Raw genomic sequence first — 52,708 nt, forward strand, 5'->3', positions numbered from 1 at the left:
GGGGGATTTTTAAAACCCCGCAATTTTTAAAAAAAAGACAGGGGGGGGTTCGTTCCGGGGTGGGCCCCCCCCCCCCCCCCCGCCATAACTCACGCCCTTTATTGCTCTTTTTACATAATTTAGCATTATATTTTATAAACTCTAAGATATAGCTTTTAAATAAGCGTAATTAAGCTTAAAGTTATTAAGGGCTAATAAGAAAGAGTTATCATTGTTTTTAGTAGATTTTTGAAATAAAGGGCGTTTTTATGCGTTAGAATAGGTAGAGTGTGAAAAACTTCGTTTTTCAATGCTTCCACTCACACGCTTTGGCGTGTTCGTTGTTAATTAGGGGTAAACCCCTAATAACCCCAATTGAAGTTTTTTTATTTACTCGGCTTTCTGTAAATCATCATTATTATTAGGAATAATGATACTTTCTAAAATGCTATTAATTACCATTTTTGAAAGGTTTTTATTGCGTGTTAAGTAGCCGTGTGTAGTTGTAATGTTTGAATGTCCTAAGGTAAGCATTACGCTTTCCATACTAAGTCCTAAATGATTAATAGCATAAGTTCCTATTAAATGCCTTATGTCGTGAAGTCTCATTTTTGGTAGATTGTTTTTATTTAAAAAGTTATTCCAAGCTCTGCGTAAATCTATATATTTATTTGCCGTATCTGGGTTTGTAAAAACGAAATCTTCTTCGGAATTGAAAAAAGTCCATTCAAAATGTAGTTTTAATCTATCTTTTAAAAGTGGTGTTAATGAATATTCCATAGTTTTAGAGATTTTACAATTTTCGGAGCGTATTATATAGCTTTCGTTTTTAAAATCTATATCTTCCCACTTAATACTTAATACTTAATACTTCGTTTTTTCTTCTTCCGTATAAAAAAATATTACTATATTTATCTTTATTATTAACAATTGCTTTAATTATATTCTTTTGAATATCGGTTGTATATCTAAAATAAAGCTATTTTTAGTTTATAGCCTTATTTTAATAAACTATCGAATATCTTACTAAAAACCTTAAACTTAATTTATATCTTGATTAGCTGCAAAAAATCTCATTGTTGCAATTTCATCTAACTCTAATGCTTGTTTTTTTTCAAATTCTTTTTTCTTTTTTTTAATTTCTTCATCGTGTAAGTATTTTATTTTCTCATAATCTAGCGAAGCTTTTTTATACAAATGAGTAAAATGCACTATCTCTTTTTCACATAAACTAATTTTTTCTAGTAATTCTTTTTGTTTATTTAAATTAAAAAAAATCGCTTCATTTGCTAATTTTATTTCAAGTATAGTTTTTGGTTCTGGATATGTGTCTAATTCTTTTTTTACTAATTCAAATTCTTGTTCAATTGCAGTTTTTTTAAGTTTTGCTTTATTTAAAGCAAGCTCTGCATTTTGTAAAGCTTGCTTTTTTACACTTAATATTTGTTTAAATTTCATAAAATGATTGTATCTTCACGCTCAGGAGAAGTAGAAATCATTTTTATTTTTACACCAACTAATTCTTCAATTTTTGAGATATATTTTTTCGCATTTACAGGTAAATCATCATATCTTCTAATTCCATAAATTTTACCAAAGCCATCAACACTTTCATAAATTGGTTTTACATTTTCTAAATCAGCTGGAACATAATCAATTATTTCGCCCTTATATTCATATGCTTTACAAATCTTAATGCTATCAAAATTTTCTAAAACATCTAATTTCATTAAAGCAAGTTCGCTAAGCCCATTTAATCTAGCAGTATATCTTACAGCTACTGCATCAAACCATCCGCAGCGTCTTTTTCTACCTGTGCTAACACCTATTTCTTTTCCTATTTCGCCTATTCTTTCGCCCTGCTCTGTTTTATCTTCTGTAGGGAAAGGTCCGTGTCCAACTCTTGTAGTATAAGCTTTTACTATTCCTATTGATTTGCCTGCTTCATAAGGACTTAATCCTAAACCACTTAAAGCTCCTGCAGCAATAGTTGTTGAGCTAGTTACATAAGGATAAGTTCCGTGGTCAATATCTAATAAACTACCTTGAGCTCCCTCTAATAAGACTTTTTTATCTTCATCTAAAGCTTTCCATATAAGTCTTGTAGTATCACAAATAAATGGTGCTAACATTTCTTTATATCTTTTAAGATTAGCCAACAGCTCATTTGCATCAGGTGCATTTACGCCTAAAGTATCAAAATATGGTTTATTTATCACAAAATCTTTCAAAATTGCATTACAAAGTTTTTCAGGTTCAAGCAACTCACTTACTCTATGCCCACTTCTTGAAATCTTATCAGCGTAGCAAGGTCCTATTCCTTTACCAGTCGTTCCTATTGCATTATCACCTTTAAATTTTTCTTTAGCAATATCAATTTGTGCATGATAACTTAAATTAAGATGAGCTCTATCACTAATAAATAATCTACCTTCTAAATTATCAAATTGAGCCATTTCTGTAATCAAAACTTCAGGATTTAATACAACCCCATTTCCTATTACATTTTTACAACGATGATGTAAAATACCACTAGGCAATAAATGTAAAGCATAACGAACTCCATCAACCCAAATAGTATGACCTGCGTTGTGTCCTCCTGCACTCCTACATACAAAATCATAGTTAGCGCATAATTTATCTACAACTTTGCCTTTACCTTCATCTCCCCACTGAATACCTACTAATATGTCAGCTTTGCTCATATATATCTCCTATAAAAATATTATTTCCGTTTTCATACATTTGCATAATTTTATCTCTATTTTTTTCTTTCACTAAAGATACTAATCTACTCATATAATCTGCTTTAATAGCCAATTCTTCATTAGTAAAATCAAAATTTCTAATATTATTTAAGAATTTATCAAAATCTAAATTATCAAAAGATTCATTATTGTTAATTCTATTGCCAATTACTTTATAGTAATATTCGCAATACAAAATATCTAAATTCTCATTATTTACAATTCTATTTTTGCAAAATACAACAAAATTATCCAATTCTGCTGGGTCGTATTCTTGTCTAAAAATTAAACAATATAAATTCTCACCTAAAGAATTCTTAGTTACAACATAGCTTAATTTATTAGGATGCAATATATTATTAAAGTCTTTTAAATAAACAATATCCTTAATAGAACAAGTTTTGCCATCTAATATATTTGCAATAATTTTATCTTGTTCTTTTGCTAACAAGTCTTTTAAATATATCTTAGGTACATTTTGAGTATTTAATAAATTTCTTAGTTCTTTATTAGCACTAATACATTTAAATTCTTTATCAAATATACCTATGATAGAATTACTTTGTTTATAAATATCACTAAAAGATATAGGTTCTTTTATTTCATCTTCTAATATATCTTGTTTTAATAAAGCAAGATGAGCTGTTATGTTTAAAAACCTAGCTTGTTTACTATCATAATTATAATCTCTTGAAATATTAAAGCTAACTTTAAATTCTGCATATCTACCATTATTTTGTCTTAAATATAAATTTTGTTCAATTACTTTAGAATAATTTGTAAAACTATTATCTTTAAGATTTTTTAATTTTAATAAAAATTCAATATAAGCAGGATAGCTACTTTTATGTAAAAGCTCTTTAAAATAAGCATAACTTAAAGCTGTATAGCCTAAAATTCTATCTATATTTTTACTACAACTTCTTATTTTTAACTTACCACCTTTAAGGGTAAAATTCATAGTAATAATGAAACTTTTTTCTAAAGCTTCATATTGAGATTTAATATTTTCATAACTTTTACTAACCATATTAGTATCTAAAATCATCAAAATATCGTAGCAAAATCTCTCTGATCTCATAACGAATGGATATATTTTAACTTCTTTAAAGTCTTCTCCATTCACATAGTGTTCAGTTTGTATATAAAATCCTTGATTTTTAATAGAATTTTGCATATTGTTTGCAAAATTTATCGGGTCTATAATGGTATCTCTTTGCTCTTTTTTACCAAGCATATACAAATTCATTTTAGACATACCTGTAATTTTTTGATTATAAAAATCAAGTGCTGATTGATTTGCTTTAAAAATCTTAGCCGTAAAAGCATCAATCATTAGCATAGGAATTGTGCTTTTACTAAACATAGAGCTAAGTCTTTGTTCTAATTCTCTATATTCTTTTTTAATATCTTTATATTCAAGAACTGAAAATGCCGTTTGTTTTTGCAAATCTTCTAAATCAGAGCCTTCTATTAGCTCAAAATTTTGAAACTCATCAATATCGCTAGCACCTTGTAAATCATAGCAATACCTTACTTGTCTTACTAAACCATTTTCAACCAACATAGAATCAAGATAAGCGTTCCAAAAATACATAACTAATATTATTAGCAAAAATGCACTTAATACAAAATAATAATTAAAATACTCGCTTACAGATATAAAGCTTCTCACATTAAAGCCGCTATATTCTACTTCTTTAATAATATTATCAGAATTACTTGCTGTTTGATAAATTCCAGATAAATACCAATAGTAACTAAACTCATTTACATTGACAGATAAATCTAATTTTGATTGATTACTTGAATACAAAACATTACCAAAAGAATCTACCAATATATAATCAGTATTAAATTTATTAACACTTTTTAAAAGTTCTTTTAAATCAAGCTTTGCAACCAAAAATGTATTTTTATTATTCTCTAATTTTTTTGCAAAATATATGCTACTTTGTAAGTCTTTAGTAGTAATTAATTCGCTAATATAAGTAGTTTTGCCAGTTAAATTCCTAGTATTAATTTCTATGAATTTTTTTAAAGGGTCAACTTCATCACTGCTAATTTTATCTAAAACTTCTCCATCTTCATTAAGATAATAAAATGCTGAAAATGTATTTAAGTCTAAATTTTTTAAACTAGGATTCATCTCAAGTGCTTTTGAATATAAATCTAGTCTAATTTTATGCTGTTTTATAGCATTTTGAATACTATGAGAAATCAATTTGTTATTATTAATTAGTTTATCATTGACTGTTGTAAAATTTACATAAAAACTAAAAAATAATACTAATACAAGTAAAATAAAAGTAATAAAAAAATTTTTTCTTAAAAGCCAAATTATATTATTAAACTTAAGCACTTAAATCCTTCTTCGATAATTCGTTTTTAAAATAACCCTTAAAATATAAACTAATTATAAGTGATGGCAATAAAAACAAAGAACCGCATAATAATAAAATCATAACTAAAACAGTCAGTAATCCAAAATAAATAGTAGGTGTAAAATTAGAGCTCATCATAAGACAAAATCCTAAAACAATAGTGCAAGTTGTATAGTAAAGTGCTGAACCAATACTTTGATGACTTGCCCTAATAGCATCATTTAAATTCCTTTTTTTGATTTCTTCTTTAAACCTATGCACATAATGTATTATATCATCAACTCCAATTCCAATAGAAATTGCAGCAATTGTAATACTCATTAAATCAAGGCTTAGCCCGCTAAAAGCAATAATCGCAAACAATAATGAAATAGGAATCAAATTAGCAATTATTCCAATAATACTAAATCTTATATTTCTAAAAATTATTAAAAATAATGCAAATAAGCTAAGTATAACAAAATTAAGAGTATCTACTTGAGAGCTTATAAGTGAGCTTAGCATATTGTTATAAAGCACCATAACTCCACTTACTTGAATATTTATATTATCATTTTTTGTAAGTTCTCTTAAATTATCATTTAAATCTTTTAAAAATTTAGCTCTTTTTAAAGTTTTATCACTATCAACCATTCTAATTGCTATTCTAAATTCTTTTGATTTTTCGTTGTAATATGGATAAATAATTTGCTTTTTAGTGCTTTCTTCAAGGTTATTTTGCAATATATTTAGCAAAAAGCCATCAATATCTTTACCATTATTCATAGATTTTGCAAAATCTAAAAGCGAATAAAGGCTTAAAACACTGCCTACATAATTTTGATTTTCTAAGAAATTATGAATTTTTTTTAGAATTTCTACTTTTGATGGTGTTAAATAGTACTTATCACTATTATCTAAAAATTCAGCAAACTCATCAGCTTGTTCATCGTCTTCATCGTTAAATTTAACAATTACATCTAACGGAAGCGTTCCACCTAGTTTTTCATCAATTAATAATAAACCTTTTTTAATATCACTACTATCTTTAAAATAATTCACAAAACTATTTTCAGCACTAAGCTTTGGAATTGAAACAATAGCAAAAACAACTATTATCAAGCTTACAAAATATACTATTTTTCTATGATTTATTGCAGTATTTGCACAAAACAATAAAAACTTAGGCTCTTTAGCAAAATATACATTTTTAAAATCTTTTTTTGCAAGTAACAAATAAGGCAAATATAAATAGCATAAAAGCAAACTAACACTAATACCAATGCTCATCATAACACCTAATTCACTAATAGGTTTTATTCCTGAAAAAACAAGACTTAAAAACCCAACTACGGTTGTTAAAATAGCATAAAAGCTAGGTTTAGCCTTAGCTAATAATGTGTGTCTTACTTGTGTTAATCTATCTGTATTTTTATTAAAATTTATAAGTTCTGAAAAATGAGATAATAAATGCACTATAACAGAAATTGTAATAATTAAAACCAATGCTACATAATTACTTGAAATAACGGTTATATTATAACCCAAAATCGCCAAAATTCCCGTCGTGCTAAAAAGAGAAATTAAGCATATAAACATACAAACAAATACAAAATACAAACTTCTAAAAAATATAAAAATAGCAATTGATAATAATACAAACAACCCTATTCCATAAACATATAAATCAGATTTAACATAAGTAATCATATCACTTGCAATAACGCTCATCCCACCTAAAATCAAATCATTATCAAGCGCAAATTGCTTTAATGTAACAATCAAATCATCTGGGTTATTTGCATATATTAAAAAATCAACAACCGAATAATCTTTGCTAATTAAATTCTTTAAATAAAATTTATTTTTACTTATTTCATCTTTAGCTTTTAATAAATTAGCTCCTTCATTTATACTTTTTCCATCACTTAAAAATAATGGAGCATTTAAAATACTAAGAACTGATTTAACACCATCTATTTTTAATAGTTTTTTTTCTATATTTTGAAGTTTTTCAATACTTTCAATACTAAAGACATCGCCTTGGCTTTTATAGGCTAATACTAAAAAATCTTGAGAACCAAAAGTTTTTATACTTTCATTAAATAGTTGTAAATCCTTATCATCTTCTAAGAAAAAGCTAGTTGATTTTGCTTCAACTTCTATCTTAGTAGAATAATATGATAACCCTAAACAAATTAATAGAGTTATCATAAAAACTTTTTTAGAATTTACAAGAAGAAAATTAATTATTTTATTCATTTAAGCTTTTCAAATAAGCCATTAATTCCACTCTGTTTTATAATATCTAAAAACTGAGCTCTATAACTAGCTATTAAACTTGTATTTAAAATATCAATATCATATAACTTACATTCGTTATTGATAATTCTAAACTTAAATATCATTTCTTTAACTTGTTCTTCATACTCAACTTTCATATTTGCCTGACATCTTTTATCATCTATATTAGTGCTTGTTAATTCAAGGCTGCTGCCTTTAACCAAATCAATTTTAGATGAAAAATCTTTTTTAAGTCTTTCTATAAAAATACTTTGAAATTCTGCTAATTTTTCAGCGCTTAACTCATTAGCATTTTTTGAAAGAACTAATTTCGTCATTAATTCAATATCTAAATCATCTTTTAATAAATTAAATAAATCTTGTGATTTATCGTTGCCATCACCCTTAAAGATATCTTGTATTTTTGCAACATCTAAAACAATGTCATCTTTAAAAGTATCAATTTTGTAAGCATATAAACTTGCTAAGCTTAAAGCTATTATTAATAATTTTTTCATTCTAATTCCTTTCGGTTTTTTTCATAAAAATCCCTTATTGTTACATAAGGATTTATACTTTTATAAGCTTCATTAATTAAAACAGAATTACTACTTGTTTTATCAATCAGCCCAAAAGTAGAAACGCTAATACTAGCATTATTAGTTAAATAAAAATTAGGCTTTAAAGCATAATCAAACGGCAAAGCTAAAGCATCTCTTACATTTGAAGGTCCTAAAAATGGTAAAACAATATGCTCTCCTGGTGGAACACCCCATCTAGCAAGCATCAAGCCAAAATCACTTTCTTTTTCATATTTAAAAGGTCTTAAAATACCACCTAAACCCAATGTGGTATTACCTAAAAATGCTCCTAATTCAGCAGTTCCTGATTTAAATTCTCCACTCAAGTATAAAGTAATAAATCTAAGCGGAGACCCTAAATTGTGGAAAAAATTATTAACACCTTTTTTAACTATTGGAGGAGTGATAGTATTGTAAATATTGCTAAGTGGTCTTAAACTCATATTATAAACTGCATAATTAAAACTAGTAACAGCTTTATTGTAATTATAAAATTTATCTACCCTTTCTACTTGATTAAATTCTGCTTCAAAATCATCAATTTCGTTCGCAACTACTAGTGTAATCAAAGAAAGAATAAAAAATATTTTTTTTATCACAAAATTACTCCATATTTAGTATTTTTAGCAAATAATAACAAAAAAATATTAAGAACAAACTATGAAAATTAATCTAGAAATTGAATTTATTTTAAATGATAATGTAAAAATTACAAAAAAACATATATTACTTTTGCAACAAATCAAAATAGACAAAAGCATTAGCAAAGCTGCTAAGAATTTGAATATTTCTTATAAAAATGCTTGGGATAGTCTTGATGAAATAAGCAAAGCTAGTGAGTATAATTTATTTTCAAATACTTCAAGAAAAGAAGGAAGTAAATTAAGTGCTTTTAGTGAAGATATATTAAAAAAATATGAAGAGTTTTGCAAATTTAAAGCCAAACTCAATGATGATTTTACCTATAAACTATCAGCTCAAAATAAAATTAAGGCTAAAATAGTTGAGATTAAAAATGAGAAAAATTATATAAATCTAACTTGCAAATGCGGTGATGACTTAATAAAAGCAAATATTTCAGTAGCTGCTCTTACTGAATTAAATCTAAAATTATTTGATGAAGTTATATTAATAACAAAAATTAATTTTATAGAATTAGAAAATAATAAAGAAAATAGCTTTAATGCAATTATTCAAAATATAGATATTAAAGATGAGCTAATTTATTTTACATTAAATTTCAATAATCAAATCATCAAAGCAATTGGTAAAAAAAATAAATTATGTAAAAATTACTCAATAAATGATGTAATTCAATTTCAAATTCCCGCTAAAAAAATCATAGTATCTTTATAACTTGTTACGGAATGTAACAATTTTTAATTTAATTTATAAAAATGTTACATTTTAGATAAGATTTAAATAAAATTATGTTAAAAACTTACTCAAAATCATAATTTTAAGGATAATTATGTTGGATATAACGCTTATTTTATTAGCTGCAGGTAATTCTACTAGGTTTAATTTACCTTGTAAAAAGCAAAATTTATATATAAACAAATCCCCATTATGGCTATATTTAGCAAAAGAATTTGAGAAATTATATAAGTTTTCAAAAATAATAATTGTTTGTGATGAGCCTTGTTTTTATGAAGTTAAAGAGCCAAATTATATTTATGTTAAAGGCGGTAAAGAAAGATTTGAAAGTATTGAAAATGCTTTAGAAAAAGTAAATTCTCAATATGTTTTAATTACTGATGTAGCAAGAGCTTTTATTAATCCTAATGTATTAAACGAACTTATATTAAATGCTAAAAATTATGATTGCGTTTTTCCAGCTATTAAAATTGTTGATACAATTTATAATGAAGAAAAACAATGCTATTTAAATAGAAATGAACTAAGATTGGTTCAAACCCCACAACTTAGCAAAAGCTCTGCTTTAAAATCTGCGAATTTAAAAAATTTTACAGATGAAAGCTCGGCAATATTAGCAAATAACGGAACAATAAAAGCTATAAATGGAGATGAATTAAGCTTTAAAATAACTACAAAAAATGACTTGCAAAAATTAAAATTACTCAATCTAGCAAAGCCAAGTAAAGATATTTTTGTTGGATATGGATACGATGTGCATGAGTTTTGCCACTCTAATGTAGGGCATAAATTAGATGAAGATAATAAAAATGAAGAATTAATCTTAGCAGGTGTAAGACTAGGAAAAGAATATGCTCTAAAAGCACACTCTGATGGAGATGTATTAGCTCACGCATTTACTGATGCTTTATTTGGAGCTTGTGGCTTAGGAGATATTGGGGCTGCTTTTAGCCCTGATGATGATAATTATCATAACGCAAATTCTATGCAATTATTAAAACTTGCTTATGATAAATGCAAATCTTATGGATACGAGCTAATTAATGCTGATATTACAATATGTGCTGAAAAACCAAAACTATTAAAATATAAACAAGAAATGCTAAAAAATTTAATCACTACCCTAAAAACAAGCAATATTAATATAAAAGCTACTACAACAGAAAAACTAGGTTTTGTTGGGCGATGCGAAGGTATAAGCGTAAGCGTAGTTGTTAATATGAAATTATTTGATTGGAGCGAGTATGAGAATATTAATAGTTGAAAATGAGATTTACTTAGCTCAAAGTATGGCTTTAAAGCTAAATGATGCTGGATATATTTGTGAAGTTGCAAATGATTTTAAAGATATAAAAAACAAATATTATGATGTTATTTTGCTATCTACTAATATAGATAATTTTTTAAAAGTTATTCAAAATCATAAAAATAGCGTTATATTATTGTTAGTTTCTTATGTGAGTAGTGATACAGTTAGTATGCCTATTGAAGCTGGAGCGTATGATTACATACAAAAACCTTTTATGATAGAAGAACTTATTAGAAAAATAAACTATTTTTATGGCTACAACAAGCTAAAAGCTCAAAATACCGCACTAAGTAGCTATATAAAATCAGTTATTGATTCAAAATTTCATACAGCAAAAAGATTAGTATTTCCAACACTAATAAAAACAAATAAGCAAATCTTAGCAGATAGCTATGTTTTTAATTATGTATTTTCTCATAATGTAAATATTCATTTTACTGATTTAAGTAGCTCATTTAATCTAAATAATTTATTAGTAGGAGATAGAGATATTAGATATTTTACAAATTTTCAAGTTTTAAAAGGCTCTAAATTAGAACAAATTATCAAGCTTAGTAAAGGGCAAAATTTTATATTTCACACTAATGGAAATGCCGATATTGAAGGCTTTAACATAATTGAGCTAGAAGACAATTCAAATACACTAGCATTAGGAGAAATTCTAACAATTGATGATTACATAAAAAATATGATAATTAATTGGCAAAAAAGCTATTCTGATACAGAGCTTAGTAAAAAATTAGGATTAAGCAGAAAATCACTTTGGGAAAAAAGGAGAAAATATGGAATCAATAAAAAATAAAATAAAAGAAATAAAAATTACTGAAAAAGAATTAAGTATACTAAGTTTAATTGAAATTAATTCTTTTAATACCAATGGATATTTACCAAATAAAGAAGAAGTTTTTAAGGAATTTAATTCCGCCACAATTGATAAAAATATATCAGCCTGTACTTTAGCTTTTTCTCCTAATTATGAATTAAATGATAATATTAAAAACTATCAATTTAACAATGAAATTACATTAATATTAAATGATAAAAAAGTAGGAAAAATCACTCAAGCAACTACTTTTGATAATGATAAAGCATATACAAATATATTTAGTGCAAATACTTGCAAATTAGATAAAGAATTAAATCCTTGCATAGCAGGAAAGGTTGAGATTTTTAATAATGAATTTAAAAAGGTAAAAACTGCTCTAAATAATAAAATCAAAAAAAATAATGCCAAAAAAATAACAGCCCTAATCCTAAATGCCGACCCAATCACAAGAGCACACGAAAGAATGCTAAGATGGACTATTGATAAGGCTGATTTAGTGATAATTTTCGTAGTTGAAGGATATGATACAAATTCTTTAAATTTTCAAGCAAAAAAAGAATGCTTTGAATACTATGCGAAAAACTTTTTACCACTTGAGAGAATTTTCCCTGTGTATTTAAAAAACATAGATTTATTTAGCCCTTACCTTGATCCAAATTACGAATGTTTATTGGCAAGTTCATTTGGTGCAAATAAGCTAGTAATAGGACAAAACCATCAAGGTTTAGGATTGTTTTATGATAATAATTTAGCACATACAGCTATAGATGAATTATCTAAAAAAACAGGCTTAGAGCTAATAGTTTTACCTGAATTTGTATTTTGTAATAAATGCAATGTAATGGTAAGCACAAAATCATGCCCACACGGAGCTCATCATCACATAAAATATCGTTCATCAATGATTAGAGAAATGCTTCATTCAGGGCTAATCCCGCCAACCGTTTTAGTAAGAAAAGAAATATCAGCAAAGCTATTAGCACATTTGCACCCTAATAGATTTAAAAATGTTCAAATGATTTATGATGGATTATTTCCAAGTAATGGTATTATAGAAAAACGAAGTGATGAAGACCTTTATAAAGAGCTAATTACTTTATATCAAACAAGTTATATGATTTAAGGAGATTTTATGAATAATTTTAATGAATTTTGTGAAAAAGTTCAAAGCGAAAAAGACTTTTTTAAACCACTTGCTTTTGCTTTAGGAGTTGGGTATTTCGGACAAAAAAGCAAAGAATTAATTTATATTGATTTTGCAAATGTAAATTATATGCAAAATTTCGGCACTTTTGCTGTATATTTTAAAGAATTAGCACTAAATAATTACAAAAATGAAAGTGAATTTTGTATCGAGCTTAAAGAAGAGCAAATCAAAAATATCTTAAAACATTTTGAATGCTTTGAAAACGATGGCAAAAGACACGAAAATATAATAAGTCTAAAAGCAGCTTTAAAAAATATAAAAAATGAAAGATTTTTTCTAGTTGCACTAAATAGTGATGAAGCACCTAAAAGCATTGCTAGTGTTTATTTAAAACTACATTTATTATCAAGACAATTCGTAAAACCAAGAGAGATTAATCTAAATGGAGCTTTTGGACTATTAAAAAATCTTGCTTGGAGCAATTCAAAACCTTATGAATTAGAATATTTAAGAGAATTTGAAGCTGAATTAAAATTTAGCAAAACTTATCCTGAAATTGATTTTGTAGATAAATTCCCAAGATATTTACAAACAATAATCCCAGCTGATAATACAAGGATTTTAGATACTTCTAAGGTTAGATTAGGAGCACATTTAGCTAATGGAACAACGATTATGCCAGGTGCAAGTTATGTGAATTTTAACGCAGGAACTCTAGGTTCGGTAATGTGTGAAGGTAGAATTTCAAGCTCTGCAATAGTAGGCGAAGGTAGTGATGTTGGCGGTGGTGCAAGTATTTTAGGAGTATTAAGTGGGACTGATGGCACACCAATTAGTGTTGGTAAAAGATGTTTATTAGGAGCAAATAGTGTTACAGGAATAGTTTTAGGAGATGATTGTGTAATTGATGCAGGTATTGCAATTTTAGGTGGAAGCAAGGTTGAATTGTTATTATGTGATGGACTTAAGAATGCAAATCCTAATTTTAATTTTGATAAAAATGTTTATAAAGCTAAAGAATTATCAGGATTAAATGCCCTACACTTTAGACTAAACTCAACTAATGGAAAACTTCAAGTAGGCTTTAATAAAAAAGCAATTAAACTAAATAAAGATTTACATTAAAAACTAAGAAATTACGAGAAATCGTAATTTCTAAATATCACTTAAAATATGTATTTTATTAGTATTAAATATAAACTTATAAATCAATAAGAATATGTTTATAAAATTCTTTGAATTATAAGTTTATTTCTAGTTTGATATATAGTTTTATGAATATAAAAGAATATAAAAACAAATTTATTTTACAACAACAATTGCTCTGCAATAAAAAAATTTATAAATATTTTAATAAAGCAAATATAATCCATAAATTTGAATACTAATTTATTTTGTGAAGCTTTAAAATATCTTAGTTTAAATTCTCTTAAAAATTTTAATATCTGTTTTAATAAAAAATTCTATCAATTTTAACATATAAATTGATTTTAAAATCTATTTAGTAGGTTTTACAAAAATTATTAAATTACATTTTAAGGACTTTAAAAACATTTTATAAAGCAAAAGCCCTTTTTATAAATCACTTATATTGTAAAAATTAAGCTCAAATAACGATTATAAATTTTGAACCTGTATTGTTTAAAGGTATTATTTTTATTCGTTATTAAGCAATACTAATTGTAAATTTTATAAGCAACCTTAAAAATAAAATATGTTTTATAATTACTTATTTAATAATTCACCTACAAAATCACTCATAGAATAATTTTTATTCTCTTTAGTAATAAGCCATTTTGCTACATTAATAGCACCTTTAGCAAATATTACTCTAGAATTTACATTATGAATTAATTCTATACTTTCATCATCTCCATAAAATCCAACGCTATGATACCCTGCAACGCTACCACCTCTAAGGCTTACTAAACCTATTTCGTTATCTTCTCTTTTGCCTTCTCTATTAAAGCAAATCTTATGCTCTTTATTTAAAGCTTTATTTCTAGCTTCAAGTGCATTTTTTGCTAATGTTAGAGCTGTTCCACTAGGAGCATCAACTTTATGTTTATGATGTTTTTCATAAATTTCTATATCAAATTCTTTTAAAGCAAGTGCAGCAATTTTCGTAAGTTCATTTAATATTGCAACACCCAATGAAGTATTAGAAGCCCAAAAAAACTTACCTTTATAAGATTTAGCTTTTTTAAAATATTCATCTTTAAGCCCAGTAGTTCCAACAACTAAAGCTGGTGGATTATCTAATAAGCTAGCTTTTTCAAGTAACTCAACACTAGCAGCAGGAGTAGAAAAATCTATTATAACATTAGCTTTAAAAAGCTCATTATAATCATTATTTTCCTTAGTAAAAGAATATACTAAATCAATATTCTCATCAGCCAAAGCTAGTTTTACTAGCTCCTTACCCATTCTACCATTTGCCCCAAATACTGCTAGATTTATCATTTTATTATAATAGTGAGTTTAATTTATCAGCTAAAGCTTGTTTTGCTTGAGCACCAATTACTGTATCAACTATTTCGCCATTTTTGAAAAATAACATAGTAGGAACTGAACGAATTCCAAACTCAGCAGCTAATTCTTCACAATCATCAATATTAACTTTAGCCACTAATGCTTTACCTTCAAATTCATTTGCTAATTCTTCAATAGCAGGTGCAAGCATTCTGCAAGGTCCACACCATGGTGCCCAAAAATCTACTAAAGCAACGCCTTTTTTAGCTAAATTAATATTTTCACTTGTTAATTCTTTTGCCATTTTATTCTCCTAAAAAAATATTTGTAAATAAAAATTATCATCTAACTTAGTTAATGAATATTTATTTTATTAAAGCACAATAACACAAATTACAATAAGGAAAAATTATGATATTTAGTGATGAAGAATTAATTGAACCTTGTTTAAATGTCCTAAAATCAAAGCTTCACATACTTCATAATGATGGTGGCGATTTGGAGTTTTTGGGTGTTAAAAACGGGGTTGTTTATATAAAATTACTTGGTGCTTGTCATGGTTGTGCTGCTGCAAATACCACTTTAAAATTAGGGCTTGAAAGGGCTTTAAAAGAACAAATTGATAGCAATATTTCGTTAATAAATCTTGAAGGTGGAAAGGAAGCTTTTGAAAAACTATGAAAGTTAATTTAGATAATTCTTACATAACAGATAATTCAAATGAATGTGAAAAAGGTTGTTATTTTTTACTAACCAATTCAAATTCCAAATACGAAAACGATGCAAAATCTAAAGGTGCTTTAGTAATTAACGAAGCAAAAGCAAGAGAACTTTTAAAAATCGATGAAAATATAAAAATTATAGGTATAACAGGCACAAATGGTAAAACCACTACCGCTGCTGCAATTTATTCTATATTGCTTGATTTAGGTAAAAAAGTATTTTTATGTGGAACTCGTGGGGCATTTTGTAATGATAAAAAAGTTGCGGCAAAATCTTTAACAACAGGATTTTTATTAGAATTATTATCGTATTTACAAATTGCAACTTTAAATAATTGCGAATATTTTGTAATGGAAGTAAGCTCTCACGCAATTGCACAAAATCGCTGTGGAGATATGAAATTCACTGCTAAAATCTATACTAATTTAACTCAAGACCATTTAGACTTTCACGAAACTTTTGAAAATTATGCAAATTGTAAAGCAAGTTTTTTTCAAGATGAATGCTTAAAAATAATAAATCAAGATGCTTATAAATTTTCTTATAATGTAAAAGGTGCTATTACTTATGGTATAGAAAATCCTGCTTTATATAGTGTAAAAGCTTATACATTAATTGATGGTATTGAAGCAGTTTTTGCTGTTAAAAATGAGCTTTATGAGATTAGCTCTTCTTTAAAAGGCTTATTTAATATCTATAATCTTCTTGCAGCTTTTGCTTGTGTTAATGAATTGGTAAAACCTAATAAAGATGATTTAACTAATACTATTGCTAATTATGCAGGGGTAATGGGAAGAATGCAAAGCATTCCTAATAAATATAATAAAGAAATAATAGTAGATTTTGCCCATACTCCAGATGGAATTGCTAATGTGTTAGAAGCAATGAAGCATAAAGAATTAATAGTAGTATTAGGTGCAGGTGGTAATCGCGATAAAAGTAAAAGAACTCCTATGGCAAAAATAGCTAGTCATTATGCAAAAACTTTATTTTTAACAAGTGATAATCCAAGAGATGAAGAACCCATTGCAATTCTTAAAGATATGATAGATGGCTTAAGCGAAAACGAATTAAAAAATATAAATATTGTAATTGATAGAAGATTAGCAATTTATAAAGCACTTTTAGCTCAAAATAAAAATGAATGTGTTATGATTTTAGGTAAAGGTGATGAAGATTACCAAGAAATAAAAGGTGTAAAATATCCATTTTTAGATGAAAAAGTAGCACTTGAATGCTTAGATGAAATACACAATTATGAAGAAAAAATTAGATTGAAAGGTGAATATGTTTAAAGATTTTGATTTTTCTAAAATGCAAGAAATGTTGCAAGATGTCCAAAATAAAGCTAAAGAATTTGAAAACGAATTAGCAAATAAAGAATTTGTAGCAAAAAGTGGTGCTGGAATGGTAGAAGTTAAAGTAAATGGCAAATTTCAAGTAATTGATATAAAAATAGATGATGAATTATTAAAAGACAAATCATCTATGCAAATATTATTAATTTCTGCACTAAATGAAGCATTAGAAAGTGCAAGTTCAAGCACAAAAAATGCTGCGGCTGATATGTTTTTTAAGGCAGGAAAATGAGAAAACTTGCATTATCTTTAATGTTAGTAGCGACCTTATTTGGCGTAGAGCGACCTACATTTGATGATTATTTAGCATGTTATGAAAAAAATAAAGCAAGTATGTTAAATTACGAAGGCTTACCTGCTTTTGTGTTAGATGAAAATCTTTTAGCTGTAGTAAAATTACCTGATACAAAATTAAATTCATACATTAAATACGACCCATTTTTAAATCTTTATTTAGTAAGGACTGATTTTTCTTTAATAAAGCCAATCACAGATGATGAAACAACAAGAACTAGAAATGATTGGCTAGGAATTATTGATGCTAAAAAAGAATATATAGGACATTTAAAATATCTAGCTCAAGGTTTGTTTGAAAGAGATAAGCTTGATTTTAATACAAAAATTGGTTTATTAAATTCTCCTTGTTGCAAGGTTTTGGGTATTAGTTTATTAAATGGAGAATTCATAGGCAATCGCTATTTAAATCATTTTAAAAAATATAATGATGTTTATTGGGGCGATATTGGTGCTACATTTACTCAAAGAGGGGATAGATATTTTGTAAGTGGTATTACTTTTAATAGCAACTTAAGATTAAATGATGAAATCTTAAGCATAGATGATAAGCCTATAGAATCACTTAGGGCATTAAATGAAAGAATACTTTTTGCAGAAAATCAAAGCACTATTTATTTAAAAGTTTTAAGAGATAATGAAGAAATTAATATAAGCTCTGTTGTAAGTCCTAAAATATATGAACAACCAGTATTTACAACAAAAAAAGCAATTGTTAAAAAACAGATTTCAAATTCTTTAGGAATAACTTTAGATAATAATCTAAATGTAATAGGAATTTCAAATAAAAATTTAGGCTTTAAGCTAAAAGATAAAATCCTAAGAGTAAATAATGTAATAGTAAATACTAAAGCAGATTTTAATAAACAAATTCAACAAAGCGGTGTTTTAAATATATTAATTCAAAGATATATTAAAGACGAGAATAAAAACGGGGATTTTCAATTCTTTATAACAATTAACAAAGGAAAATAAATGTTAGAAAAAATGTCAAATAATTTAAGATTTTTAAGTGTAGATATGATTAATCGTGCAAATAGTGGTCATCCAGGCGTAGCAATGGGACTTAGTGATATTTTAGCAGTGCTTAGCACAAAAATTAATCTAAATACAAAAAATCATATAAATCGTGATAGATTAGTATTTTCAGGCGGACACGCAAGTTCTTTAATATATTCATTTTTACATTTAAGTGGATTTAATTTAAGTCTTGATGAGCTTAAAAATTTTCGCCAATTAGGCTCACTTGCAGCAGGGCATCCTGAGATTAAAACTCACGGAGTAGAAATAGATACAGGTCCACTTGGTCAAGGTATTGCAAATGCTGTTGGTTTTGCAATGGCAGCAAAATTTGCTAGTAGCAAACTAAATAATTCGTTAAATCATAAAATATACTGCCTTTGTGGAGATGGGGATTTGCAAGAAGGAATTAGCTATGAGGCTTGTTCTTTAGCAAATGTTCATAATTTAAATAACTTAGTATTAATTTATGATAGTAACGAAATTAGTATTGAAGGCGATGTAAAACAAGCATTTCGTGATGATATAAAGGCTAGATTTAATAGCGTTGGCTTTGATGTTTATACTATTGATGGGCATAATTTTGATGAAATTAGCAAGGCTTTAGAAATGACTAAAAATGCTGAGCGTCCAAGTATTATCATAGCTAAAACCAAGATTGGAAAAGGTGCTTGTGAATTAGAAGGAAGCGAGAAAACTCACGGCTCACCACTAGGTGCTGAACTAGCTTTAAAAGCTAAAAAAGCAGCTAATTGGAATGAAGAAGAGTTTTATATAGATAGCGAAGCTAAAAATGGCTTTGAGAAAATGTGTAAAAGAAGTGATGAGTATTTTGCAAGTTGGGATAAAGCAAATAAATTTAATGATGAACAATTAGAATTTATAGCTTATTTAGAAGGCAAAAAAGATTTAAATGTGGATTTTTCTAAACTTGATTTAAGTAAAAATTACGCTACAAGAGATAGCAACCACGCTTGTCTAAACGAAATAGCAAAACAAATTCCTACATTTTTAGGTGGTTCAGCAGACTTAGCACCATCAAATAAAACTTATCTAAAAGATTATGCAGATATTAGAAATGGTGGTAAAAATATAGCTTTTGGTATTCGTGAGCATGCAATGGGTGCAATTATAAATGCAATGGCAAGATATGGTTTGCATCCGTTTTGTGCTACATTTTTAGTATTTAGTGATTATTTAAAGCCTTCAATAAGATTAGCGGCTTTAATGAATTTGAAAGCATTTTTTGTATTTTCACACGATAGCATAGGAGTAGGAGAAGATGGTCCAACTCATCAACCAATTGAGCAAATCAGCACTCTTAGAAATATTCCTAATCTATACACTTTCCGTCCTGCTGATATGGCTGAAAATATAGCTTGTTGGCAAGTAGCTTTAAAGCTAAATAATCCAAGTGCATTCACACTTAGTCGCTCAGCACTTCCAAGCTTAAATACAAGCATTCCTGATATTAGCAAGGGAGCTTATTTTATAAAATATAGCGATAATGCAGAAGCTACAATAATTGCAAGTGGTAGTGAAGTTGCACTCGCACTTGAAGTTGCAAAAGATAAAAATATAAATGTATTAAGTATGCCTTGCTTTGAATTATTTGATAAGGAATTTGATAAATCTTTATTAAAAGGCAAGATTATCGGAATAGAAGCTGCAAGGTCTTATGAATTATATAAATACTGCGATGAGCTTTTCATAATGGATAGTTTTGGCGCTAGTGGTAAAGAAAAGGATGTATTTAAATATTTTGGATTTGATGCAGAAAAAATAAAAGAAAAACTATAAGTTTAAAGGCAATTTATTTGCCTTTAAATCAATTCTTCTATTTGTAGCACTAATTAATAACAATCTAATTTTAGCACTACAGAACTAAAGGCAATTTATTTGCCTTTAAATTAATTCTTCAATCATACCTTTTATATTTGCAATTCCTAAAGATAAAGCACTAATTAATAAAGCTCTAGCCTTAACATCACTTAAATATTCACTCATAATTACACCATTTTTAATCAAATCAACTTCAGCTCCAGCATAAGCATAGGTTCTAAGACCTGCTTTACCACTTTCACATCTACTTGTCATAATTATTGGAATATTTGCTTTTTGAATAATTGGCATAGCTCTAGCCATTACATGCCCTGCTCCATAGCCACTAATTACCAAACCATCATAATTATTTAAAGCATATTCAAGCATATCATTGTCAAAATCAAGGCACATTTTTAACAAGGCTACTTTTTTAGTAATTTCTTTTAAAGGCTTTAGTTTTAGCCTTTTATAATTATTATTAAATAAATAAAACCTACCTTCTTTAATCTCTCCAACCAAACCACGATTAAAACTTGTAAAAGTTTCAAGACTAAATGAATTGCTTTTATGGATAAATTGTGCTGAATGAACGCTATCATTTAATACACAAAGCACACCTAAACCCCTTGCTAATTCACTATTTGCTAAAGTAATTGCATTGCTAATATTAGCTAGATAATCACTTCCTAACTCGCTAGGATTTTTCATAGCACCTGTAAAAATTAGTGGCTCATCTAAATCCCAAAATAAATTACAAAAAAATGAACTTTCTTCTAAAGTATCAGTTCCTTGAGTAATAATTACAGCACTAGAGCCTTTTTTAATCTCTTCTTTTGCAAGATTTAAAACTTCAATTAACATTGAAAAAGTTATATTTGGACTTGAGATATTGCTAAAAGTTATTGCATTAATGTCTTTAAATGAACTTGTTAAATCATCAGCATTTAGGCTAGGAATTGCTCCTTCGCCTAAATTACGCATAGAAATTGTCCCGCCAAGAGATATTAAACTAAGCATTTCTTACACAATCTATTAAATATCTTACATTTTCTACTGGAATATCAGGTAAAATTCCATGCCCTAAATTAAATATATGAGCCTTATCTTTTGTAAGTTCTTTTATGATTTCAACGCCTTCTTTTATAGCTTTTTTACTATAAAGTCTGCAAGGCTCAAGATTTCCTTGTAATACATAAGGAGTTTTTGCTGCTACTTGAAGTGGAGTGCTCCAATCAACACCTAAAACATCAATTTTTGCATCTAAGCATTCAATAAAACCACCTACTCCTTTAGGAAAAGCAATTATTGCAATATGTGGGTATTTTGTCTTTAAATAACTTGCTAAATCTTGAATATATTTCCAAGCAAATTCCAAATAAGCACTAGGCTCAAGCGCATTAGCCCAGCTATCAAAAATCTGAATAGCATTAGCACCTGCTTTTATTTGATTTTCGCAGTATTCTTTTAAAACTTCAGTAATTTTTGCTAATAATTTATGTGCTAGGGCTGGATTTTCATAAATCATTCTTTTACTTTTTGCATAAGTTTTAGAGCCTTTTCCTTCTATCATATATGTTGCTAAAGTCCAAGGAGCACCACAAAATCCTATTAAAGCTTTATTTGAAGCTAATTTTTCACGAGTTAATTTTATAGCGTCATAAACATAAGTTAATTTACTAGCTGCATTTATATTTAATTTTTCTACATCAATTTCACTTGATATTATCTCATCAAAAACAGGACCTTCACCTGCTTCAAATTTAAGTGGTAAGCCCATCTCAAGTGGCACTACTAAAATATCTGAAAATATAATAGCCGCATCAAAATCTAGTATATCCACTGGCTGAAGCGTAACTTCGCTAGCTAATTTATAATCCTTACAAAGACTTAAAAAATCTCCTGCTCTAGCACGAGTAGCCTTGTATTCAGCTAGGTATCTACCTGCTTGACGCATCATCCAAATAGGCATAACATCACTTTTTTTTCCAAAACAAGTATCTATAAATATCATCTTTGCTCCTTAGTGTTCTTTAGATTTATTATCACTTTTATGTAAAGCCCATAATCCAAGGCAAATACACATAATACCGATTGCTAAATAAAGCATATCCATACTTGAGCTAAATTTTAAATTAAGTGCGTGTTGGAAAAAATTAACAACTAAAACCATAATAATAACTTTACCAAGCTTGTCTTTTAGCTCATCTAAACTATGAACTTCTAAAACCTTGCTTTGTTTATATTGTTTAAATTCTTCAACATCGCTTATAAATAATTCATATATTCCAAAAGAAAATATATAAAAAACTAAAGCCATTAAATATAAATCAACAGCTCCAACTATAGTGCTTACAGCTTCTTCGTGAATGTCAATATCAGCACCTAAAAAATAATAAGTATATGTAACTTTTATGACCTTATACACATCAAAACTAGCAATAAAAAATAACATAAAAGCACCTAAAAGACCAAAAATAACAGGTAAGATTGTAATAAACCTAGAATTTACTAGGAATTTTTCAAAATATTTTTCTAACATTTATTCCCTTATTTCATAAAATCCGAATTGTTGGTATTCGTGTGGTTTATTATAAAAATCTTTTGTAGTGCTTTGATAAATAGGACTTAAACTTAACTTAAAGTTATTTGAATTTTTATAAGTAGAATTACTTTGTTGTAAAAACAACCAATCTATTTGATTTTTGAAAAGTTCTAAGGCATTAAACCCGCCTTCAATCATTACAAATTTAATATTTTGCTCTTGCAATTCATCTTTTAATTTTAAAGGATTTTTACCAAAAATAATTTCTCTATTAGTTTTAAAAATATTTAGTGATTTAAAATTAGAATTTAAATCTTGAAAATATTTTGAAAATACTAATAAATTAGGTGCTTTTTTGCTAGTAGAATATCTAGCATCAAGCATAGGATTATCAAGTCTTAAAGTATTGCCACAAATTATTAAATAATCTATATTGGTTCTAATTTCGTGAAAATATGTCCTTAAATACTCATTACTAATACTACCTTCATTGTTATAATTTAGATTAATTGCTAATTTAAATAAAACAAAAGGCTTATTATCTAGCCAGAATTTAAATGGAGCAATTAGTTTATCGCATTCATCTTGTAAAATCCCAAGATTTACTTTAATTCCAGCTTGTCTTAATTCATTTATACCATTTTGAGAACTATCACTTGAGCCTATATTTACTTCTTTAACTTTATATTTTATTAATAATTCGTGGCAAGGTGGAGTGCGACCTTGCTTACTGCAAGGCTCTAAAGTTACATAAAATACACTATCTTTTAAAGCATCTTTTCCATATTTTTCTAAGATTTCATTCACACATAATCTTTCTGCGTGAAATGTTCCTGCTTTTTGGTGTGCTTTAATACTTAAAATCTTGCCGTATTTATCTAATACTAGACAACCTACGGCAGGATTTGGATAAGTTAAGAATTGATATTTCCAAGCCTCTTTTAAGGCTAGGTTCATATAAAAATCACTTCCTAAATTCAAGTTTTTTAACTCCAATAGCTTTATAAGCATCAATTCCTGCAGTTATCTTGCCTAATTTTAAATCAATTTGCTCTATTAAGCTATTTTGTAAAGCTCTTTCGCTATCTAAGAATTCTAAAAAGCTGATTTCTCCTTCATTAAATTTAAGCTTATTAAACTCATAAATTTCTTCTTCTAGTTTTACTATTTCATCATAATCTCTTAATTTAACTTCAGCATTATTATATTTTAAAATAGCATCTTCTATTTCTTTTAACGCAGTTTTTACTACTTTTTCATAGCCTAATACTGCATTATCTTGAGCTAAATTTGCTCTAATTACTTGCTCATCAACATCACCTAAATTAAATAAAGGTTGTAACAAACTAGCAGTAATTGAGCCAACAGGGTCAGAAAATACATTATGTGTATCTCCACTCCAACTAACACCAGCACCTATTGTAAAGGTTGGAAAAAAGCTATCCCAAGCAATTTTTGCATTATTATGAGCTATTTTTACATCTAAAATTGCTTTTGCTATATCAGGACGATTTGTCATAACAGAGCTTGGTATAGTAGCTGGCATAACAAAATCTTCTATTAAGTTATTAGCAAATTTAATTGGTTCTTTTTCTTGATTTAATCCATAAACTAAAATATCTAAAGAATTAATATATAAATCTCTTTCTAATTTTAAACTTCTTAATTTAGTTTGATTTAGAGTAAATTGTTCTTTAGTTTGTAAAAGAACTGATTTTGTAATAAAGCCTAATTTATATTGCTCTTCTTTTAATTTTAAAGTTTTTTCATAGCTATTTATAAAGTCTTCTAAAATTTCTATTTTTTTATTAGTTGCTACAACTTGATAATAAAGTTTTGCAATACTAAATCCAATAGTTTGATAAGTATTTTCTACATCAAATTCGCTAATATTAGCACTATAAATAGCGTTATCTTTAGCCTTACCAAATTTATTTAATAAATCTATTTCATAAGATAAATTAAGACCTAAAGAATGTCCATAAGTTGGCTTTTGGTGTTTAATTAATCTCTCATTTGCATTAATGCCAAGATTAATGCTAGGCTCTCTTTTAATCCCAACACTTACTAAATTTGATTCAGCTATTAAAAGATTATTAATAGCCATTTTAACATCTTCATTATTTTCCATAGCAATCTCAATCAAGCGATTAAGATTTGCATCATTACCTAAACTTCTCCAATCTTTAATTTCAAATTTAGTATTATTATCTAAATTATTTGGAGTTTTAAGCTCATAATTATTAACACTAGAGCAAGCAGCTAAAAATAAAGCTGCGATTGCTGATATTAAAAGCTTATTCATTAATTTGCTTTCCTTTCTTTTTAAAAACCTTATCATTTAAACTCTCTAGTAAATAGAAAAATAAAGGCACAAATAAAATAGATATACTAGAAGCTATAATAATACCACCAACTAGCCCTGTGCTAAGTGAGTGTCTAGCAGCACTACCTGAACCTTCGCTAAATACTAAAGGTAAAATACCAAAACCAAACGCTAAAGAAGTCATAATAATAGGTCTAAATCTAAGTTTTGCCGCCTTTATAGCTGCATCATAAGTGCTTAAGCCGTGTTTATATTTTTCTTCCATAGCAAATTCAACAATTAATATAGCATTTTTTGCACTAAGACCAATTAACAATAATAAACCTATTTGAAAATATATGTCATTTTGCATACCCCTTAAATAAGTTGCTGCTAAACTTCCAAATACTGCAAAAGGAACTGCCGTAATTACTGCAAGTGGCATTAACCATCTTTCATATTGAGCTGCAAGTATTAAAAATACAAATACCATACCTAATGCAAATGCAGTAGAACCACTACCACTAGCATTTACTTCTTCATAAGAACTTCCTGCCCAAGCATAAGAATATTCATCTTTATTCATAGTTTCATTAAATACTTCAACTATAGCATTAATAGCATCTCCACTAGTATATCCTGGAGCTGGCGAAGCTGTAACTTTTGCAGCTGGGAAAAGGTTAAATCTAGTTACTGAAAACGCTGCTACACTTGGCTTAATATCAACAACACTAGCTAAAGATATGCTTTTGCCTTCACTATTTTTAACATAAATATTTTCAAGACTTGTTCTTTTATTTCTAAATTCTTCATCGCCTCTTACATTTACTTGGAAATTTTTACCTAAAGCAGTAAAATCATTCACATAAACAGAACCAAAAATTAAATTTAAATTTGAATATATATCACTTAAACTAAGCCCTAAAATTTTAGCTTTTTTCTCATCAACACTTACTTTTAACTCAGGATAATCAGTGTTTAAAGTCGTTCTTGCTTGAGTTAATTCAGGTCTTTTTGATGCTGCTGCAAGTAAAGTATCTATATCTTTTTTAATTTCTTCATAACTTTTACCTGATTTATTTTGCACATACATTTCAAATCCGCCTGTTAAAGAAAGCCCCATAATCGGTGGTGGATTTAAGAAAAATGCAAAACCATCAGGGTCAAGCCACATATTTTTCATCCAAGTATTAGCTAAATTTTCACTATCTCCATTAATACCTAAATCTTTTCTATCTTTATAATCTTTTAATGTAATAAATGAAATTCCAGCACTTGGAGAAAGAGCTGAACTCTCTACATCAAATCCATTTAAAGAAATCATACTTTCTACTGCAGGATTATTCTTAACCATATCATAGATTTTATTATTAAAGGCTAGAGTTTTATCTAGGTTGCTAGAAGATTTTAATTGTGATAAAACCAATACAGCACCCTTATCTTCGCTAGGAACAAGTGAGCTAGGAATAATTTTTAGTAAGGCAAAAATTCCATAAAAGAATATAGCAACTACTATTAAACTTGGAATTACATGTCTTAAAACTTTTGCAACTGCACTACCAAAAATATTAATACTCCAATCAAAAAAGTCATTAAATTTTTTAACTAAATAAAAAGGCTTATCTTCATGGTCTTTTAATAATATACCGCATAATGCAGGAGTTAGCGTTAATGCAACAAAACCTGAAATACAAACAGAAATTACAAGAGTAATTGCAAATTGTCTTTGAATTTGCCCTACAAATCCATCTAAAAATGATACAGGAATAAATACCGCACTTAATACTAAAACGATAGAAATTACAGGTCCGGTTACTTCATCCATTGCCATTTTAGTAGCCGCTTTTACATCTTTTGTAATACCACTTCTAAACACACGCTCAACATTTTCTACAACAACAATAGCATCATCAACAACAATGCCGATTGCTAAAACTAAAGCAAATAATGTAATAAGATTGATTGTAAAACCAAAAACATAAAGGAAAGCAAAAGTTCCAAGTAAAGAAACCGGCACAGCAATTAATGGAATAATAGTTGCACGAAGGTTTTTTAAGAACATATACATAACTATTAAAACAAGTAAAATAGCTTCAACAAATGTTTGAACAACTTCGCTTATACTATCTTTTACGAAATCGGTAGTATCATAAGGCATACTATAAGCAACACCACTTGGGAAGAATTTGCTTAGCTCTTCTAATTTTTCTTGCACAGCTTTAGCTACTGCTATAGCATTTGCACCTGATTTTAAATTAATCATCATAGGAACCATTTTTTTACCATTATTAAGTCCAGCAAAACCATAGTTTTTAGTTCCTATCTCTACTCTTGCTATATCTTTTAAATATAAAATATTTCCATTTGGAAGTGCTTTTATTATGATATTTTCAAAATCACTTACCTTACTAAGCTTACCTTTAGCGCTCATTGTATAAACAAATGGACTAATTTCTTTCATAGGTAAATCGCCTATTGTTCCTGTTGGATATTGTGAGTTTTGTTCTCTTATAGCTGCACTTACAACAGCTGGATTTAAATCATATTTATTAAGCTTTTCTGAATCAAGCCAAATTCTCATAGAATAATCTTTAGCTCCAATTACTTCAGCACTACCAATACCTTCTAATCTCTTTAACTCTTCAGCCACATTTAATGTAGCATAGTTACTTAGATAAGTTTCATCACGGCTATCATCAGGAGAATAAAACGAAACAACAGCTAAAATATTTGAGCTAGTTTCATCAACACTAACACCTAATTTTTTAACTTCTTCAGGCATTTTTGCTTGAACGCTTTGAACTTTATTATTAACATCAATTAATGCTTTTGATGGGTCTTTTCCAACCTTAAAATAAACATTTAAAAACATCAAACCACTTGAACTTGAGCTTGAAGTTATATAAATCATATCTTCAACACCATTAATTGCGTCTTCAAGAATACTTGCTACATTTTGAGAAAGCGTAGCTGCATCAACGCCAGAATAATTAGCAGTTACCCTAACCGTTGGAGATGTTACATTAGGATATTCTTCAATAGGCAAACCCTTCATTCCTAAAATACCAGCAATAGTAATTATAATTGAAACAACTATCGCAAATACTGGTCTATATATAAAAAACTTAGAAAACATTATTGTTCCTTAGTCTGCTCTTTAGGAGCTTGCTTTTGCATCATCGCACCAAATTCTGCCTTAGTTGCTATTTTTGCGCCAGGATAAATCTTTTTATAATTATTTAAAATCAATTCATCATCAACTTTTAAATCACTTGTTTTTGCATCAATTACGGCAATTTTCTCATCATCAAAAATTGTTTTAACATGAATTTGTTTTGTTATATTTTTGTCTTTAACAAATACATAATATCCATCAATATCTTGTAATAAATTTTCTCTACTAATTACAAAAGAATCATTTTGCATAATATTGCTTAGTTTAAGACTAACAAAGGTTCCTGCACTTAATTCTTGATTAGTATTTTCAAAAACCGCATAAGCTTTAGTACTTGCTAATTCATTATAATTTGATATAAACTCAACTTTACCTTCATAAGTCTTACCATTTAAAGTAAAATTAGCTTTTGCACTTTTTAAATCATTATTATTTCTTTTAATTTGTTCCATATTTGTATCTGATATAAAAAATGTAGCTTTTAAAGTATTTTGATCTACAATTTTTACTAATTGAGTATTATTTGCATTAGCATAACTTCCAGCATCAACCAATGAAGCTTGCACATACCCATCAAATGGAGCTTTTACATTAGTATAATCATAGTTTAATTTAGCTATCTTATAAGATGCGTTAGCTCTATCTAAACTAGCTTTTGCACTTTTAAATGCCGCTTCTTTTGCATCAAATTCTTTTTGGCTAACTGCTTTTTTAGCATATAAGTCTTTAGTTCTATTATAATCAGTATTAGCATTTTCATAGTTTGCTTTAGCAACACCAACATCAGCTAACGCTAAATCCAAACTAGCTTTATATTGCTCATCATCAATTTTATATAAAATTGTTCCCTTTTTTACAAAATCACCATCTTTAAATAATATTTTTTTAATCTCACCAGATACTTTTGGCAAAACTATTACATCTTTATTAGCTTCTAATTTCGCTGCATATTGATAATAAATTTCAGCATTTTCTAAACTTACTTTTTTAATATCTACAATAGAAGGTGGCATTTCTTGCTGCTTTTGCTCTACCTTGTCATTGCAAGCTGTAAATAATAATAAGCTAGCAACGAAACTTAATTTAATAAGTCTTTTCATAAATCTTCCTTGTTGTAATTTTAAATTTTAAAGATGTAATTATAATTACATTTAAGTTAATGAAATTAACGCAAAGCCCTTAAAAATAAGATATTTACATTTTTTACATGCTCACTTAATTCATCTTTTGTAAAGATTTCTTTAGAGTTAAAAATCAAATCAAAAATCTTATTACTTCTAATCATAGAGCAGTATAAATTAGCTAAATTATAAGCACTTATTTCATTTAGAATTTCTTTTTTGATTTTTTTCTCAAATACTTCACACAAAAATCTAATTATTACATCTTTATCTGCTTTTGCACATTCTTGTTTAAAATTAATATCTTGATAAGTTCTCTCAAGAACTAATCTTAAAAATTTTGCATTATCTTCGCCTATAAAAAAATTACAATATTCATTACCAAATACATTTAAAAAATCTGGTAAATCCAAGTTGGCTTTTGAAGAAATCATAATTTTTAAATTCTCTAACCTAGTTTCTGCCCTAAATTTTAAAGCCTTTAAAAATAAATTATTTTTATTTTCAAATTTTTTATATATCGTCGCAAGAGAACCGCCAGTTACTTTAACAATATCGTTTAAACTTGTATTTTCGTAGCCCTTTTCTAAAAATAGTTCAAGGGCTACTTTTAAAATTATTTCTTCTTTTCCTTCCATTTTTTCTCCTTAGGATATATAAATATTGTATCCTTTATGGTAAATATTTTATCATCATCTAAGGCATAAGCTCTTATATTAATATGCTTATGATGTTTTTTAACTTTCTTAAGCTCGCTTCTTAAAATAACAATTTGTTTTAATTTCTCACCAGCTTTAACTCTAAAATCTTTTTTAGGTTTTAAAATACTAATATCATCATCTAATACTTCTAAATAAAATCTATGGTCTTGCTTGCTAGTATTGTGAAATAATATAACATAGGCATTATCAACATAATTTTCATCTTTATTTATTGTATATAATTCAGTAGTTCTATTTATATTCATAAGCATAGTTTCTTTGCTACCAGCCGTTAAAACTAACCCAATAAACATAGCACACAATACAACTATATAAACAATAGTTCTAAATCTAAAGAATTTAAGTTTTTCTTTAGTTTTTATTTCTTTTGTGCTAGACCAAGATATTAATGATGGTCTATTAAATCTTGCTTGAACATTTGAACAAGCATCAGCACATTCAAGACAATTTATACAATCAAGTTGCATTCCTTTTCTAATATCTATATGAGTTGGACATATTTTTACACAGGCTTCACAAGCTATACATTCTCCACCTATTGGTTTTTTTATAATTTTTTCTCCATCTTTATAAATAATTCCGCCACGACTTTCATCATATATAACACTTTTTGTGTCGTTATCAAACATAACGCTTTGAATTCTTGCATAAGGACAAATATAAGCACAAAAATTCTCTTTAATAAAAGTAATATCAAATGTTATAAATAAAGATAAGCATAAAACAATTCCAAATAAAAGTAAGTGTTCATTAAAATGGTCAAGATAAGTAAAGAAATCTTCAGGTGGAACAAAATACCATAAAAAATTACTTGCAGCAATTAAGCTAATTGGATAAAACACAATAACACTTGCAATTCTTGCAAATATTTTATTTCTTGGTTTATTTTGTTTATTTTTTCTGCCACTATAAATTCTAAATAATTTAGTTTGTATTAAATCTCTAAAAATTATTCTAAATATAGTTTGAGGACAGCCCCAAGCACACCAAACTCTACCAAGTAAATTTGTAATAAAAAAAATAAATACAAACATCATAATTAATAAAAATGGCATTAAATACAACTCGTTTGTATTAAAAGATATGAAAAATAAATCTAATTTTTGTTTATCAAAACTAAGCAAAAATAAGTGATTACCATTTATTCTAATAAATGGAATAATAAAGATAATACAGGTAAGTAAAACATAAAATGTAGTCCGCTTTTTAAAATAATTTGTAATATTTCCCATTACGCTCTCCTTAATTTTAACTTAATTTGTAATTTTAAGATAATTTTAGTCTTTAAAAATTAAGAATAGTAAATTAAAAAATATTTTGTTTATTAACAATTTTTTTATAAATTAGCACTTTTAATTTTACAACGAAAGGAAGTGATTGCCGTGCCAGGGATTAAAGTTCATAATAACGAATCTTTTGACGAGGCTTATCGCAAATTCAAAAAGCAAACTGATCGTAACCTAATCGTAACAGAAGTTAGAGCAAGACGCTTTTTTGAACCTATGACTGAAATTCGCAAAAAACAAAAAATTTCAGCTAGAAAAAAAATGCTAAAACGCCTATATATGTTAAGACATTACGAAGCAAAGCTTTAATAAAAAGGGGTTATCCCCTTTTTAAAGGTTAGAAATGAAACTCTTAGTAAAAGACGCCGCAAAATACTTAAATATCAGCAAAGAAGCTATTTATAATAGAATTAGAAGAGGCACTTTAAAATCAATAAAAGAAGATAATAAAACCTATGTTTTAATAGAACCAGAACAAAATAGTTTAGCTATTAAAGATGAGCTATTAGAACAAATAAAAATCTTAAAACTAAGCAACGAAGAATTAAAAAAAGAAAACGAAGAATTAAAAAATAAAATAAATCTACCAGTAATTATAAAAGCAAAATGGATTTTAATAGATGAATATTTATTAAGATTTAAGAAAAAAAAGCGTGAAAAAATAAAAAAATATCTCATATCAAGGCTTTTTAAAAGTAAAAAAATAAAACTAGAAAACAATCAAGTATTTATAAGAAACAAAAAATTATCAAAGATTTAGGAGGAAAAATGTTTAAGAATTTGAATAACTTAACTTACAAAGCGTCTTTAACTGCAATTGTAGCTGGTTCATTATTAAGTGCTTGTGGTGGTGAAGAGCAACAACAAGCTAAAGGCTCATTTTTAATAATAGAAGAATATGCTCCTAAACAATACAGAATTAAAGATGAATTTCCAAGTGATGAAACAAGAGTAGTTCTAAAAGAATTAAATGGAAATGAAAGAGTATTAAGCAAGGCTGAGATGGATGAGCTAATAAAAGCTGAAAATGCAAAAATAGAAGCAAATCAAAGCTCATTAACAAATGAAAGTATTGGTTCAAATCATTCATTAGGCGAAGTTTTGCTAAGCTCTGTAGCAGGTGCAATCATTGGCTCTTGGATAGGCAATAAGTTATTTAATAATTCACATTTTAATGCAAACAAAGCTACGCATTATCAAAACCCAAGTACATATCAAAGAAGTGTAAATAGCTTTAAAAGCACACCTAGTGCAGGAGCTTCAAAAAGTAGTGGATTTTTTAAAAGCCAAAGCACAAGTGGTGCTAGTAGTTCTGGTAGTTTTGGCTCTTAATGTATATTGAAATTATAAAATTTAAAAACTTTATAGTTTTAATAAAAGCTAATGATGAGTATTTGATTTCAGTTGATATTACAAATCTTGCTACTTTAAAAGAAAAACCAAATCAAATAACTTCATTAGTAAAATCTGAACTTTTAAAGTATTTTAAGGGAGAAGATTTTGATTTTACAAATATAAAACTTAATCTTGATAAATTTTCTACTTTTACAAAAGAAGTTTTAAATGAACTTAAAAATATACCTTATGCAAACACTATAACTTATAAAGAATTAGCATATAGAATAAATTCTAAAGCCTATCGTGCAGTAGGAACTGCATTATCAAAAAACCCTTATTTAATAATACTACCTTGCCATAGAGTAATTCGCTCTGATGAAAGTCTAGGAAGATTTACTTGTGAAGTGTCTAATATGAAAGAGTTTTTAAATAAACACGAAAAAAATAATATCAAATCAAATAATTTTTAAAGTATTTTATAAGCCATTATTAATTTATAAAATACTTAATCCTAATTTAAATTCCAAAAAAGGAATTTAAATTAGAAATTAACTTAATAATCTTTTCTAGTAAATACATAGCCTTGCATTAAGCATCTTGCAGTCCTAATCACACTCACGCTATCATTATCAATAAATCCCGTAATTGTCCCACTTGGATGAGCTATTACTAATTCATTAGAAAAGCTACTTAAATGCTCATTAATTAATGTGCCTTGTGTCTTTGCTGCCATTGAAATACATACCGTTCCTGTGACTGCAATTGATGGGTGTGGGCGTTGCATACTCATCATTCTAACGCATACATTTATATCATTTTTTGATATTTTAGCACCACTTGTGCTAGTGTAATCTTGCACGAAATCAACCAAACAAGCTTTAGGCACTGATGGATTTTTTGCTGTTGCTTCTTCTTTTTTTGCTAAGCCAATTAGCTCACTTGCTATGCTTCTTACTTCTTCAATTTTATCAAGCTCGTTTTGAGAAATTTCATCATACATATTGCCACTTAATAAATCTTTAGCTCTCATAAACACAAGTGCTGCTCCAGCATCTACTATACTAATTTCAATATTGCCAAAACTTGTATTTACAACTTGTTTTGCAGAATTTGTAGGCAATAATCCTTTATTCATAGAGCCTTCAGGATTAATAAAACCTAATTTAATTTCACTAGCTGTATTTGGCACTCCTGCTATTTTAGTATCTCCTGCTGGTTCAAAACTCTTTAAATCATCGCTTAATTTAAATCTAGCCTTTAAATATTTATTTGTATTAGTATTTAAAATCCTAACGCAAATTATTTTATTTTCTAAATCACACTCATCTTTTATAATGATTTTTTCATACATTTTAGAATCATTTAAATCAATCAAACCCAAATCATAAGCAAAAGCACCAACGCATGAGCTAATATTTCCACAATTACTATTAAAATCAACCATTTCTTTATCAATATTTACTTGAGCGAAAGTATAAGTTAATTCATTATTTTTAATATCAACTATAGCTACTTTTGAAGTTACTGACGCAGCACCACCAATTCCATCAATTTGCTTTGTAGCAGTTCCCATAACATCAGCTAAAAACTCGCCCCATTTTTCTCTAGTTGGCATATCCTTTTCATAAAAACAAGCAGCTTTAGATGTGCCGCCTCTATAAATACTACATTTAAATTTCTTCATATTTTCTCCTTTTAATTAATGTAAATAAATCCGTCCATTATTCTTCTTGCACTTCTTTTAAGTCCAACACCTATGATTTTACCACTTTCTATCTCTACGCTAACATCTACTACGCCTAAAAAATGTTTAATTTTTACATCTTGAATACCATTTTGTATCATAGTTAAACCACTAAGCTCATTTGCTAAAGTGCCATTTTCTAATGCTGCAACGGCTAAATTATATAATCCACTAGCAGGCGAACTTTTGTGAAGATTTCTAAGGCTTAAAACCCTAATTCCTATATCAAATTCACTTTTATCATCAGATTTAAAAAGTGCTGCTATTTTTGGTATAGCTTGATTGTTTTCTAAATCATTTTCATCTTTAGCAAAACCTAATTTAATAGCATAAAAATCTCTTAATTTGTTTAAATCTTCAATAGCTTTTAAAGCACTAAAATCATTATAATTTAAATTAAAATCTAAATCAAATTCCCTTGCATCAACATATAAAAATGGATTTATTAAATCAAGTAAAGTAGCTCTATAACCATTAAAATTGCTAATTTTTCCTAATGGATATTTAAGTCCTGTTTGTTCAGCACCTGCATTTTTAATAAAAACATCAGCTAGCTCACAACCACCAAAAACTCCTTGCATAATACTAGAGCCTTTTTCTACAAATTCTCCATCTTTAATCTTAGCTTTAAATTCAATAATTTTTTGAATATTTGTATTGTAAATTCTAACACATACATTGCTTGCAAACCTATCAAAACTAAATAACTTTTCATTAATAGCATAAGCTCCAACAGCAGCTATTAAATTCCCGCAAGTGCCTTTATTATCTATACTATCTTTCATAACCCCAGCTTGAAAGAATTCCCACTCAATATCATAATTTTTATTATTTACACTTTTTACAACGCATATTTTATTGGTTGATGATATAGAACCACCTAGCCCATCAATAGCGTTTTGGTTATGACAATCAATAGATTTTTTAAATATATCAGCCCAAGTGCTTTTATCTTTAGGCAAGTCATTTGCGTTAAATATTAGCCCCCTACTCGTGCCACCCCTATAAACACTGCATTTAATTTTCATAATTATCCTTTAAATTTATTTTCTATATCCATCCACTTATCAAATTCACATATTCTATTTCTTTCTTTCATAGAAATCATTAAATGTTCTGCATTATCTGTTCTGCCTGTAGTTTTTAGATGATTTAATAAATCATTCATACCTTTAATAGCAGCTTTTAAAGTAGCATTTGCATAAAGAACTATATTAAAGCCCATTTTTTGTAATTCATCATTGCTCAATATCGGAGTTTTGCCACCTTCTACCATATTTGCAATATGATAAGCTTTTACTAATTTAGGAAGACTTGCCATTTGTTCTATGCTAGTAGGAGCTTCTATAAATAATATATCAGCTCCGCTTTCTAAATACGCATTAGCTCTATTAATAGCATCATCAAAACCATTAACAGCAATTGCGTCTGTTCTTGCAATTATTAAAGTATCATATTCTAAGGCGTCTTTACAAGCTTTGATTTTCGCACACATTTCATCTTGAGATATTAATTTTTTCCCATCAAAATGCCCGCACCTTTTTGGTAGTTGCTGGTCTTCTATTTGAATTGCTGCTATTTTGTTTTTGCTAAATTCTTTTGCTGTTCTATAAACATTTAAAGCATTGCCGTAGCCATTATCTATATCTGCTATTACGGGAAGATTTGTAGCGTCGTTTATTCTCTTTGTATTTTCTAACATTTCATTCATACTAACAAGTCCTATATCAGGAAAACCAAACTGCATATTTGCCATACCTGCTCCTGTAGCATAAACAACTTTAAAACCTGCTAATTCAATAAGTCTTGCATATAAAGCACAAGAAGCTCCTGGTGCTACTAGAATTTCTTGTGAATTAAGTGCTTCTTTTAAAATTTTTGCTTTCATTAGCACTCCTTTTAAAAAATGCTTAATCTTAACACAAAATTTTAATTTTTGATATTAATTGTTAATTAATAAGAAATAAGTGTGTAGAATTGTAACAAGATGATTTAATTAAAAATCATCTTTTTTACTAAAGGCATTAATAATATATCCTAATATAAACATAACAATCACAGGTATAACCCAGCCAAGCATAGATGAGTAAAATGGCAACATTTCTAAATATTTAGCTATACCTAAATAAGATAATATTTTTTCATCATTTATGTTTAAAATTGAGCTATCAATTGCGTTTAAAATTCCTATAAAAGCCGCAGTATAAACGCTAAATCTATAAATGATTTTGCTCTCATTTATTAAATTATTTATTAAAGATAAAATTATTAAAACTATAGCTATTGGATAAATCGCTATTAATATAGGAACGCTTACTTTTAAAATCTGCGTTAAACCTTGAATTGATAAAACAAAACTAGCAACTACCCAAATAATAACCCAAGTTTTATAAGAAATCTTAGTAACACTACTAAAATAACTAGCACTTGAGCCAATCAAACCAATCGTAGTAGTAAGACAAGCAAGTAAGGCAGTAAATCCTAAAATAAATCTACCAAAACTACCAAATAAATCATCACTAATTAATGATAATAAAATAGCCCCATTACTAGCGTCTTTAAAGGTATTACCATAAACATAGCCTAAATACCCTAAAGCAAAATAAACTATCATTAAAATAATTCCAGAAAATAATCCTGCTTTTATAGTAAGTAATGATAATTGATGTTTATTAGTAACTCCTAATGATTTTAAAGCCCCAACAACACTAATCCCAAATACTAAAGCAGCAAGCGCATCCATAGTCTGATAGCCTTCTACAAATGCTGTTGCTACTGGGTGGGTAGTGTAATTTTGATTAGGAATGCTAACATTTACTTCTGAATAAATTAAAGTGCATATAAAAAATACTGCTATTAAAATAAGTAAAATCGGTGTTAAATACTTGCCTAATGTATCTAACATAGTGCTAGGATTTAAGCATATATAATAATTAAGTGCAAAATATATAAAACTATAAAAAGCTAAATAATATACATTATATTCATTATCAACAAAAGGTAAAATCATTATTTCATAAGGCATAGTGCTAGCTCTTGGAATTGCTACTAAAGGCCCTATGGTAATATAAATAACTGCTACAAAAATTACTGCAAATGTTACATTTACTCTACTTGCTAATTCTTTTAATGTTCCTGCTTTAGCAACTGCAGCAACGCCTAAAACAGGTAAAGCAACACCTGTTACACAAAAAAACAAAATCGCTAAATAAAAATTACTCCCCGCATCCATTCCTAGTTTTGGTGGCAAAATAAAATTCCCAGCACCAAAAAACATAGCAAACAGCATTAATGCTACTACATAAAATTCTTTTTTTCCTATTTTTGTCATATTTCTCCTTAGATTTTTTTATAAAAGACTTCTCACACCTTTTGAATTAGGTTCGCTCAAAATTCCTTGCTTTTCGCACTGCTCTACAATATTAGCAGCTCTATTGTAACCTATATTTAATTGGCGTTGAATATAAGAAATACTAGTTTTTCCGCTCTCTTGCATAATTCTTACAGCTTCACTGAATAATTCATCTACACTATCATCATTATTTTTAACATAGGTTTGAGTAAAGCTTGAATCTTGTAAAATACTCTCATCATAATTTGCTTTTTCTTGTTTTTTTAAATGCTCTACTACTCTAATTATCTCTTCTTCACTTGCAAATGGAGCGTGCAATCTTACTATCTGACTTGTTCCTGGTGGAGTAAATAAACTATCTCCACGACCAAGCAAACTCTCAGCTCCTTTAGAATCTAGTATAACCTTACTATCAACTCCAGTTCCAACTTTATAGCTTAATCTACTAGGTAAATTTGCCTTAATAAGACCTGTTATTACATCTACACTTGGGCGTTGTGTAGCTACTATTAGATGAATTCCTGCTGCTCTTGCCATTTGAGCTAATCTTGCTATATAAGTTTCTACTTCTTTTCCACTAGTCATTATTAAATCAGCCAACTCATCAATAATAATTACAATATAAGCAAAAGGCTCAAGTCCTAATTTAGGTGCTTTTTCATTAAAACTTTCAATATTTTTAGTATAAACGCTAGCCATTAATTCATATCGTCTTTCCATCTCTAAAACCATATTTTTTAAAGCTAAAGTTGCTTTTTCTGCTCTTGTAATTACAGGAGTTAATAAGTGCGGAATATCATTATACATTGAAAATTCAAGCATTTTAGGGTCAATCATTAATAACCTTAAAGTCCTTGGGCTATTTTTATATAAAAGACTTAAAATCATAGCATTAATACCCACACTCTTACCACTTCCTGTAGTTCCTGCTATTAATAAATGCGGTAAGCGTTTTAAATCAGTTACAAAAGTATTTCCTACTATATCCTTACCTAAGGCTATTGTTAATTTACTTTTAGATTTTGAAAATAATTCATCTTCAAAAATAGTTCTAATATTAATTGTTTGAGAAGTTTTATTTGGAATTTCAATCCCTACCACATCTTTTCCTGGAATTGGTGCTTGAATTCTAATACTTGTAGCCTTAAGTGCCATAGCTAAATCATCAGCTAAGCCTGAAATTTTGCTAAGCTTTACATCAGCAGCAGGTCTAAACTCAAATGTAGTAACCACAGGACCCCAATATGTTTTAACCACATCTCCATCAATCTTAAAATGCTTTAATTTTGCTAAAAGCTCGTTTATTTTCTCATCAAGTTCATCTTCATTAATTATTATTTCTGTAGTTACGGCTTTATCTAATAATTCCACACTAGGTAACTCAAAATCTCTTGGTATTTCAATCGCTCCTAATTCAATATCTTTTAAAATTGCTTTATTTTCTTCAAGCTCATTTAAAATCTCTACTTTTTTGCCTTTTTTAGGGACAAAACTTTGAGAATCTTGCTCATCTACTATCAAAATATCTTGAAAATCATTAGAATTTAAAACAGGAATTTCATTTTGTATTTCTTCGGTTTGCTCTACTGATTTTTCTTCTTTTATTTCGTTTTTAACTATTTTAAAATCATCTTTATTAATGCTATCTTTGTTTATTTTCTGCATTAAAGGCTCTAAGATTATTTTTGGCTCACTAATTATTTTGCCTTGTTCGTTTGTAAAATTAATTTTAGTCTTTTCATCTTCTTTAGTGGTTTTTATTTCATATGATTTTACAAATCTAATATTGCCTAAATCGCTTAAAATTTCTTCTTTTGGTTTTGATTTGTCTTCTTTAGGAGTTTTTGTTTCTTTTATGATTTTTTCTTTTTTAATAGGTTTTTCTTTGCTTTTAAAAAGATTTTTGAACTTATCTTTATCTTGTAATTTTGAATAAATATAAGAATGATTAAAATAAATTAAAACAAATACAAGCAAGATAAAAAATACAATATTTACAAAACCTAAAAAGCTAATAATTCCAAAATCAAAAACACTAGAAAAAGGTAAAGATAATATCAAAATACTACAAATTATATTGGCTAATATTTTTAAAGCATATTTAAAAGATTTATATACAAATAAGTAATTTCCTACAAATGCTAATAAAAAAATATAAGAAAGACTTCCAAAACAAATTCTTAAGCCCTTGCTAAAATAAGCACTTGCTAAAAACAATCCATTAGCTTCGGGTAAAAATAGCCCGAAACTAAAATAAAATAATATAAATGAAACAAATATAAATATAAATTCTTTTTTCATCTTACATATAATTTAATAAGCTTAATTTTGAAACCTGCGCACTAGCTTGTAAAGTAGCTTGTAAGGTAATTGTCGCTTGCATTAGCATTAATTGGCTTTCTACAGGGTCTGAATTAAGAACCTTTGCCTTAACTTGTTCAACATTTACTTTCATTAAATCCGCTCTATCTTGAGAATTTTGAATACTTGTTTGAGTTGCACCTATTTTTGTATGAACTTTATTAATATGATCTTGTAAATGGTCAATCCTTTTTAAAGCTCCTTGAATACCAACACTTTTTAACAATTCAGGATTATTACTATCTGCTCTATAATTTCCATTTCTAACAGCTTCTATCATCTTATCAAGGTCTTTTATAATATCAACCCTGCCTTCATCAACAATTAAAGTAGAATTTGTATTAAAATTAAACAAATCTCCCTTTTTAGAACCTTCAGCAATTGGCAAACCATTAGCATCATTTCCAAAATCAAATTCATCTTTATTCATAGTATTAGCGTCAAATATAGCTAAATCTATTTTAGTAGTAGTCGCACCTTTGTCTATTAAAGTCATTTGACCTTTTTCATTAAGACCTACATCAACTGAATTTTTAGAATTAATTAACAGCCTTTCTAATTCTGCTTTATCATCATTATTTAAAATCATAGGAGAATTAGCTTGATTTGGATATTTTTGAACTAATTGATAATCTTTAGTTGGGATATTATCACTAGCAAACATAGAAATAATATCTCCTAATTGCTTATATGTTATATTTTCAGGATTTGTCTTAACACTATCTGAAATATGCTGATTATTATCATAAACCACATTTGTAATAGGTAAAGTTACCTTTTTATCTTGACCATTTTGTTTATAACTAGCCGTTGCAGTGCCTTGAGTAATATTAAAATCTATTGAATAATGTACCTTATTTTTTGAAGTAATTTCTAGTTTTAAAACACTATCAGGTCTTGTAGTATCATTTGGATTTAGCTTTAATGTTCCTTGCGAAGCCTCAACTAATTTAGTCTCATTAGTAGCTACATTATTATTTTTATCTACTTGAGCTATGTTTGAGCTTAAGATATTATCTTTTTTACTAAATAAAGACCTAGAATAATCAATCCCATCGCTAGTAAAAGAAGTATCTATATTACCTGTATTTGTAAATTCTAAAACAAAAACATTATTATTATTTCTTAAATCATTTGGATTAGTTACACTTGCTAACTCACTTTTAACAGGAAAAGGAATGATAGGCATTGGTGGTGTATCAGGTATTTTTGGTGGATAAATTTGTCCGAAATCATCAGCCTTAGCAGTAGCTGCAAACATAGAAAAATTAATTCTACTTTCTTGATTTTTTAAATCAGTAATTTCTATTGTTCCATTATTGCTAAGCGTTACATCTACTACCTTATTTTCTTTAGTATTTCCGTATAACTCACCTATTTTACTAAGCATAGCACCAACATCTTCACTAGCACCCATCTTAAACTTAGCTTTAAAACTCTCACCATTTCCCTTAGTCCCACGAACATAAAAATAAGTATCAGGAAATCTTCCTTCATCATTTTTTAAAAAATGATCATTCACATTAAGCTCTTTTCCATTAGCTTGTGGTTTTAAATATTCTTTACCAATTAAGTCTTTAATCTTACTATCTTGAGTAATATAATGCACTTCTTCTGGTTTATTAATATCATATCTTCTATCAACCAAACGAACATTTGTGCTGATTATTTTTTTATAATCATTATCAACACCCTTCATAAGCTCTTGACCTGAAATATTGTAATCATTATACACATTAGACCCTAGTAAAACTTGCATATTCTCATCATTGCCATAATAATTACCTTTTTCATCAAAAGGCTTAGTCCCAACATTAGTTCCACTGAATAAATATTGTCCGTTAATACTTGTATTTGCAATATTTACAATATGATCTCTTATTTTTTGTAAGTCATTTGCTAAAGCGTTTAAAGAAGTATCAGAATGAACTTCGTTTGCACCTTGAATTAATTTGTTTTTAAATTGGTCTAGTGCCTTACTCATTTCATCTACTGCTTTATCAGAGTTTTTTGTAATATTTATAGCTTTACTAGCAGCTTCGCTAATTTGCTGAAATGTAGAAATCTCATAAACAAGTCTTGAACCTTCTGAATAAATTCCAGCGTCATCATAAGATTGATTAATCTTCAAACCACTTGTTAATTGGTTATTTGCGTCATTTATCATATTTTGCTGACGCTGAAAATTGCCTAAATTTTGTGAATAAATATAAGAGCTTGTTATTCTCATTCTTTTTCCTTGTTAATAATCTTTAGGGTATATCGGTAAAAAAATTATTTTATTAAGTCTAAAACTTCACTAGGTGTATTTGCTATACTAAAAATATTTAAAGAACTCTCATCAATTGCACCGGAATTTAAAAGTATATTTTTAAAAAAATCAACTAATGGTTTAAAAAATTCTTCGTTATATAAAATGATTTTATAATTTCTTAATTTTGTTTGAGCTAAGGTTAAAACTTCAAATAATTCATCTAAAGTTCCGTATCCACCAGCACAAACTATCATTACATCATTTTGCATTAAGGCTTTTTTTCTTAAAGATAAATCGCTAAATTCAATAGATTTAGTGCAATATTCATTTAATCTTTGTTCCATTGGTAATTTTATATTAATACCAATACTCTCAACCCCGCCAACTAAAAAAGCAGCTTTATTAGCAGCGTGCATAATACCACCGCCACCACCTGTAGTAATGCTATAGCCGTTCTTTGCTAGAACTTCACTTAATTCAAAAGCGTCTTTATAATATTTATTATTTTCATCAAATCTAGCCGAGCCAAAAATTGTAACTGATTTCATCTAAGACTTTCTAACCTTTCTTTTTTATCTCCGATTTTAGTAATTTGAACACCAAAATTTCCATCAACAATAACAACTTCTCCTTCAGCAAAACATTTATCCCCAACTAAGATTTCTAAAGGGTCATTTGCTAATTGGTCAAGCTCAATAACAGAACCTATATCCATTGTTAAAACATCTTTTAAAAGCATTTTTTTACTACCAATTCTAACTCTAATCGGAAGCTTTACATCCATTATTAAATTAATATTTTTTAACTCACCCAAATCCATTTTAGGCGCACTTACTTCACTTTCTTTTGTAGAATTTGAATTAGGATTTAAAAGCTTATAAGCTTTTTCATTGATAGCAAGACTTATTTGCTCATTTAAATCATTGATATTTACATCATAAAAATAAATTTTATAAAACTTAGATAAATCACACTCATCAGTCAAAAACTCACATTTTTCTAAGCTAAAATTAAACTTAGGTAAATCTTTTTGTGCATTTAATGAAGTTGAAAATGCTGAAAATATATTGCTAATTGCTTCTTTGCTAGCGTCAAGCTCATCTGTGCCTAAATTCTCATTCATTGAGATTTCTTCTTCACCCATCATCCATTCAGAAATCGCACTCATTAAAACAGGACTTGATAAAAATGCAAATTCTTTATCTTCGCTTTTAAAAACAGCTTTTAAAATAGGTGGTTTTAAGGCATTGTTTTTAATATCAAACTCACTATATTCACTAAATCTAGCACTTTTTCCTGTAAGCCCTTCAATAGTGGCAATACATTCATTTACAAATAAACCTAAAAACTCATCAATCATCTAATTTTTCCTCATCTTCCATTGACAATTCTTCTTGAATTTCTACTACTTTATCAAATTCTGCAGCCTTTGTTTTACGCTCTAGTTCGTAAGCTTCAAGTATGTTTTTAACCTCATCTTTATCAGTTTTAATTAAATCTAAAATCTTAATTGATTTTTGGTATCTATGAATACCAAATTGAGCTAAAAATACATCTTTTCCATCAACGCTCACAATAGCTTTATCATCAGCATTTCTATTTAACTTAATAATATTTCCATTCTCAAGTCCTAAAAATTCTTCTACACTAATAAAAGCCTTACCTAAAATCACTTCATAGACCATATCAGCACGACCTACTAAGGTTTTGATTTCTTTATTTCTACTTTTTTTAGCACTTGTTTCGCCTAGCATTACATCACGATTTGCTAAACGACCTAAAATTGGTTCTAAATAAATTACAGGATAACAAATATTAATCATACCGCTATTATTACCTATAGTAAGCTCCATTACAACCATTATTACTATTTCGTTTTGGCTTACAATTTGGACTACACTTGGGCTACTTTCTTTAGCTTCTACGCTAGGATACATATCAGTAATTATTGACCAGCTTTCTTTAAGCCTACCCATCATAATTCTTAAAATACTATCAAGTAAGTTAATCTCAATATCTGTTAATTCTCTATTTTTTTCACTTCCTTCTCCAGCTCCGCCTAATAACTTATCAATCATAGGAAAGGCAATACTAGGATTTATCTCTAAAACACAAGTTCCATCTAAAGGCTTGATTGAAAAAACATTAAAGCTAGTAGGATTTGGTAAAGACATCAAAAACTCACCATAAGTCATCTGGTCAACTGAATGTAGCTTTATTTCCACCATACTTCTCATCATTTGAGAAATTTGAGTAGCAAGGCTTCTTGCTAATTTATCATGAATTCCTTTTACTGCACGAAGTTGCTCTTTACTAACACGATTTGGACGCTTAAAATCATATATTATGATTTGCCTTTCATCGTTTTCTTTCTTTACTTCAGGGACACTATCGGCTGAATCAACGGAATTTAAAAGTGCGTCTATTTCTTCTTGAGATAAAATATCAGCCATCAATTAGCCTTTTTCTTAATGTATTAATTACCCTACTTTGCAACTGCGATACTCTTGATTCGCTAATTTGCAAAATTTCACTAATTTCTTTTAAACTAAGCTCTTCATAAAAATATAACTGAATAATCAATTGTTCTCTTTCATTTAATTCTTCTAAAACTTCGGTAATTTTTTCTAATAAATTTTCTTTATCAAGTCTTTCATTAGCGTCTTCATCGCTTAATACTTGTAATTGTTCATCTAATGGAACGATATAGCTAATTGATTGTGCCAATCTTGCTTCTTTAATCTTATCTATATCTATACCTAATTCACTTGCTAAATACTCATCACTTGGTTCTTCATCAAAATCATTTATATAATCATTTATTATTTTTTCTATATCTTTTACAATTTTTCTATTGCTTCTGCTTAAAGTATCAAGACTTCTTAAAAAATCAAGCATAGAACCATATACTCTTTTTCTAGCATATCCCCAAAAATTATCATTTTGTAAATCATCATAGCGTCTTGCTAATTTGATTAATTCTTCAGTCCCAACACCTATTAAATCATTAACATCAACACTAGCGGGCAAGCGTTCTTTTAATCTAAATGCCATAGCTCTTAATGCTGGTTGATATTTAACAGCTAATTCATCTTGAGCATTTCTTAAAGCACTTGCATACGCATTAAGCCGCTTTTGCATTATATTTCCTTGCAGGTTTTGTTTGCTTTTTGATAATTTCTAATTCACTTTCTACACTCTGAATAATCTTATCCATTCTATTTTCTCTAATTTCAAGCTCTTTTATAAAATGATTTGTGGTATTTTCATAAGCAAATTTATCAAAATTCCTACTACCTAATTTCTTTGCATCAACAAAATTAAGAACAACAAGGTGAATTAAAATATAAAAAACAAAAGTAGTAAATAAGGTAAAACCTATCATCATAAACGGATCATCAATCTTAAATACAGCACAAATAAAACCTATAAAAAATCCACAAACTGTAACAAAAGCAATATAATTATCCGTTCTCATATACCTTAAATCCTATCAATTAATCTCTTAAAAAAGCTTTTTATATTTCCTGAATCAGAATCTTTAAGCACATTTCGTTCCAATCTTGATAAAAGATTATTAGTAGCTTTTTTTAATTGATTAGTTTCTCTTGACGAACTTTGAGAAAACAAAACCCTACTTTTAATACAATCAATAACATAAGCAGAGCTTTCTAAATATCCTAAATATTTTAATTCAGGATTATTTTTAATATTTGCTGATGCAACTTTTGAAATATTTGTAAATAAATCTAGTGCTTCTTTTTCGCTTTTTACCACATTAAAAAGCATTAAAAAATCATTTCTTACATCAGAAGTAACTTTAATAGTAGCATAAGCATCAGTAATTGCAGCAGGATCAGGTGTAGTTACAACAATAACTTCATCAGCAATTTCTAAAAAATGTAAAGTAGTTCCACCAATACCAGCACCCGTATCAATTATCAAAAAGTCTAAATCTTCTAATAATTCAGCATCTTCTAAAAAAGCGTCAAAATAGCTTGAATTATTGTATTTTAAAATCTCTCCACCACTATCACCTGGGATTAGTTTTAAATTCGGTTTTACTTGTTTAATAATATCAGCTAGCTTACATTCTCCTTTTAAAACATGTAATAAATTTTTACCTATTTTCACATTTAAAATTACATCAAGATTTGCAAGACCAATATCAGCATCAAAAAGACCTACTTTATATCCATCATTTGCAAGTAAATTAGCAATATTAGCACTTATTGTGCTTTTACCAACCCCACCTTTACCACTTGTAATTGCAATAAATTTTGTATTTTTCTTATTTACTTTATGCTCATTTTTCATAAGCTCATTTAATTTATCAGCTTGTGTTTGCATAATTTATCCTTTAAATCCATCTAAAACGCATTTAATTAAATACTCGCTATTAGCTACTAAAATATCATCAGGAACATTCTGACCTATTGAAAAAAACGAAACAGGTTTTTTAATATTAAAAATTAATGAAAAAATATTACCAAAAGCTCTAGTTTCATCAAATTTTGTAAGTATTAAAGTATCAATATTTAAAGCATTAAAAGCATTAAAAGTCTCTTCCATATCATCATACTTCATACCTGCATTTAATACTAATGCAACTTCAATTTCACTCTCACTAGCCTTTAAATAACTTTCTAATTTTTCAATTTTTGTTTTATCATATTGAGAATTACCGGTTGAATCTATTAAAACCACATCATAACCACTTAAAGTCTCAAGGTTTTTATGTAAATCTTCTTCGGTTGATACAAATGCAATTGGTAATCTCATAGTCCTAGCGTATTCAGCTAATTGCTCTTTAGCACCTAGTCTAAAATTATCAAGCGAAACTATAGCAGTTTTGTATCTTTTGCTTCCGTATGCGTATCTATAAGCTAGCTTAGCTAATGTTGTAGTCTTGCCAACCCCTGTTGGGCCAACTAACATAATTATTTTTTGTTTTCTAATAGGTGCATCAACTCTGCAAGGTATCATACTTTTAAGTAAGGTTGTAAAATATCTAGTAATTGCTTCTTTATTACTCAATAAAGCTTTTGGCATATTTTTAAGAGTTGCTCTCATAATTTCATCTAAATGAGTTTGTAACATATCACTTTTTTTTGCTTTATCATAAATTAATGCAAACTCAGGTGGAATTTCAAGATTATTTCTAGCAGGAGCAAGTTCTCCCCATCTCATACTCATTAAATAATCTACTTTGCTATTTAACTCATTTAATAATTGCTTATCATCTTTTGACTTATTGCTAGAATTAGGATTAAACTTTAATCTAGATAATTCTTTTTTAGAATTTAAATCTTGATTAAGTGATTTATTTTCATTTTGATTTTGCTTATTTTCTATAGCTATTTTTCTATCAAAATTATCGCTTTTAAATTCTTTTAAGCTATTTTCGTAGTGTAACGCTGCTCTTTTATTTACAATTGGCTGCTTTTTTTCTTTTGTATCATTAATAGCTACAACTACTTCTACCATAGCAGGGCTTGTTGGAGTTCTTCCTTCTACTTGAGTTACAGCAACTATTTCAGCTTCATCTCCATAATAATCTCTAACATAAGCTAAATAATCTTGTCCTTTTTCTACTCTAAAACTATCTTGCCTAATTGCCATATTTTTTCCTTACATTGTTCCTAATACTAAAGTTATACTAATCCTATCTTCTGCACCATAATGTGGTAATACTAATCTCTTATCGCAATATGTTTTTTCACTAAAATAAACAATATCTAAATCAAGAGTTCTAGGTGCATTTTTAAAACTTCTTGTCCTATGAAAAATATTTTCATAGTGTTGTAAAACTTTTAAAAGCTCTCTTGCGTGAAGACTTGTTTTAACAAACATTAAAGCATTTGTAAAATCTTTTTGCTCTTTATACCCAAAAGCTTCATTTATTAATAATGCTGAAGTTTGAATAATCTTAAATCTTCTATCAGATTTTAATTTTTTAAATAATCTTACAAATCTTTCACACTCAGGCTCTATATTACTACCAAGAGAAATTAAAGCTAAATATTTATAAGCTTTATTATCCTTGCTAAAATACGGATAATACTTAATCCTTTTAAAATATCTCGCTTCATTTATCTTGATATTTGGCATTAAGCGTTATTTGCTTTTAGTGCTTCTTCTTGAGCTGCTATAAATGCTCTTTGTTGTTGAACCATTTGAATAGCACTAAGTAATGCTAAATGATAGCTAAATGGTCCAAAACCACTAATAGTTCCAGCACATACAGGACTTAAGAAACTCTTAGCTCTAAATTCTTCTCTAGCATAAATATTGCTAATATGAACTTCAATTACAGGCATTCTTGTAGCTGCTATTGCATCAGCAATCGCAATTGATGTATGAGTATATCCACCAGCATTTATAATAATTGCATCACAAGTTCCTACACACTCTTGAATTTTATCAATTATTTCGCCTTCATAATTGCTTTGATAAAACTCTATATCAACATTGCTTTCTTTAGCAGCTAAACTCATTTGTTCATGTATTTGAGCCATAGTCATAGTTCCATAAATTCTAGGGTCTCTTTGACCTAACATATTTAAATTTGGTCCTTGAATTACCATTATTTTCATACTTCTTCCTTTAATAAATATTTTAATGTTGGATTATAAGTTTTTAATTTTAATATAAGTTATTAAAAAATATTTTTTAAATCAATATCCAAAAAAAGAATTTCAAATAAATATAAAGATTAATAAAATTTTTACGATATGGAATATATTTTGCTAATAAGCTTAAATCAAGTTAAAGTTTTAAAGGTTAATTATGAGTATATTTTCAACACTAAATACAGGTGTAAGTGGTCTTGGAGCTGCACAAGTTCAAATATCTACAACAGGACATAACATTACAAATGCAAACAATCCTTATTATACTAGGCAAAGAGTGATTCAATCAGCAGCAGATGCTTTACATGTGCCAGCTGGTGATATTGGACTTGGAACTAAGGTTGATAAGATTGTAAGAATTCACGATGAATATGTTTTCACAAAAATGCGTGATAATACAAATAATTTTGAGCATACTAAATATCTAAAAACAAAACTTGAAGAAGCAGCACAAAGATTTCCTGATTTAAAAGATGTTGGAATTTTAAATGATTTACAAGCTTATCAAAAAGCTTGGAATAATTATGCTAGCAACCCTGCTGATGGTGCTACAAAAATAAATCTAGTTCAAGTAGCAACAACCCTTGCAAAAGATATAAAAGCTACTAGAGATGATATGTTTAAAATGCAAAAATCAGTAAATGATGATGTAGTTTTAACTATTGAAGAAATAAATAGAATTGGTAAGGATATTTCTACAATTAATGCTCAAATAGCAGCAAGTGAGAGTGCTGGTGATTCTATGGCAAACGATTTAAGAGATAAAAGAGATGAATTAGAATTAAGACTTTCAAAACTCGTTAAATCATCAGTTTTTAAAGAGAATTTAGAACAAAATGCTTCATTTGATACAAATATAAAAGATGGAAGCATAGATTATCATTTAAATATTGAAGGTTTTTCTATAGTTGATGGGACAACATTTCATCCATTAAGAATAGATAGTGTTGCTGCAGGAAGCCCTTTTCAAAGGATTTATTATGAGCTTCAAGATGGAACTACTGCTGATTTAACTTCTAAATTAAGTGGGGGACAATTAGGAGCTCAACTTGATTTAAGGGGTCGTGAGTTTAATACCCAAACTAATGGATTTGATGATGGTATTTTGCAAGATTATATAAACAATCTTGATTCTTTTGCAAAAACTATGATTACAGAAACAAACAATATCTACTCAAGAGCAGCTCAAAAGCAAATATTATCAAATGAAATGTCTCATCTAAAGAGTGATGATATTATTATGAATGCAGATAATAGATTAAAAACAGGCACATTTGATTTAATCGTATATAACGATAATGGTCAAGAAGTAGCAAGAAAAACAATCACTCTTGATACAAGCACATCAATGACAGGTGGAGTAAGAAGTTCTAGTTTATTAGAAAAAATTAATTCTAATACAGATGATAATAATGATAATAACAATTTAAACGATTTTGATGATTATTTTTTAGCTGATTATTCTTATGATGAAACAAAAGATAGTGGTATTTTTAGTCTTATTCCTAAACTAGATGGATTTAAAGTAGGCGTAGAAGATCATGGCACTAATTTTCCTGGAATTTTTGGTCTTGGAAAATTCTTTGAAGGTACTAATGGTAGCAATATAAATGTAGATACTAGCCTAAGACACGACCCAACTTTACTTAGAGCAAGTAGTTCTGGTGCTGATGGAAATAACGATGTAGCAAATGCAATCAATCAACTTCAATATAATAAAATTGATTTTTACGATACTAAAGGAGAAAGCACTCAAGCTACTTTTGAAGGATTTTATAGGTCTTTGACAACAGATATAGCAAGTCGTGCAGAAAACAATAATACTTTATACAAAACAAACGAAGCTATCTTGGCTAATGTAACAGCAGAATTTCAATCAGTAAGTGGCGTTGATATGAACGAAGAATTAAGTAATCTTATGAAATATCAAGCAAGTTTTGGTGCAAGTGCTAAAATCATCACAACGGTTGATAAAATGTTAGATACTTTGCTAGGACTTAAACAATAATAGCTAAAATGAGCTTTTTTAATAAAGGATATATATGCAAAAAATAATGTTAATAGGAAAGCCAAATGTTGGCAAAAGCTCACTATTTAATCGCTTAGCAAAAGAACGCTTAGCGATAACTTCTGATATTAGTGGCACTACTAGAGATACTAATAGAAAAATAGTTGATATTAATGGAAAAAAGGCTATTTTAGTAGATAGCGGTGGGCTTGATGATAAAGATGAATTATTTCAAAATGTTAAAAAGAACACCTTAAAAGAAGCAAAAGACGCTGATATAATCGTTTATATGGTAGATTGTAAATTAGGTGCAAATGATGATGATAGGGCTTATTTTTATGATTTATTAAAGCTTAAAAAACCAACAGCTTTAGTAATTAATAAAGTAGATAGTAAAAAAGATGAAGAAAGAAGCTTGGAATTTACTCGTTTTGGATTTAAAAATGTATTTAATATAAGCGTATCTCACGCAACGGGGATTGATGAATTAAATGATTTTTTAAGCTCACATTTGCGTGATACTTTCGTGCCTGATAATTCAGAGCTTAGCTTAGAAGATTTCTTAGATGAAAATATAGCTGGTGAATATGATGAAGAAGGCATTAACGAAGTTAGCGAAATTGATGAAAATCATATAAAAATCTCAATTTTAGGGCGTGTAAATGTAGGTAAAAGCTCACTTTTAAACGCACTTGTAAATGATGAAAGATGTGTTGTAAGTAGCATTGCAGGAACAACAATTGACCCTGTAAATGAAAGTATTGAATATAATGGCAAAACGCTTGAATTTATTGATACCGCAGGAATTAGAAGAAGAAGTAAAATTTTAGGTATAGAAAAATACGCTCTAAATCGCACAGAAAAAATGCTAGAAAACTCTCAAATTGCTCTGCTTGTATTAGATGCTGCTGAAGGATTTAACGAGCTTGATGAAAGAATAGCTGGGCTTTTAGGTAAGAATTATTTAGGCGTGATTATAGTTTTAAATAAATGGGATTTATGTGGTAAGAGTGATAAAGAATTTGATGAAGTTTGCAAACATTTAAGGCTTGATAGATTTAAATTCTTAGCCTATGCACCTATTATTAGCGTTTCAGCACTTAGTAAAAAGCGTATTAAAAATCTTTTAGATTTAATCTTAAAAGTGCATTCAAACTACATTCAAAAAATCCAAACTTCAAAACTAAATCAAATAATAGAAGAAGCTTGTCTAGCTCATCCATTGCCACACGATAAAGGCAAACTTGTTAAGATTTATTACGCTACTCAATATAGCGTTGCACCACCAAAAATAGCACTTGTAATGAATAGACCAAAAGCACTTCATTTTTCTTACAAACGCTATTTACAAAATGTATTAAGAAAGCACTATGATTTAAGCGGAGTTCCATTAATCATAGCAGCTCGTAAAAAAGGCGAAAAAGAATTAATTGAAGAATAATTAGGAAGTTAATTCCTAATTATTCGCTAATTTCTGGCTGAATAGTAATATGATGTATATTAAACTTATTCTTAAGTAAAGCATTAAGCTTTTGTAAAACACTTTTAAACTCATTTAAATCACC

48 protein-coding genes and 1 pseudogene are annotated in these 52,708 nt (G+C 28.0%); 16 read left to right on the top strand and 33 right to left on the bottom strand.

Annotation, left to right across the window (positions count from 1 at the left end):
• Window positions 1–369: 369 nt before the first annotated feature.
• The 7 genes from AVBRAN12654_RS05815 to AVBRAN12654_RS05845 form a co-directional block, all read right to left on the bottom strand.
• Entirely contained in the window at window positions 370–834 is a 465-nt protein-coding gene (locus tag AVBRAN12654_RS05815; RefSeq protein WP_336614135.1) for a tyrosine-type recombinase/integrase, read from the bottom strand.
• 186 nt (window positions 835–1,020) lie between these two features.
• On the bottom strand, window positions 1,021–1,437 hold the full coding sequence (locus tag AVBRAN12654_RS05820) for a hypothetical protein (RefSeq protein ID WP_214117182.1): 417 nt from the start codon (window positions 1,435–1,437) through the stop codon (window positions 1,021–1,023).
• The gene (locus tag AVBRAN12654_RS05825) at window positions 1,434–2,684 is read right to left on the bottom strand and encodes an adenylosuccinate synthase (protein ID WP_214117184.1); all 1,251 of its coding nucleotides are present in this window, start codon (window positions 2,682–2,684) and stop codon (window positions 1,434–1,436) included. Before AVBRAN12654_RS05825 ends, AVBRAN12654_RS05820 begins: the two co-directional genes overlap by 4 nt.
• Window positions 2,671–5,088 (bottom strand): hypothetical protein, encoded by a 2,418-nt coding sequence (locus AVBRAN12654_RS05830; protein ID WP_214117186.1) that lies wholly within the window; start codon window positions 5,086–5,088, stop codon window positions 2,671–2,673. Before AVBRAN12654_RS05830 ends, AVBRAN12654_RS05825 begins: the two co-directional genes overlap by 14 nt.
• Window positions 5,081–7,303, bottom strand: coding sequence for an efflux RND transporter permease subunit (locus AVBRAN12654_RS05835; RefSeq protein ID WP_336614122.1), 2,223 nt, complete (start codon window positions 7,301–7,303; stop codon window positions 5,081–5,083). The genes AVBRAN12654_RS05830 and AVBRAN12654_RS05835 overlap by 8 nt, the downstream gene beginning before the upstream one ends.
• Before the next feature lie 44 nt (window positions 7,304–7,347).
• Window positions 7,348–7,890 (bottom strand): MlaC/ttg2D family ABC transporter substrate-binding protein, encoded by a 543-nt coding sequence (locus AVBRAN12654_RS05840; RefSeq protein ID WP_336614123.1) that lies wholly within the window; start codon window positions 7,888–7,890, stop codon window positions 7,348–7,350.
• Window positions 7,887–8,552, bottom strand: a complete 666-nt coding sequence (locus tag AVBRAN12654_RS05845) for an MlaA family lipoprotein (RefSeq protein ID WP_336614124.1) — start codon at window positions 8,550–8,552, stop codon at window positions 7,887–7,889. Before AVBRAN12654_RS05845 ends, AVBRAN12654_RS05840 begins: the two co-directional genes overlap by 4 nt.
• A gap of 61 nt (window positions 8,553–8,613) precedes the next feature.
• Between AVBRAN12654_RS05845 and AVBRAN12654_RS05850 the strand changes: the two genes are divergently transcribed.
• The 5 genes from AVBRAN12654_RS05850 (at window position 8,614) to AVBRAN12654_RS05870 (ending at window position 13,737) form a co-directional block, all read left to right on the top strand.
• On the top strand, window positions 8,614–9,309 hold the full coding sequence (locus AVBRAN12654_RS05850; protein ID WP_214117195.1) for a molybdenum-dependent transcriptional regulator: 696 nt from the start codon (window positions 8,614–8,616) through the stop codon (window positions 9,307–9,309).
• Between the two features lie 115 nt (window positions 9,310–9,424).
• A complete protein-coding gene (gene ispF / locus AVBRAN12654_RS05855; protein WP_214117205.1) occupies window positions 9,425–10,594 on the top strand; it encodes a 2-C-methyl-D-erythritol 2,4-cyclodiphosphate synthase in 1,170 nt (389 codons plus the stop codon).
• Complete coding sequence (locus AVBRAN12654_RS05860) at window positions 10,575–11,441, top strand: response regulator (protein ID WP_214117208.1); 867 nt, start codon at window positions 10,575–10,577, stop codon at window positions 11,439–11,441. Before ispF ends, AVBRAN12654_RS05860 begins: the two co-directional genes overlap by 20 nt.
• Window positions 11,422–12,588 carry a sulfate adenylyltransferase gene (locus AVBRAN12654_RS05865; protein ID WP_214117211.1) on the top strand — a complete coding sequence of 389 codons (1,167 nt, stop codon included), beginning with the start codon at window positions 11,422–11,424 and terminating at the stop codon, window positions 12,586–12,588. Before AVBRAN12654_RS05860 ends, AVBRAN12654_RS05865 begins: the two co-directional genes overlap by 20 nt.
• Window positions 12,589–12,597: 9 nt before the next feature.
• Window positions 12,598–13,737 carry a tetrahydrodipicolinate N-succinyltransferase N-terminal domain-containing protein gene (locus tag AVBRAN12654_RS05870; RefSeq protein WP_214117213.1) on the top strand — a complete coding sequence of 380 codons (1,140 nt, stop codon included), beginning with the start codon at window positions 12,598–12,600 and terminating at the stop codon, window positions 13,735–13,737.
• Window positions 13,738–14,337: 600 nt separating this feature from the next.
• On the opposite strand, the gene dapB is transcribed toward AVBRAN12654_RS05870, so the two are convergent.
• A complete protein-coding gene (gene dapB, locus AVBRAN12654_RS05875) occupies window positions 14,338–15,075 on the bottom strand; it encodes a 4-hydroxy-tetrahydrodipicolinate reductase (protein WP_336614125.1) in 738 nt (245 codons plus the stop codon).
• A 4-nt stretch (window positions 15,076–15,079) separates the two neighbouring features.
• On the bottom strand, window positions 15,080–15,388 hold the full coding sequence (trxA, locus tag AVBRAN12654_RS05880; RefSeq protein WP_214117217.1) for a thioredoxin: 309 nt from the start codon (window positions 15,386–15,388) through the stop codon (window positions 15,080–15,082).
• Between the two features lie 104 nt (window positions 15,389–15,492).
• Between trxA and AVBRAN12654_RS05885 the strand changes: the two genes are divergently transcribed.
• From AVBRAN12654_RS05885 to AVBRAN12654_RS05905, 5 genes are read left to right on the top strand one after another with little or no spacing between them, the layout of a single operon-like run.
• Entirely contained in the window at window positions 15,493–15,765 is a 273-nt protein-coding gene (locus tag AVBRAN12654_RS05885; RefSeq protein ID WP_214117289.1) for a NifU family protein, read from the top strand.
• Window positions 15,762–17,102, top strand: coding sequence for a UDP-N-acetylmuramoyl-L-alanyl-D-glutamate--2,6-diaminopimelate ligase (locus AVBRAN12654_RS05890; RefSeq protein ID WP_336614126.1), 1,341 nt, complete (start codon window positions 15,762–15,764; stop codon window positions 17,100–17,102). Before AVBRAN12654_RS05885 ends, AVBRAN12654_RS05890 begins: the two co-directional genes overlap by 4 nt.
• The gene (locus AVBRAN12654_RS05895) at window positions 17,095–17,397 is read left to right on the top strand and encodes a YbaB/EbfC family nucleoid-associated protein (protein WP_214117222.1); all 303 of its coding nucleotides are present in this window, start codon (window positions 17,095–17,097) and stop codon (window positions 17,395–17,397) included. The genes AVBRAN12654_RS05890 and AVBRAN12654_RS05895 overlap by 8 nt, the downstream gene beginning before the upstream one ends.
• A complete protein-coding gene (locus AVBRAN12654_RS05900) occupies window positions 17,394–18,434 on the top strand; it encodes a DUF7488 domain-containing protein (protein WP_214117224.1) in 1,041 nt (346 codons plus the stop codon). Before AVBRAN12654_RS05895 ends, AVBRAN12654_RS05900 begins: the two co-directional genes overlap by 4 nt.
• Entirely contained in the window at window positions 18,435–20,279 is a 1,845-nt protein-coding gene (locus AVBRAN12654_RS05905; RefSeq protein ID WP_239803550.1) for a transketolase family protein, read from the top strand.
• 105 nt (window positions 20,280–20,384) lie between these two features.
• On the opposite strand, the gene AVBRAN12654_RS05910 is transcribed toward AVBRAN12654_RS05905, so the two are convergent.
• The 9 genes from AVBRAN12654_RS05910 to ccoG all read right to left on the bottom strand — a co-directional run bounded on the left by AVBRAN12654_RS05910 (window position 20,385) and on the right by ccoG (window position 31,400).
• Complete coding sequence (locus AVBRAN12654_RS05910) at window positions 20,385–21,320, bottom strand: asparaginase (protein ID WP_336614127.1); 936 nt, start codon at window positions 21,318–21,320, stop codon at window positions 20,385–20,387.
• Window positions 21,313–22,314, bottom strand: a complete 1,002-nt coding sequence (gene hemE / locus AVBRAN12654_RS05915; RefSeq protein WP_336612618.1) for a uroporphyrinogen decarboxylase — start codon at window positions 22,312–22,314, stop codon at window positions 21,313–21,315. The genes AVBRAN12654_RS05910 and hemE overlap by 8 nt, the downstream gene beginning before the upstream one ends.
• A gap of 9 nt (window positions 22,315–22,323) precedes the next feature.
• A complete protein-coding gene (locus AVBRAN12654_RS05920) occupies window positions 22,324–22,842 on the bottom strand; it encodes a YqhA family protein (protein ID WP_214117232.1) in 519 nt (172 codons plus the stop codon).
• On the bottom strand, window positions 22,843–23,802 hold the full coding sequence (gene ribD, locus AVBRAN12654_RS05925; RefSeq protein WP_214117234.1) for a bifunctional diaminohydroxyphosphoribosylaminopyrimidine deaminase/5-amino-6-(5-phosphoribosylamino)uracil reductase RibD: 960 nt from the start codon (window positions 23,800–23,802) through the stop codon (window positions 22,843–22,845).
• A gap of 7 nt (window positions 23,803–23,809) precedes the next feature.
• On the bottom strand, window positions 23,810–25,150 hold the full coding sequence (locus tag AVBRAN12654_RS05930) for a TolC family protein (RefSeq protein WP_214119951.1): 1,341 nt from the start codon (window positions 25,148–25,150) through the stop codon (window positions 23,810–23,812).
• Window positions 25,143–28,286 carry an efflux RND transporter permease subunit gene (locus AVBRAN12654_RS05935; protein WP_214119950.1) on the bottom strand — a complete coding sequence of 1,048 codons (3,144 nt, stop codon included), beginning with the start codon at window positions 28,284–28,286 and terminating at the stop codon, window positions 25,143–25,145. The genes AVBRAN12654_RS05930 and AVBRAN12654_RS05935 overlap by 8 nt, the downstream gene beginning before the upstream one ends.
• Window positions 28,286–29,425: an efflux RND transporter periplasmic adaptor subunit gene (locus AVBRAN12654_RS05940; RefSeq protein WP_336614128.1), complete on the bottom strand. Its 1,140-nt coding sequence runs from the start codon at window positions 29,423–29,425 to the stop codon at window positions 28,286–28,288. The genes AVBRAN12654_RS05935 and AVBRAN12654_RS05940 overlap by 1 nt, the downstream gene beginning before the upstream one ends.
• Window positions 29,426–29,490: 65 nt before the next feature.
• Window positions 29,491–30,084 carry a TetR/AcrR family transcriptional regulator gene (locus AVBRAN12654_RS05945; protein ID WP_214117243.1) on the bottom strand — a complete coding sequence of 198 codons (594 nt, stop codon included), beginning with the start codon at window positions 30,082–30,084 and terminating at the stop codon, window positions 29,491–29,493.
• Window positions 30,063–31,400 carry a cytochrome c oxidase accessory protein CcoG gene (gene ccoG, locus AVBRAN12654_RS05950; protein WP_336612620.1) on the bottom strand — a complete coding sequence of 446 codons (1,338 nt, stop codon included), beginning with the start codon at window positions 31,398–31,400 and terminating at the stop codon, window positions 30,063–30,065. Before ccoG ends, AVBRAN12654_RS05945 begins: the two co-directional genes overlap by 22 nt.
• 150 nt (window positions 31,401–31,550) lie before the next feature.
• On the opposite strand from ccoG, the gene rpsU reads away from it, so the two are divergent.
• From rpsU to AVBRAN12654_RS05970, 4 genes are read left to right on the top strand one after another with little or no spacing between them, the layout of a single operon-like run.
• On the top strand, window positions 31,551–31,763 hold the full coding sequence (gene rpsU / locus AVBRAN12654_RS05955) for a 30S ribosomal protein S21 (protein WP_214117291.1): 213 nt from the start codon (window positions 31,551–31,553) through the stop codon (window positions 31,761–31,763).
• Between the two features lie 34 nt (window positions 31,764–31,797).
• Window positions 31,798–32,214 (top strand): helix-turn-helix domain-containing protein, encoded by a 417-nt coding sequence (locus tag AVBRAN12654_RS05960; RefSeq protein WP_214117248.1) that lies wholly within the window; start codon window positions 31,798–31,800, stop codon window positions 32,212–32,214.
• A gap of 8 nt (window positions 32,215–32,222) precedes the next feature.
• Window positions 32,223–32,786, top strand: a complete 564-nt coding sequence (locus tag AVBRAN12654_RS05965) for a UPF0323 family lipoprotein (protein ID WP_214117251.1) — start codon at window positions 32,223–32,225, stop codon at window positions 32,784–32,786.
• Complete coding sequence (locus tag AVBRAN12654_RS05970) at window positions 32,786–33,262, top strand: methylated-DNA--[protein]-cysteine S-methyltransferase (RefSeq protein ID WP_239803544.1); 477 nt, start codon at window positions 32,786–32,788, stop codon at window positions 33,260–33,262. The genes AVBRAN12654_RS05965 and AVBRAN12654_RS05970 overlap by 1 nt, the downstream gene beginning before the upstream one ends.
• Window positions 33,263–33,345: 83 nt before the next feature.
• Here AVBRAN12654_RS05970 and AVBRAN12654_RS05975 read toward each other — a convergent pair whose 3' ends face one another.
• The 15 genes and pseudogenes from AVBRAN12654_RS05975 to aroQ form a co-directional block, all read right to left on the bottom strand.
• Entirely contained in the window at window positions 33,346–34,476 is a 1,131-nt protein-coding gene (locus tag AVBRAN12654_RS05975; protein WP_336614129.1) for a PrpF domain-containing protein, read from the bottom strand.
• Between the two features lie 11 nt (window positions 34,477–34,487).
• Window positions 34,488–35,564 carry a PrpF domain-containing protein gene (locus tag AVBRAN12654_RS05980; RefSeq protein ID WP_214119947.1) on the bottom strand — a complete coding sequence of 359 codons (1,077 nt, stop codon included), beginning with the start codon at window positions 35,562–35,564 and terminating at the stop codon, window positions 34,488–34,490.
• A 2-nt stretch (window positions 35,565–35,566) separates the two neighbouring features.
• Window positions 35,567–36,424: an isocitrate lyase/PEP mutase family protein gene (locus AVBRAN12654_RS05985; RefSeq protein ID WP_214119946.1), complete on the bottom strand. Its 858-nt coding sequence runs from the start codon at window positions 36,422–36,424 to the stop codon at window positions 35,567–35,569.
• Window positions 36,425–36,532: 108 nt separating this feature from the next.
• Window positions 36,533–37,867 (bottom strand): branched-chain amino acid transport system II carrier protein, encoded by a 1,335-nt coding sequence (gene brnQ, locus AVBRAN12654_RS05990; RefSeq protein ID WP_336614130.1) that lies wholly within the window; start codon window positions 37,865–37,867, stop codon window positions 36,533–36,535.
• An 18-nt stretch (window positions 37,868–37,885) separates the two neighbouring features.
• Window positions 37,886–40,189: a DNA translocase FtsK gene (locus AVBRAN12654_RS05995; protein WP_336614131.1), complete on the bottom strand. Its 2,304-nt coding sequence runs from the start codon at window positions 40,187–40,189 to the stop codon at window positions 37,886–37,888.
• 1 nt (window position 40,190) lies between these two features.
• Window positions 40,191–42,479 carry a flagellin N-terminal helical domain-containing protein gene (locus tag AVBRAN12654_RS06000; RefSeq protein ID WP_336614132.1) on the bottom strand — a complete coding sequence of 763 codons (2,289 nt, stop codon included), beginning with the start codon at window positions 42,477–42,479 and terminating at the stop codon, window positions 40,191–40,193.
• A 44-nt stretch (window positions 42,480–42,523) separates the two neighbouring features.
• The gene (locus tag AVBRAN12654_RS06005; protein WP_336614133.1) at window positions 42,524–43,051 is read right to left on the bottom strand and encodes a TIGR00730 family Rossman fold protein; all 528 of its coding nucleotides are present in this window, start codon (window positions 43,049–43,051) and stop codon (window positions 42,524–42,526) included.
• Entirely contained in the window at window positions 43,048–43,863 is an 816-nt protein-coding gene (fliY, locus tag AVBRAN12654_RS06010) for a flagellar motor switch protein FliY (RefSeq protein WP_214117267.1), read from the bottom strand. Before fliY ends, AVBRAN12654_RS06005 begins: the two co-directional genes overlap by 4 nt.
• A complete protein-coding gene (gene fliM / locus AVBRAN12654_RS06015) occupies window positions 43,856–44,956 on the bottom strand; it encodes a flagellar motor switch protein FliM (RefSeq protein WP_214117268.1) in 1,101 nt (366 codons plus the stop codon). The genes fliY and fliM overlap by 8 nt, the downstream gene beginning before the upstream one ends.
• Window positions 44,949–45,644, bottom strand: coding sequence for an RNA polymerase sigma factor FliA (locus tag AVBRAN12654_RS06020; RefSeq protein ID WP_250325125.1), 696 nt, complete (start codon window positions 45,642–45,644; stop codon window positions 44,949–44,951). The genes fliM and AVBRAN12654_RS06020 overlap by 8 nt, the downstream gene beginning before the upstream one ends.
• Window positions 45,628–45,981: a hypothetical protein gene (locus tag AVBRAN12654_RS06025; protein ID WP_214149799.1), complete on the bottom strand. Its 354-nt coding sequence runs from the start codon at window positions 45,979–45,981 to the stop codon at window positions 45,628–45,630. The genes AVBRAN12654_RS06020 and AVBRAN12654_RS06025 overlap by 17 nt, the downstream gene beginning before the upstream one ends.
• 5 nt (window positions 45,982–45,986) lie before the next feature.
• Window positions 45,987–46,853 (bottom strand): P-loop NTPase, encoded by an 867-nt coding sequence (locus AVBRAN12654_RS06030; RefSeq protein WP_214117271.1) that lies wholly within the window; start codon window positions 46,851–46,853, stop codon window positions 45,987–45,989.
• A 3-nt stretch (window positions 46,854–46,856) separates the two neighbouring features.
• Window positions 46,857–48,095, bottom strand: a pseudogene (gene flhF, locus AVBRAN12654_RS06035) (flagellar biosynthesis protein FlhF); the annotation flags it as partial.
• A gap of 39 nt (window positions 48,096–48,134) precedes the next feature.
• Window positions 48,135–48,614 carry a 2-amino-4-hydroxy-6-hydroxymethyldihydropteridine diphosphokinase gene (gene folK / locus AVBRAN12654_RS06040; protein WP_214117274.1) on the bottom strand — a complete coding sequence of 160 codons (480 nt, stop codon included), beginning with the start codon at window positions 48,612–48,614 and terminating at the stop codon, window positions 48,135–48,137.
• A complete protein-coding gene (gene aroQ / locus AVBRAN12654_RS06045) occupies window positions 48,614–49,099 on the bottom strand; it encodes a type II 3-dehydroquinate dehydratase (RefSeq protein WP_336608638.1) in 486 nt (161 codons plus the stop codon). The genes folK and aroQ overlap by 1 nt, the downstream gene beginning before the upstream one ends.
• Window positions 49,100–49,292: 193 nt before the next feature.
• On the opposite strand from aroQ, the gene flgK reads away from it, so the two are divergent.
• Both flgK and der read left to right on the top strand, forming a co-directional pair.
• A complete protein-coding gene (gene flgK / locus AVBRAN12654_RS06050) occupies window positions 49,293–51,143 on the top strand; it encodes a flagellar hook-associated protein FlgK (RefSeq protein WP_336614134.1) in 1,851 nt (616 codons plus the stop codon).
• A 34-nt stretch (window positions 51,144–51,177) separates the two neighbouring features.
• Window positions 51,178–52,584, top strand: coding sequence for a ribosome biogenesis GTPase Der (gene der / locus AVBRAN12654_RS06055; RefSeq protein WP_239803537.1), 1,407 nt, complete (start codon window positions 51,178–51,180; stop codon window positions 52,582–52,584).
• Window positions 52,585–52,708: the final 124 nt, after the last annotated feature.

It is taken from the genome of Campylobacter sp. RM12654, assembly GCF_020137585.1.
Classification (GTDB): Bacteria; Campylobacterota; Campylobacteria; order Campylobacterales; family Campylobacteraceae; genus Campylobacter_E.

Bases quoted from the DNA above. Each gene is read 5' to 3' on its own strand.
- AVBRAN12654_RS05910 (WP_336614127.1), bottom strand. From the start codon at position 21,320: ATGCTTAGTTTAATATCTCTTGGCGGGACAATTTCTATGCGTAATTTA.
- AVBRAN12654_RS05840 (WP_336614123.1), bottom strand. From the start codon at position 7,890: ATGAAAAAATTATTAATAATAGCTTTAAGCTTAGCAAGTTTATATGCT.
- ccoG (WP_336612620.1), bottom strand. From the start codon at position 31,400: ATGGGAAATATTACAAATTATTTTAAAAAGCGGACTACATTTTATGTT.
- AVBRAN12654_RS06005 (WP_336614133.1), bottom strand. From the start codon at position 43,051: ATGAAATCAGTTACAATTTTTGGCTCGGCTAGATTTGATGAAAATAAT.
- AVBRAN12654_RS06030 (WP_214117271.1), bottom strand. From the start codon at position 46,853: ATGCAAACACAAGCTGATAAATTAAATGAGCTTATGAAAAATGAGCAT.
- AVBRAN12654_RS05980 (WP_214119947.1), bottom strand. From the start codon at position 35,564: ATGAAAATTAAATGCAGTGTTTATAGGGGTGGCACGAGTAGGGGGCTA.
- AVBRAN12654_RS06020 (WP_250325125.1), bottom strand. From the start codon at position 45,644: ATGCAAAAGCGGCTTAATGCGTATGCAAGTGCTTTAAGAAATGCTCAA.
- ispF (WP_214117205.1), top strand. From the start codon at position 9,425: ATGTTGGATATAACGCTTATTTTATTAGCTGCAGGTAATTCTACTAGG.
- flgK (WP_336614134.1), top strand. From the start codon at position 49,293: ATGAGTATATTTTCAACACTAAATACAGGTGTAAGTGGTCTTGGAGCT.
- ribD (WP_214117234.1), bottom strand. From the start codon at position 23,802: ATGAACCTAGCCTTAAAAGAGGCTTGGAAATATCAATTCTTAACTTAT.
- AVBRAN12654_RS06000 (WP_336614132.1), bottom strand. From the start codon at position 42,479: ATGAGAATAACAAGCTCTTATATTTATTCACAAAATTTAGGCAATTTT.
- AVBRAN12654_RS05945 (WP_214117243.1), bottom strand. From the start codon at position 30,084: ATGGAAGGAAAAGAAGAAATAATTTTAAAAGTAGCCCTTGAACTATTT.
- dapB (WP_336614125.1), bottom strand. From the start codon at position 15,075: ATGATAAATCTAGCAGTATTTGGGGCAAATGGTAGAATGGGTAAGGAG.
- aroQ (WP_336608638.1), bottom strand. From the start codon at position 49,099: ATGAAAATAATGGTAATTCAAGGACCAAATTTAAATATGTTAGGTCAA.
- AVBRAN12654_RS05890 (WP_336614126.1), top strand. From the start codon at position 15,762: ATGAAAGTTAATTTAGATAATTCTTACATAACAGATAATTCAAATGAA.
- AVBRAN12654_RS05860 (WP_214117208.1), top strand. From the start codon at position 10,575: ATGAGAATATTAATAGTTGAAAATGAGATTTACTTAGCTCAAAGTATG.
- trxA (WP_214117217.1), bottom strand. From the start codon at position 15,388: ATGGCAAAAGAATTAACAAGTGAAAATATTAATTTAGCTAAAAAAGGC.
- der (WP_239803537.1), top strand. From the start codon at position 51,178: ATGCAAAAAATAATGTTAATAGGAAAGCCAAATGTTGGCAAAAGCTCA.
- AVBRAN12654_RS05835 (WP_336614122.1), bottom strand. From the start codon at position 7,303: ATGATAACTCTATTAATTTGTTTAGGGTTATCATATTATTCTACTAAG.
- AVBRAN12654_RS05905 (WP_239803550.1), top strand. From the start codon at position 18,435: ATGTTAGAAAAAATGTCAAATAATTTAAGATTTTTAAGTGTAGATATG.
- AVBRAN12654_RS05995 (WP_336614131.1), bottom strand. From the start codon at position 40,189: ATGAAAAAAGAATTTATATTTATATTTGTTTCATTTATATTATTTTAT.
- AVBRAN12654_RS05935 (WP_214119950.1), bottom strand. From the start codon at position 28,286: ATGTTTTCTAAGTTTTTTATATATAGACCAGTATTTGCGATAGTTGTT.
- AVBRAN12654_RS05970 (WP_239803544.1), top strand. From the start codon at position 32,786: ATGTATATTGAAATTATAAAATTTAAAAACTTTATAGTTTTAATAAAA.
- AVBRAN12654_RS05900 (WP_214117224.1), top strand. From the start codon at position 17,394: ATGAGAAAACTTGCATTATCTTTAATGTTAGTAGCGACCTTATTTGGC.
- AVBRAN12654_RS05960 (WP_214117248.1), top strand. From the start codon at position 31,798: ATGAAACTCTTAGTAAAAGACGCCGCAAAATACTTAAATATCAGCAAA.
- AVBRAN12654_RS06025 (WP_214149799.1), bottom strand. From the start codon at position 45,981: ATGAGAACGGATAATTATATTGCTTTTGTTACAGTTTGTGGATTTTTT.
- brnQ (WP_336614130.1), bottom strand. From the start codon at position 37,867: ATGACAAAAATAGGAAAAAAAGAATTTTATGTAGTAGCATTAATGCTG.
- AVBRAN12654_RS05920 (WP_214117232.1), bottom strand. From the start codon at position 22,842: ATGTTAGAAAAATATTTTGAAAAATTCCTAGTAAATTCTAGGTTTATT.
- AVBRAN12654_RS05865 (WP_214117211.1), top strand. From the start codon at position 11,422: ATGGAATCAATAAAAAATAAAATAAAAGAAATAAAAATTACTGAAAAA.
- AVBRAN12654_RS05985 (WP_214119946.1), bottom strand. From the start codon at position 36,424: ATGAAAGCAAAAATTTTAAAAGAAGCACTTAATTCACAAGAAATTCTA.
- AVBRAN12654_RS05930 (WP_214119951.1), bottom strand. From the start codon at position 25,150: ATGAATAAGCTTTTAATATCAGCAATCGCAGCTTTATTTTTAGCTGCT.
- AVBRAN12654_RS05820 (WP_214117182.1), bottom strand. From the start codon at position 1,437: ATGAAATTTAAACAAATATTAAGTGTAAAAAAGCAAGCTTTACAAAAT.
- AVBRAN12654_RS05940 (WP_336614128.1), bottom strand. From the start codon at position 29,425: ATGAAAAGACTTATTAAATTAAGTTTCGTTGCTAGCTTATTATTATTT.
- folK (WP_214117274.1), bottom strand. From the start codon at position 48,614: ATGCCAAATATCAAGATAAATGAAGCGAGATATTTTAAAAGGATTAAG.
- hemE (WP_336612618.1), bottom strand. From the start codon at position 22,314: ATGATATTTATAGATACTTGTTTTGGAAAAAAAAGTGATGTTATGCCT.
- AVBRAN12654_RS05895 (WP_214117222.1), top strand. From the start codon at position 17,095: ATGTTTAAAGATTTTGATTTTTCTAAAATGCAAGAAATGTTGCAAGAT.
- AVBRAN12654_RS05975 (WP_336614129.1), bottom strand. From the start codon at position 34,476: ATGAAGAAATTTAAATGTAGTATTTATAGAGGCGGCACATCTAAAGCT.
- fliY (WP_214117267.1), bottom strand. From the start codon at position 43,863: ATGATTGATGAGTTTTTAGGTTTATTTGTAAATGAATGTATTGCCACT.
- AVBRAN12654_RS05870 (WP_214117213.1), top strand. From the start codon at position 12,598: ATGAATAATTTTAATGAATTTTGTGAAAAAGTTCAAAGCGAAAAAGAC.
- AVBRAN12654_RS05850 (WP_214117195.1), top strand. From the start codon at position 8,614: ATGAAAATTAATCTAGAAATTGAATTTATTTTAAATGATAATGTAAAA.
- fliM (WP_214117268.1), bottom strand. From the start codon at position 44,956: ATGGCTGATATTTTATCTCAAGAAGAAATAGACGCACTTTTAAATTCC.
- AVBRAN12654_RS05965 (WP_214117251.1), top strand. From the start codon at position 32,223: ATGTTTAAGAATTTGAATAACTTAACTTACAAAGCGTCTTTAACTGCA.
- AVBRAN12654_RS05825 (WP_214117184.1), bottom strand. From the start codon at position 2,684: ATGAGCAAAGCTGACATATTAGTAGGTATTCAGTGGGGAGATGAAGGT.